General features: G+C 35.6%; 59 protein-coding genes and 1 pseudogene (1 of these 60 running past the window's edge). 19 read left to right on the forward strand and 41 right to left on the reverse strand.

The window, feature by feature from the left end:
* Nucleotides 1-250: 250 nt before the first annotated feature.
* Entirely contained in the window at nucleotides 251-607 is a 357-nt protein-coding gene (locus ACYVEC_RS03235; protein ID WP_063221699.1) for a YgzB family protein, read from the forward strand.
* Between the two features lie 223 nt (nucleotides 608-830).
* Here the strand turns inward: ACYVEC_RS03235 and perR are convergent, their stop codons facing one another.
* The 6 genes from perR to ACYVEC_RS03265 all read right to left on the reverse strand — a co-directional run bounded on the left by perR (nucleotide 831) and on the right by ACYVEC_RS03265 (nucleotide 5,122).
* The gene (perR, locus tag ACYVEC_RS03240; RefSeq protein WP_000237831.1) at nucleotides 831-1,259 is read right to left on the reverse strand and encodes a peroxide-responsive transcriptional repressor PerR; all 429 of its coding nucleotides are present in this window, start codon (nucleotides 1,257-1,259) and stop codon (nucleotides 831-833) included.
* Nucleotides 1,260-1,557: 298 nt separating this feature from the next.
* Complete coding sequence (bcp, locus tag ACYVEC_RS03245; RefSeq protein ID WP_063221698.1) at nucleotides 1,558-2,013, reverse strand: thioredoxin-dependent thiol peroxidase; 456 nt, start codon at nucleotides 2,011-2,013, stop codon at nucleotides 1,558-1,560.
* A gap of 44 nt (nucleotides 2,014-2,057) precedes the next feature.
* On the reverse strand, nucleotides 2,058-2,462 hold the full coding sequence (locus ACYVEC_RS03250; protein ID WP_000964350.1) for a potassium channel family protein: 405 nt from the start codon (nucleotides 2,460-2,462) through the stop codon (nucleotides 2,058-2,060).
* A gap of 72 nt (nucleotides 2,463-2,534) precedes the next feature.
* Nucleotides 2,535-3,320, reverse strand: coding sequence for an ABC transporter permease (locus tag ACYVEC_RS03255; protein ID WP_063221697.1), 786 nt, complete (start codon nucleotides 3,318-3,320; stop codon nucleotides 2,535-2,537).
* A gap of 4 nt (nucleotides 3,321-3,324) precedes the next feature.
* The gene (locus ACYVEC_RS03260) at nucleotides 3,325-4,116 is read right to left on the reverse strand and encodes an ABC transporter permease (RefSeq protein ID WP_000521517.1); all 792 of its coding nucleotides are present in this window, start codon (nucleotides 4,114-4,116) and stop codon (nucleotides 3,325-3,327) included.
* Nucleotides 4,109-5,122, reverse strand: a complete 1,014-nt coding sequence (locus tag ACYVEC_RS03265) for an ABC transporter ATP-binding protein (RefSeq protein WP_063221696.1) — start codon at nucleotides 5,120-5,122, stop codon at nucleotides 4,109-4,111. Before ACYVEC_RS03265 ends, ACYVEC_RS03260 begins: the two co-directional genes overlap by 8 nt.
* A 127-nt stretch (nucleotides 5,123-5,249) precedes the next feature.
* Between ACYVEC_RS03265 and hemL the strand changes: the two genes are divergently transcribed.
* From hemL to ACYVEC_RS03280, 3 genes are all read left to right on the forward strand, one after another.
* Nucleotides 5,250-6,548 (forward strand): glutamate-1-semialdehyde-2,1-aminomutase, encoded by a 1,299-nt coding sequence (gene hemL, locus ACYVEC_RS03270; RefSeq protein WP_063221695.1) that lies wholly within the window; start codon nucleotides 5,250-5,252, stop codon nucleotides 6,546-6,548.
* A gap of 199 nt (nucleotides 6,549-6,747) precedes the next feature.
* The gene (locus ACYVEC_RS03275; RefSeq protein WP_460505622.1) at nucleotides 6,748-11,184 is read left to right on the forward strand and encodes a glutamate synthase-related protein; all 4,437 of its coding nucleotides are present in this window, start codon (nucleotides 6,748-6,750) and stop codon (nucleotides 11,182-11,184) included.
* A 259-nt stretch (nucleotides 11,185-11,443) separates the two neighbouring features.
* Complete coding sequence (locus tag ACYVEC_RS03280; protein ID WP_063221693.1) at nucleotides 11,444-12,532, forward strand: aromatic acid exporter family protein; 1,089 nt, start codon at nucleotides 11,444-11,446, stop codon at nucleotides 12,530-12,532.
* Nucleotides 12,533-12,546: 14 nt separating this feature from the next.
* Here the strand turns inward: ACYVEC_RS03280 and ACYVEC_RS03285 are convergent, their stop codons facing one another.
* The 4 genes from ACYVEC_RS03285 to ACYVEC_RS03300 form a co-directional block, all read right to left on the reverse strand.
* Entirely contained in the window at nucleotides 12,547-14,307 is a 1,761-nt protein-coding gene (locus ACYVEC_RS03285) for an ABC transporter ATP-binding protein (RefSeq protein ID WP_063221692.1), read from the reverse strand.
* 54 nt (nucleotides 14,308-14,361) lie between these two features.
* Nucleotides 14,362-14,892, reverse strand: a complete 531-nt coding sequence (gene ntdP / locus ACYVEC_RS03290) for a nucleoside tri-diphosphate phosphatase (protein WP_063221691.1) — start codon at nucleotides 14,890-14,892, stop codon at nucleotides 14,362-14,364.
* 233 nt (nucleotides 14,893-15,125) lie between these two features.
* On the reverse strand, nucleotides 15,126-15,386 hold the full coding sequence (locus ACYVEC_RS03295) for a YgaB family protein (RefSeq protein ID WP_000997584.1): 261 nt from the start codon (nucleotides 15,384-15,386) through the stop codon (nucleotides 15,126-15,128).
* 188 nt (nucleotides 15,387-15,574) lie between these two features.
* The gene (locus ACYVEC_RS03300) at nucleotides 15,575-15,856 is read right to left on the reverse strand and encodes a gamma-type small acid-soluble spore protein (RefSeq protein ID WP_000039045.1); all 282 of its coding nucleotides are present in this window, start codon (nucleotides 15,854-15,856) and stop codon (nucleotides 15,575-15,577) included.
* Between the two features lie 125 nt (nucleotides 15,857-15,981).
* Between ACYVEC_RS03300 and ACYVEC_RS03305 the strand changes: the two genes are divergently transcribed.
* A complete protein-coding gene (locus tag ACYVEC_RS03305) occupies nucleotides 15,982-16,206 on the forward strand; it encodes a hypothetical protein (RefSeq protein ID WP_063221690.1) in 225 nt (74 codons plus the stop codon).
* Between the two features lie 34 nt (nucleotides 16,207-16,240).
* On the opposite strand, the gene mutY is transcribed toward ACYVEC_RS03305, so the two are convergent.
* Nucleotides 16,241-17,338, reverse strand: coding sequence for an A/G-specific adenine glycosylase (gene mutY, locus ACYVEC_RS03310; RefSeq protein WP_098555127.1), 1,098 nt, complete (start codon nucleotides 17,336-17,338; stop codon nucleotides 16,241-16,243).
* 149 nt (nucleotides 17,339-17,487) lie between these two features.
* Between mutY and ACYVEC_RS03315 the strand changes: the two genes are divergently transcribed.
* The gene (locus ACYVEC_RS03315) at nucleotides 17,488-18,468 is read left to right on the forward strand and encodes a metal-dependent hydrolase (RefSeq protein ID WP_063221688.1); all 981 of its coding nucleotides are present in this window, start codon (nucleotides 17,488-17,490) and stop codon (nucleotides 18,466-18,468) included.
* 24 nt (nucleotides 18,469-18,492) lie between these two features.
* Here ACYVEC_RS03315 and ACYVEC_RS03320 read toward each other — a convergent pair whose 3' ends face one another.
* Entirely contained in the window at nucleotides 18,493-18,759 is a 267-nt protein-coding gene (locus ACYVEC_RS03320) for a YfhJ family protein (RefSeq protein WP_063221687.1), read from the reverse strand.
* A 122-nt stretch (nucleotides 18,760-18,881) separates the two neighbouring features.
* Here ACYVEC_RS03320 and ACYVEC_RS03325 point away from each other — a divergent pair, with 122 nt between their 5' ends.
* Together ACYVEC_RS03325 and ACYVEC_RS03330 are read left to right on the forward strand one after the other, a co-directional pair.
* Nucleotides 18,882-19,040 carry a small, acid-soluble spore protein K gene (locus tag ACYVEC_RS03325; protein ID WP_000517891.1) on the forward strand — a complete coding sequence of 53 codons (159 nt, stop codon included), beginning with the start codon at nucleotides 18,882-18,884 and terminating at the stop codon, nucleotides 19,038-19,040.
* 42 nt (nucleotides 19,041-19,082) lie between these two features.
* Entirely contained in the window at nucleotides 19,083-19,235 is a 153-nt protein-coding gene (locus tag ACYVEC_RS03330; RefSeq protein WP_000122093.1) for a YpzG family protein, read from the forward strand.
* A 64-nt stretch (nucleotides 19,236-19,299) separates the two neighbouring features.
* Here the strand turns inward: ACYVEC_RS03330 and ACYVEC_RS03335 are convergent, their stop codons facing one another.
* Both ACYVEC_RS03335 and recX read right to left on the reverse strand, forming a co-directional pair.
* Nucleotides 19,300-19,617, reverse strand: a complete 318-nt coding sequence (locus ACYVEC_RS03335; RefSeq protein WP_460505628.1) for a YfhH family protein — start codon at nucleotides 19,615-19,617, stop codon at nucleotides 19,300-19,302.
* Between the two features lie 10 nt (nucleotides 19,618-19,627).
* Nucleotides 19,628-20,440 (reverse strand): recombination regulator RecX, encoded by an 813-nt coding sequence (recX, locus tag ACYVEC_RS03340; RefSeq protein ID WP_063221686.1) that lies wholly within the window; start codon nucleotides 20,438-20,440, stop codon nucleotides 19,628-19,630.
* Between the two features lie 81 nt (nucleotides 20,441-20,521).
* On the opposite strand from recX, the gene ACYVEC_RS03345 reads away from it, so the two are divergent.
* From ACYVEC_RS03345 to ACYVEC_RS03360, 4 genes are all read left to right on the forward strand, one after another.
* Nucleotides 20,522-21,427: a TIGR01777 family oxidoreductase gene (locus ACYVEC_RS03345; protein WP_063221685.1), complete on the forward strand. Its 906-nt coding sequence runs from the start codon at nucleotides 20,522-20,524 to the stop codon at nucleotides 21,425-21,427.
* A gap of 140 nt (nucleotides 21,428-21,567) precedes the next feature.
* The gene (locus tag ACYVEC_RS03350) at nucleotides 21,568-22,698 is read left to right on the forward strand and encodes an amidohydrolase (protein WP_063221684.1); all 1,131 of its coding nucleotides are present in this window, start codon (nucleotides 21,568-21,570) and stop codon (nucleotides 22,696-22,698) included.
* A gap of 241 nt (nucleotides 22,699-22,939) precedes the next feature.
* Nucleotides 22,940-23,497 carry a GNAT family N-acetyltransferase gene (locus ACYVEC_RS03355; protein ID WP_063221683.1) on the forward strand — a complete coding sequence of 186 codons (558 nt, stop codon included), beginning with the start codon at nucleotides 22,940-22,942 and terminating at the stop codon, nucleotides 23,495-23,497.
* A 110-nt stretch (nucleotides 23,498-23,607) separates the two neighbouring features.
* Nucleotides 23,608-23,727 carry a YfhE family protein gene (locus ACYVEC_RS03360; protein WP_000358484.1) on the forward strand — a complete coding sequence of 40 codons (120 nt, stop codon included), beginning with the start codon at nucleotides 23,608-23,610 and terminating at the stop codon, nucleotides 23,725-23,727.
* A gap of 369 nt (nucleotides 23,728-24,096) precedes the next feature.
* Here the strand turns inward: ACYVEC_RS03360 and ACYVEC_RS03365 are convergent, their stop codons facing one another.
* The 14 genes and pseudogenes from ACYVEC_RS03365 to ACYVEC_RS03430 all read right to left on the reverse strand — a co-directional run bounded on the left by ACYVEC_RS03365 (nucleotide 24,097) and on the right by ACYVEC_RS03430 (nucleotide 39,447).
* Nucleotides 24,097-25,263, reverse strand: coding sequence for a diglucosyl diacylglycerol synthase (locus ACYVEC_RS03365; RefSeq protein WP_060629433.1), 1,167 nt, complete (start codon nucleotides 25,261-25,263; stop codon nucleotides 24,097-24,099).
* 412 nt (nucleotides 25,264-25,675) lie between these two features.
* On the reverse strand, nucleotides 25,676-26,407 hold the full coding sequence (gene pflA / locus ACYVEC_RS03370) for a pyruvate formate-lyase-activating protein (protein WP_060629432.1): 732 nt from the start codon (nucleotides 26,405-26,407) through the stop codon (nucleotides 25,676-25,678).
* 69 nt (nucleotides 26,408-26,476) lie between these two features.
* Nucleotides 26,477-28,726, reverse strand: a complete 2,250-nt coding sequence (gene pflB / locus ACYVEC_RS03375; protein ID WP_063221681.1) for a formate C-acetyltransferase — start codon at nucleotides 28,724-28,726, stop codon at nucleotides 26,477-26,479.
* A gap of 152 nt (nucleotides 28,727-28,878) precedes the next feature.
* Nucleotides 28,879-29,098: pseudogene (locus tag ACYVEC_RS03380) on the reverse strand (hypothetical protein).
* Nucleotides 29,067-30,611, reverse strand: coding sequence for a glycosyltransferase family 2 protein (locus ACYVEC_RS03385; RefSeq protein WP_063221680.1), 1,545 nt, complete (start codon nucleotides 30,609-30,611; stop codon nucleotides 29,067-29,069). Before ACYVEC_RS03385 ends, ACYVEC_RS03380 begins: the two are co-directional and overlap by 32 nt.
* Entirely contained in the window at nucleotides 30,604-31,569 is a 966-nt protein-coding gene (locus ACYVEC_RS03390) for an NAD-dependent epimerase/dehydratase family protein (protein ID WP_063221679.1), read from the reverse strand. The genes ACYVEC_RS03385 and ACYVEC_RS03390 overlap by 8 nt, the downstream gene beginning before the upstream one ends.
* Nucleotides 31,566-32,810, reverse strand: coding sequence for a nucleotide sugar dehydrogenase (locus ACYVEC_RS03395; RefSeq protein WP_063221678.1), 1,245 nt, complete (start codon nucleotides 32,808-32,810; stop codon nucleotides 31,566-31,568). Before ACYVEC_RS03395 ends, ACYVEC_RS03390 begins: the two co-directional genes overlap by 4 nt.
* Nucleotides 32,800-34,380 (reverse strand): glycosyltransferase family 2 protein, encoded by a 1,581-nt coding sequence (locus tag ACYVEC_RS03400; protein WP_142332670.1) that lies wholly within the window; start codon nucleotides 34,378-34,380, stop codon nucleotides 32,800-32,802. Before ACYVEC_RS03400 ends, ACYVEC_RS03395 begins: the two co-directional genes overlap by 11 nt.
* Nucleotides 34,361-34,555 carry an LSm family protein gene (locus tag ACYVEC_RS03405; RefSeq protein ID WP_000899473.1) on the reverse strand — a complete coding sequence of 65 codons (195 nt, stop codon included), beginning with the start codon at nucleotides 34,553-34,555 and terminating at the stop codon, nucleotides 34,361-34,363. The genes ACYVEC_RS03400 and ACYVEC_RS03405 overlap by 20 nt, the downstream gene beginning before the upstream one ends.
* A 16-nt stretch (nucleotides 34,556-34,571) precedes the next feature.
* Complete coding sequence (locus tag ACYVEC_RS03410) at nucleotides 34,572-34,973, reverse strand: LSm family protein (protein ID WP_063221676.1); 402 nt, start codon at nucleotides 34,971-34,973, stop codon at nucleotides 34,572-34,574.
* 166 nt (nucleotides 34,974-35,139) lie between these two features.
* A complete protein-coding gene (locus tag ACYVEC_RS03415; protein ID WP_063221675.1) occupies nucleotides 35,140-35,955 on the reverse strand; it encodes a hypothetical protein in 816 nt (271 codons plus the stop codon).
* Nucleotides 35,956-36,192: 237 nt separating this feature from the next.
* Nucleotides 36,193-37,434, reverse strand: coding sequence for a serine hydrolase domain-containing protein (locus tag ACYVEC_RS03420; protein ID WP_063221703.1), 1,242 nt, complete (start codon nucleotides 37,432-37,434; stop codon nucleotides 36,193-36,195).
* A 255-nt stretch (nucleotides 37,435-37,689) separates the two neighbouring features.
* Nucleotides 37,690-39,192 carry an N-acetylglucosamine-specific PTS transporter subunit IIBC gene (gene nagE / locus ACYVEC_RS03425; protein ID WP_016137008.1) on the reverse strand — a complete coding sequence of 501 codons (1,503 nt, stop codon included), beginning with the start codon at nucleotides 39,190-39,192 and terminating at the stop codon, nucleotides 37,690-37,692.
* Between the two features lie 141 nt (nucleotides 39,193-39,333).
* Nucleotides 39,334-39,447, reverse strand: a complete 114-nt coding sequence (locus ACYVEC_RS03430; protein ID WP_080468325.1) for a transcriptional regulator — start codon at nucleotides 39,445-39,447, stop codon at nucleotides 39,334-39,336.
* Between the two features lie 69 nt (nucleotides 39,448-39,516).
* On the opposite strand from ACYVEC_RS03430, the gene glsA reads away from it, so the two are divergent.
* Together glsA and ACYVEC_RS03440 are read left to right on the forward strand one after the other, a co-directional pair.
* On the forward strand, nucleotides 39,517-40,446 hold the full coding sequence (glsA, locus tag ACYVEC_RS03435) for a glutaminase A (protein ID WP_063221674.1): 930 nt from the start codon (nucleotides 39,517-39,519) through the stop codon (nucleotides 40,444-40,446).
* 175 nt (nucleotides 40,447-40,621) lie between these two features.
* Entirely contained in the window at nucleotides 40,622-40,963 is a 342-nt protein-coding gene (locus ACYVEC_RS03440; protein WP_000766603.1) for a DUF3969 family protein, read from the forward strand.
* A 22-nt stretch (nucleotides 40,964-40,985) separates the two neighbouring features.
* On the opposite strand, the gene ACYVEC_RS03445 is transcribed toward ACYVEC_RS03440, so the two are convergent.
* Nucleotides 40,986-41,144, reverse strand: coding sequence for a hypothetical protein (locus ACYVEC_RS03445; protein WP_000532409.1), 159 nt, complete (start codon nucleotides 41,142-41,144; stop codon nucleotides 40,986-40,988).
* Between the two features lie 114 nt (nucleotides 41,145-41,258).
* Nucleotides 41,259-41,870 carry a sporulation membrane protein YtaF gene (gene ytaF / locus ACYVEC_RS03450; RefSeq protein WP_063221673.1) on the reverse strand — a complete coding sequence of 204 codons (612 nt, stop codon included), beginning with the start codon at nucleotides 41,868-41,870 and terminating at the stop codon, nucleotides 41,259-41,261.
* Nucleotides 41,871-41,999: 129 nt separating this feature from the next.
* Between ytaF and ACYVEC_RS03455 the strand changes: the two genes are divergently transcribed.
* Nucleotides 42,000-42,653: a helix-turn-helix domain-containing protein gene (locus ACYVEC_RS03455; protein WP_061685937.1), complete on the forward strand. Its 654-nt coding sequence runs from the start codon at nucleotides 42,000-42,002 to the stop codon at nucleotides 42,651-42,653.
* Nucleotides 42,654-42,752: 99 nt separating this feature from the next.
* On the opposite strand, the gene ACYVEC_RS03460 is transcribed toward ACYVEC_RS03455, so the two are convergent.
* The 3 genes from ACYVEC_RS03460 to ACYVEC_RS03470 form a co-directional block, all read right to left on the reverse strand.
* Complete coding sequence (locus ACYVEC_RS03460; RefSeq protein WP_460505638.1) at nucleotides 42,753-44,027, reverse strand: acetylornithine deacetylase; 1,275 nt, start codon at nucleotides 44,025-44,027, stop codon at nucleotides 42,753-42,755.
* A gap of 107 nt (nucleotides 44,028-44,134) precedes the next feature.
* Nucleotides 44,135-45,556, reverse strand: a complete 1,422-nt coding sequence (locus ACYVEC_RS03465; protein WP_063221671.1) for an amino acid permease — start codon at nucleotides 45,554-45,556, stop codon at nucleotides 44,135-44,137.
* A 106-nt stretch (nucleotides 45,557-45,662) separates the two neighbouring features.
* A complete protein-coding gene (locus ACYVEC_RS03470) occupies nucleotides 45,663-45,917 on the reverse strand; it encodes a biotin/lipoyl attachment domain-containing protein (RefSeq protein ID WP_063221670.1) in 255 nt (84 codons plus the stop codon).
* Between the two features lie 273 nt (nucleotides 45,918-46,190).
* On the opposite strand from ACYVEC_RS03470, the gene ACYVEC_RS03475 reads away from it, so the two are divergent.
* Together ACYVEC_RS03475 and ACYVEC_RS03480 are read left to right on the forward strand one after the other, a co-directional pair.
* Complete coding sequence (locus ACYVEC_RS03475; RefSeq protein ID WP_063221669.1) at nucleotides 46,191-47,594, forward strand: sigma-54 interaction domain-containing protein; 1,404 nt, start codon at nucleotides 46,191-46,193, stop codon at nucleotides 47,592-47,594.
* 79 nt (nucleotides 47,595-47,673) lie between these two features.
* The gene (locus tag ACYVEC_RS03480; protein ID WP_063221668.1) at nucleotides 47,674-47,871 is read left to right on the forward strand and encodes a hypothetical protein; all 198 of its coding nucleotides are present in this window, start codon (nucleotides 47,674-47,676) and stop codon (nucleotides 47,869-47,871) included.
* 52 nt (nucleotides 47,872-47,923) lie between these two features.
* Here the strand turns inward: ACYVEC_RS03480 and truA are convergent, their stop codons facing one another.
* The 6 genes from truA to ACYVEC_RS03510 all read right to left on the reverse strand — a co-directional run bounded on the left by truA (nucleotide 47,924) and on the right by ACYVEC_RS03510 (nucleotide 53,849).
* Entirely contained in the window at nucleotides 47,924-48,661 is a 738-nt protein-coding gene (gene truA, locus ACYVEC_RS03485; RefSeq protein ID WP_063221667.1) for a tRNA pseudouridine(38-40) synthase TruA, read from the reverse strand.
* A 56-nt stretch (nucleotides 48,662-48,717) separates the two neighbouring features.
* Nucleotides 48,718-50,097: a 23S rRNA (uracil(1939)-C(5))-methyltransferase RlmD gene (rlmD, locus tag ACYVEC_RS03490; protein WP_063221666.1), complete on the reverse strand. Its 1,380-nt coding sequence runs from the start codon at nucleotides 50,095-50,097 to the stop codon at nucleotides 48,718-48,720.
* A 10-nt stretch (nucleotides 50,098-50,107) separates the two neighbouring features.
* Nucleotides 50,108-50,971 (reverse strand): DNA-3-methyladenine glycosylase family protein, encoded by an 864-nt coding sequence (locus tag ACYVEC_RS03495; protein WP_098555128.1) that lies wholly within the window; start codon nucleotides 50,969-50,971, stop codon nucleotides 50,108-50,110.
* A gap of 59 nt (nucleotides 50,972-51,030) precedes the next feature.
* Nucleotides 51,031-51,813: a delta-lactam-biosynthetic de-N-acetylase gene (gene pdaA, locus ACYVEC_RS03500; RefSeq protein WP_063221664.1), complete on the reverse strand. Its 783-nt coding sequence runs from the start codon at nucleotides 51,811-51,813 to the stop codon at nucleotides 51,031-51,033.
* 126 nt (nucleotides 51,814-51,939) lie between these two features.
* The gene (fumA, locus tag ACYVEC_RS03505; protein WP_080468323.1) at nucleotides 51,940-53,460 is read right to left on the reverse strand and encodes a class I fumarate hydratase; all 1,521 of its coding nucleotides are present in this window, start codon (nucleotides 53,458-53,460) and stop codon (nucleotides 51,940-51,942) included.
* A gap of 206 nt (nucleotides 53,461-53,666) precedes the next feature.
* Complete coding sequence (locus ACYVEC_RS03510) at nucleotides 53,667-53,849, reverse strand: SE1561 family protein (protein WP_000513558.1); 183 nt, start codon at nucleotides 53,847-53,849, stop codon at nucleotides 53,667-53,669.
* 213 nt (nucleotides 53,850-54,062) lie between these two features.
* On the opposite strand from ACYVEC_RS03510, the gene yfkAB reads away from it, so the two are divergent.
* The gene (yfkAB, locus tag ACYVEC_RS03515) at nucleotides 54,063-55,190 is read left to right on the forward strand and encodes a radical SAM/CxCxxxxC motif protein YfkAB (protein ID WP_063221662.1); all 1,128 of its coding nucleotides are present in this window, start codon (nucleotides 54,063-54,065) and stop codon (nucleotides 55,188-55,190) included.
* 35 nt (nucleotides 55,191-55,225) lie between these two features.
* Here yfkAB and ACYVEC_RS03520 read toward each other — a convergent pair whose 3' ends face one another.
* Together ACYVEC_RS03520 and cax are read right to left on the reverse strand one after the other, a co-directional pair.
* A complete protein-coding gene (locus ACYVEC_RS03520) occupies nucleotides 55,226-56,023 on the reverse strand; it encodes a YfkD famly protein (RefSeq protein WP_060629413.1) in 798 nt (265 codons plus the stop codon).
* Nucleotides 56,024-56,102: 79 nt separating this feature from the next.
* Nucleotides 56,103-57,158 carry a calcium/proton exchanger gene (gene cax / locus ACYVEC_RS03525; RefSeq protein WP_063221661.1) on the reverse strand — a complete coding sequence of 352 codons (1,056 nt, stop codon included), beginning with the start codon at nucleotides 57,156-57,158 and terminating at the stop codon, nucleotides 56,103-56,105.
* A 178-nt stretch (nucleotides 57,159-57,336) separates the two neighbouring features.
* On the opposite strand from cax, the gene ACYVEC_RS03530 reads away from it, so the two are divergent.
* Nucleotides 57,337-57,671 carry the 5' portion of a pyridoxamine 5'-phosphate oxidase family protein gene (locus ACYVEC_RS03530; RefSeq protein ID WP_000550210.1) on the forward strand. 82 nt of this gene lie beyond the right edge of the window, so 335 of the gene's 417 nt are visible here — the first part of the coding sequence; its start codon is at nucleotides 57,337-57,339; its stop codon lies beyond the right edge, outside the window.

Consider the following 57,671-nt stretch of genomic DNA (forward strand, 5'->3'; position numbering starts at 1 on the left):
TTTTGTCGTTTTCTGCGTTTCTGCATCAGCGACGGTTATTAATATATCATGCAGTACATACAGGGTCAATACTTTTTATAAAAAAATTTCACATCCCGTTAAAACTTTAAAAACATGTTCTAAAAATTATTATAGCCTCCCTTCATTCTTCATCACACTTAGCATTTCATATCTTATCACTTTACACGCTTCTTAACGAGTGAAAATTCTAAATTTTATGTTATATTATTATTATAGGAGTGTGGTGAGAATGGGCATTAAATATTCGAACAAAATCAATAAAATCCGAACCTTCGCATTAAGTTTAGTATTCATCGGTCTCTTCATTGCATACTTAGGTGTCTTTTTCCGCGAAAACATTATTATTATGACAACATTTATGATGGTTGGCTTTTTAGCTGTTATCGCTAGTACTGTCGTTTACTTTTGGATTGGTATGTTATCTACTAAGACTATCCAAATTATTTGTCCAAGCTGCGATAAGCCAACAAAAATGCTCGGTCGTGTCGACGCATGTATGCATTGCAATCAACCTTTAACAATGGATCGGAATCTAGAAGGAAAAGAATTTGATGAGAAATACAATAAGAAAAGCTATAAATCATAGGTATATATGGGTACAGCGAGGAAAATACAGCCTTACAAAACTAAAGAAGTTTCAACTCATTAAAAAGGTGATTTCTTAACCAAGAAATCACCTTTTAGATTTGTCCTTAATTAAGTTAGGTTCTTCACTTCACATTTTAAATCCTTCTGAACCTAACGTAATTCCCATATATAATAAAGAAAGAGGCTAACGTAAAGCCGTCAGCCTCTTTCTTTATTATATATTACGCCTTATGACACTCTGGACAAACGCCATAAATTTCTAAGCGATGACTATTAATAACGAAGCCTGTCGTTTTTGCAGCTTCCTCTTCAAGTTGTTCCAAACCTCCATAAGGAAAATCAACAATCTTACCACATTTTTCACAAATCACATGATAATGTTGACTTGTAACATAATCAAATCTACTTGAAGCGTCTCCATAAGTTAATTCCTTTACAAGTCCAACCTCTTTAAATACACGTAAGTTATTATAGACAGTTGCAACACTCATATTTGGAAACTTACCTTCTAATGCTTTATAAATGTCATCCGCTGTTGGGTGCGTCATTGATTCCACAAGGTACTCTAAAATAGCATGACGCTGTGGAGTAATGCGTACACCCGTATTTTTCAGCATTTCTAGCGCTTCTTTTAATTCTTCTTTGACCACCGTCATGCACCCCGATTCTATACGGATTATTATTTTATAATTCTTATAAAGAGTGTACTCCTTTTCTTATAAATCGTCAATATTTCTACTATAAGTATGTGGTTTATTTTTGTATATAGCCTTATTCTTATGTATCTTTCCCCATTTTTTATACAATTACATAGAAAAAAAGTGCGACATAATCGCACTTGGAATACTATCATCTGAGGAGGTATGCCCTACACTTCACTTTATGTAAGACAATAAAATATGTATAGACACTCGCCTTACTTCTATATATTTTATCTCCACAATGGATTTATTTTATATAAGAAAGAACATCTTCAATATGTCCCTTCACTTTCACTTTACGCCACTCTTTTACAAGCTCACCGGCTTTATTAATAAGGAATGTAGAGCGCTCAATTCCCATGTACTCTTTCCCAAAGTTCTTTTTCAATTTCCAAACATCGTATAATTCTGCTACTTTATGATCCTCGTCTACTAAAAGTGTAAATGGAAGTTCATGCTTCTCAATGAATTTCAAATGTCTATTTGCCGGATCCGGACTCACTCCAAAAATAACCGTGTCCTTCTCTTGAAATAATCCATAAGCATCACGGAAATCACACGCTTCAGTTGTACACCCTGGAGTCATATCTTTCGGATAAAAATATAGAACTACATTTTTCCCACGAAAATCAGCTAAGCGAACTTGTTCCCCGTTACTTCCCTCTAATGTAAATTCCGGTGCCATTTCTCCTACTGTAACCATTGTTATCACTCCTATTCTTTTCTTTTACTATAACAAATGCTATCTTATTTTTCATTGTCTATTACAGACCTCATCACGAAAGCAAACGGTAATGTATATCCAATTAGCGCTTCTCCAATTGCAATCCACCGCCCAATTCCAATCGGAGATATATCACCATATCCAACAGACAATAAAGTAACTGCGCTAAAATATAAACAAATTTCAACGAGTTGAAAAGAGTGAGCGTTCAAACTTTCTCCATCCTCTTTCAAAACTGCAAAACCCATTTCTTCTAATACAACATAACTTAATCCAAACGCAATTAGTACAGTTGTATAAATCAAAAATAATGTGGCTAGATTATACAGCGAAAAAAAACGCGTTGAATCTGAATAGGAACTCCATAACAATTGGACACTTCTCAAAATAGCAATTGCTGCAATTAATAGAATAAATCCCCATAACATGTCCTCCACCTCATTTTATATGTATGAGAAAGCCATTGGATTTATCCCTTAGAAACAAACAAGATTCTATAATTAATTCCCAGCACCACGGTACCTTTTTACCCCTTGATTCCAAAGAGTGATTGCAATCGTAAAACAGATAACACCAACGAGTGGTGTTGCAAATGCATAGCTATTCCACTCTGTTTTCCTTAAAAAGTATGCTGCTGGATACACTCCGACAAACGCAAATGGTAAAACAAATGTTAAAATGAAGCGAATCACACGATTATAAATATTAACCGGATAGCGACCATAGTTACCTATGTTATACATTAGCGGCATAATTGAACTTTTCGCATCCGACCAAAAACCAAGGCTTGCAAGCGTAACAAATATCCCTCCATATACAAGTGCGCCTCCTCCTACCATTAGTAAGAATAAGAAGAAATCATACCAGTAAAAAGATAATTGTAACTCCACTGCTGCATATCCCATTACAATCATTCCTGTAATGGCCCCAATTAAAGACTCAAGTTCCATTCTTTCTAATATAATTTGAAACAAGCTATGAATCGGTCTCGTTAATATACGATCCATTTCTCCTTTAATAATGTAACGATCATTAAAGTCCCATATGTTAAAAAAGGCTGAGAAAATGGCAAACGGCACTAAAAAGAAACCATAAATAAAGATTACTTCTTCTCTATTCCAGCCTTTTAATGCTTGTGTATGCCCAAACACAACAAGAATAAAGATTAAATTAACAGCCTGTAGTGATAAATCAGAAAGTAATCCAACGATAAAATCGCCCCGATACTCCAATTTTGTTTTTATATATTGGCTTGCATATTGCAAAAATAGTTTTATATATATCATCTCATCATCCCCCTTGTACAATTAGACGTTTTCTCGCCGTTCTCCACATGAGTACAATTGGAATAATAAGTACAATTGCCCAAATTACTTGGAATAATAATGCCTCATACAATTTACTTCCTTGTATACCTTCTGAAAAAATCATACTCGGAATATAACTAATGGCCTGAAACGGTAAAAACATCATTGCCTTTTGGGCCCATAACGGATAAAAACTAATTGGTAATAATAGACCTGAAAATAAATCAATAACAACACGTTTTGCATACATAATTCCACTATTATTAAATAGGAAGAACGTGAGCATTCCCGTCATTAAATTAATTTGTGTATTAATAATAAAACTAAATATTAAAGATAAGAAGAAATATAGCCATGTTTGAAAATTCGTTGTAATTTGCAATGAAAATAATAAGGTAACGATAACCATACCCGGGATTGAAAAGAATGCAAAACGAAATATTCCTTCACCAAGACCTTGCATCACTTTCATTCCTAAATAGTTATATGGACGAATTAGTTCTACCGCTACACGTCCTTCTTGAATCTCCATCGCAATTTCCCTATCTATATTATTAAAATAAAAGGCACGTGCCATCCACGCAATTGCGATATACGTAGTCATTTGCGAAATAGATAAACTTTCAATGTTCTCTTTTCCGCTATAAATTGCCTGCCATAAAAAATAATACGCACCGATATTAATCGTATAAATTAGAATCCCGCTATAATAGTTTGTGCGATACGCAAGCATCATTAAAAAGCGAATTCGAATCATCTCAATGTACTTACCCATGTTTAATACCTTCTTCATAAATGTTACGAATAATTTCCTCTGTAGACACTTCATTAATTTTTAAATCTTTAATTTGAAAAGCTTGTACTACTTTAGAAATAAGCATTGAAATAATAACTTCTTCATTCGGGATTTTTGCAACCCACGTGTTTTCCTCTTTCGCTTTCGACCAAACGACATGACTATCTGGCATAACCATTGATAAATCCTGATAGGAAACTGGTGCAATAAACTGAAAATGTATTTCTTTCTCTGCTCCCCACTGCGTACGAAGATTATTTAAAGAACCGTCATACATAATATTTCCTTCATCTAGCATGATAACGCGCTCACATAATGCTTCAATATCAGTAATATCATGGGTTGTTAATAAAATCGTTGTTTTATAACGTTCATTCATTTCTTTTAAAAATTCACGTATTTTCAATTTCACAAGTACATCTAGCCCAATTGTTGGTTCATCTAAAAATAATAACGGTGGATTATGAATTAATGCTGCCGCTAATTCACAACGCATTCTTTGACCTAGAGATAACTTTCGAACTGGCTTGTCTAATAAGGGACCAATATCTAACGTTTCGATTACGTGCTCCATATGTTCTTTATACTGAGCGTCTGATACACCGTACACTTTTTTTAATAAACGAAACGATTCTTGTACAGCAATATCCCACCAAAGTTGCGAGCGTTGACCGAAAACAACACCAATTGTTCTTGCAAATTCTTCTCTCTGCTTATGTGGATTCATCCCATTTACTAAAATCTCTCCTGATGTCGGAGTCAAAATCCCCGTAAGCATTTTAATTGTTGTTGATTTACCAGCACCATTCTCACCGATATAACCAACCATCTCACCTTGTTTTACAGTAAAGGATACATCATTTACTGCTGGTACTATTTTATAATTACGATTTAATAAATCGCGAAATGCACCCTTTAAACCCGGACGACTTGAATAGGCTGTAAATTCTTTACGTAACCCTTGTACCTCAATTACCGATTTCATAATCGGACCCCCTTCCTAAATGTCACAACGAATAGTTTACCCAACTGCCTTCTCTATCACAAACAATACGTCTTTTCGAAAAACATGTTAGAATAATACATAGATTTTTGTAAGGAGATGAATTGTAGTGAAATTCACAAAGTCAGAAGCATTACATAAAGAAGCTTTAGAACATATCGTTGGCGGTGTTAATAGTCCTTCTCGTTCTTTTAAAGCGGTTGGCGGCGGCGCTCCTGTTGCTATGGAACGTGGAAAAGGTGCTTATTTCTGGGATGTAGACGGAAATAAATACATCGATTATTTAGCAGCATACGGTCCTATTATTACTGGACATGCTCACCCGCACATCACAAAAGCAATTACAACAGCTGCTGAAAACGGGGTACTTTACGGAACACCAACAGCACTAGAAGTAAAATTTGCAAAAATGTTAAAAGAAGCAATGCCTGCTTTAGATAAAGTCCGCTTCGTAAACTCTGGTACTGAAGCTGTAATGACAACAATCCGTGTTGCTCGTGCTTATACAGGCCGCACAAAAATTATGAAATTTGCTGGTTGTTACCACGGTCATTCTGATTTAGTACTTGTAGCAGCTGGATCTGGTCCTTCTACACTAGGAACTCCTGACTCAGCCGGTGTACCACAAAGTATCGCTCAAGAAGTTATTACCGTTCCATTTAATAATGTAGAAACTTTAAAAGAAGCATTAGATAAATGGGGACATGAAGTAGCAGCTATTCTTGTAGAACCAATTGTTGGAAACTTCGGTATTGTAGAACCAAAACCTGGCTTCCTTGAGAAGGTGAATGAACTTGTTCACGAAGCTGGTGCACTAGTAATTTACGATGAAGTTATTACTGCTTTCCGCTTTATGTACGGTGGTGCTCAAGATTTACTTGGCGTAACACCAGACTTAACAGCGCTTGGTAAAGTTATCGGTGGCGGACTTCCAATCGGTGCTTACGGTGGTAAGCAAGAAATTATGGAACAAGTTGCTCCGCTTGGACCTGCATATCAAGCTGGTACAATGGCAGGAAATCCTGCTTCTATGGCATCTGGTATTGCTTGTCTAGAAGTTCTTCAACAAGAAGGACTTTATGAGAAATTAGATGAACTTGGTGCCATGCTTGAAAAAGGAATTTTAGAGCAAGCTACAAAACATAATATCGATATTACATTAAACCGTCTAAAAGGTGCTTTAACTGTATACTTCACAACAAATACAATTGAAGATTACGATGCAGCACAAGATACAGACGGGGAAATGTTCGGTAAATTCTTCAAGCTAATGCTCCAAGAAGGCGTTAACTTAGCACCTTCTAAATACGAGGCATGGTTCTTAACAACAGAACATACAAAAGAAGATATTGAATATACAATCGAAGCTGTAGGCCGAGCATTCGCTGCTTTAGCGGATAATAAATAATCCCGTCATTAAAAGGAAAAAAGAAAGCACATCTTTCTTTTTTCCTTTTTTCTATTTCATAAATCCCTCATTAATAGTATAATTATTCATAATTATCTGTTTTATTTTTCTTTTATATCCTTACTATCCTTGTATATAAGGCTGCTCAGGCCTTTAATAGTAAGATTATTCTAACTTTAATAAGAGGGGGGATTGACGGATGCTCAATAAAACACATACATGGACACCGTCTTTATTTCGAGATTATAAAAATGCAGAACATGATGCGTGTGGAATCGTTTCCGTTATGGAGAAACGAAAAATTCCTACAAAAGAAAATATTGACCTTTGTATACAATCACTAGTCAAAATGAATCATCGAGCTGGTTTCATTAATGGTGAAGGAGATGGTATCGGCATTCACATTGATGTCCCAAAAGCACTTTGGAATGAGAAGCTGAAAAATAACGGATACAATCCAACGATTGTGGATCATCCCCACTTTATCGTTGGACATTTTTTTCTAAACAAAAAAGAGAATACCGTTAATCTAAAAAATCATATTCGCACACAACTAAACAACGAAAACCTTGCAATCCTTTTCGAAAGTGACGATGTAATAAATTCCGATGCACTCGGTCCACTCGGTAAACAAGAAGAACCTTTATTTTGGCAAGTTGCTCTTATCGCAGAAAATGAAGTTAAAAATATTGAGCAAACATTATTTTCTGTCACAATGAAAATAGAGGAAAACGAAGCAATTCATGTTGCTTCCTTAAGTCGTGACCATGTTGTATATAAAGTTCTAGGTGCTGGGGATACACTTGTTGCCTATTACAATGATTTACAACACCCACTTATCGCTTCAACTATGACATTAGGACATAATCGCTATTCTACTAATACATTATCTAATTTTTTTCGTGTACAACCATTTAGCGTTCTCGGACATAATGGTGAAATTAACACAATTGCAAAATTACGCGATCAAGCTGAAATGATTCATGTTCCCCTTACTGCTGGGGGCAGTGACTCCCAAGATTTAAACCGCACCTTAGAAACTCTACTTGTTCAATACGACTACAGTTTATTTGAAGCAATGGATATACTATTCCCACCAATTATTAATGAAATTAAACTTTATGAACCGCATTTACAAGATTTATATACGTATATACGTGAAGCATGGGGCCATTTTGCACAAGGTCCAGCTGGCATTATTTCACGTTACAAAGATGAAGCTGTTTTCAGCGTTGATTCCCTTGGACTGCGACCAGTATGGAAAGTGGAAACAGAAAGCTCTTATATTTTCTCTTCTGAACCTGGAGTTGTATCACCAACTGAATATGTAGCAGAACCAAAACCACTCGCTCCTGGAGAAAAGGTCGGCCTAAAGTGGAACGAACAAGATGAGCTTGTACTCTACGAATACGATGACTACCAAACTCAAGTATATAACCGTTTAAAAAAACGAGTGGATGTTACCGACTATCATTTGAATTTATCTATCCCTGAAACGAAAGAAATCCAAGGCTTATGTGATTCTATGCAAGTTGAAACGAAGCAATATGTTGCTTTTGGATGGGATCGAGAACATATTCAACTTCTTGAACAGATGGCAACAAAAGGAGTTGAGCCAATTCGCTCACTTGGGCATGACTCACCACTTGCCGCACTCGATACTGATAGACGAAATATCGCTGACTTCATTAAAGAAAGTGTAGCCGTTGTTACAAATCCAGCGATTGATCGTGATCGAGAGGTCGAACACTTCTCTACTCGAACAATACTTGGAGAGCGCCCAAGTTTATTAAGCGGTGCTAAACAGCCATTTTTAGTTGAGATGCTTTCCCCAATTATTTTAGAGGGAAGTGTAGCACAGTCTATTACAGAGGAATTACAGACAATTACGTATGAACAACTTATACAGCTATTCAATACTCATAGCTCTATCGCTACAATCTCTGCTACATTCGCTCCTACCGAAACTTTACAATGCGCCTTAAATCGAATTGGTTCTGAAGCAATAACAGCGGTGAACGATGGAGCTTCCCTATTATTAATAGACGATGCCAATGCCCATCTAAATGGACGGTTATGGATTGATCCGCATTTAGTTACCTCTAAAGTACATCAAATATTAAGCGAAAATAAATTACGCCGAAACTGCTCTCTCGTAATACGTTCTGGTGCCCTTCGCTCCCTACACGATATCGTCACACTGTATGGATTAGGAGCAGATAGTATTAATCCATATTTATTATTTGCAACCGTAAATGACGGGACAAAAACACCCATTACGAATTTATATCATGCACTTAATAAAGGACTGGAAAAAGTCATTTCAACAATTGGAATTCATGAATTACGTGGTTACGGTCGCCTCTATTCTTCTATCGGATTACATGAGGAAATCGCAAATATATTACAAATCACGAATTTCTTCGGTTCAAATAATTTAGCTTTCTCGCTTGAGTCACTTGCTGAAGATGCACAAATGAGAGCGAATGATTATAACGATCCTAAAGTTAGAATGCGAAAATCTTTTCATATATTCCCGCGAATTTGGAAAGCAATCGGCGATGTTGCAAAAGGAAATTCTTATGATGATTACCGTGACAAGTTAAGTGAATTAGAAGAAAATAACCCAATCGCAATTAGACACCTTATTCAAACGAAACAAACAAAACATATCATTCCAACTGAAGAAGTGTCCGTCGGCATTCAAAATCATGATTTACCATTTATTATTAGTTCCATGTCATTTGGCTCTCAAAATGAAATTGCCTTTCGTGCATATGCAGAAGCGGCCGACCAGCTAAATATGATTAGCTTGAACGGTGAAGGCGGCGAAATTAAAGATATGATTGGAAAATATCCACATACACGTGGACAACAAATTGCATCTGGGCGATTTGGCGTAAACGCCGAACTACTAAATTCATCAAACTTAATTGAAATAAAAATTGGGCAAGGCGCAAAGCCTGGTGAAGGTGGACATTTGCCAGGTTCAAAAGTAACAGCCAAAATCGCTGAAGCACGTAATGCAACAATTGGCTCTGATTTAATTTCACCTTCTAACAACCATGATATTTATTCCATTGAAGATTTAGCTCAAATGATTACAGAAATTAAAACGGCTAATCAACTTGCAAAGGTAGCTGTAAAAGTCCCTGTCGTTCCTAACATCGGAACAATTGCTGTCGGTATTGCAAAAGCTGGTGCTGATTTTATTAACATTAGCGGATTTGATGGTGGTACAGGTGCTGCACGTATTCACGCATTGCAACATGTAGGTCTTCCTGTAGAAATTGGTGTGAAAGCCGCTCACAATGCTTTATTAGAAGCAAATATGAGACATAAAGTAGAAATTTGGGCTGATGGCGGTATCCGAAGCGTTAATGATGCCTTGAAAATCATGCTCCTCGGAGCAAACCGCATTGGATTTGGTACATTATCTATGATTGCAATCGGCTGTACAACTTGCCGCGGGTGTCATCTAGATACTTGTCATGTTGGAATTGCAACACAAATTGAATCTGAAGCTCAAGCGAAAGAACACGGATTACGCCGCTTCGTCCCGCGCCAATTAGAAAGCGCCGTTGCTGGATTATTACATTTATTCACCACTTTTGGCATAGAACTAAAACGATTAACAGGAAATCTTGGTTATACAAATTTACAAGACATTGTCGGGCGTTCCGATTTACTAGAACAAGTTCGAGGCGAAAATTTATTAAACTTATGTAATTTACTACAAACGATAGAACACCCATCTGTTACAAAAACGGAACACATGCCGGAAAAACAATTTGAAACAGTTCATTCACCTCATTCAAAAGAACTAGTAGGCGTTGGTGTAGAGCAACGCGTTATGGGTGGTCTAGAATCTTGCTATCGCGTTCGTAGTAAATTATATGAAGACACGAAGCTTGAACCACTTACATTAAAGTATACGAATGGCTCTATTCCCGGAAATGGATTAGGTGCTTACAATAGTGAAAACTTATTTATACACGTAAATGGTGGTGCACAAGATGGTATTGGTAAAACCTCCTTTGGTGGTGGTATTTATATAACGAAAGCAAAAGGGAAAGACGACATATATTATAACGGCTCTGTCGGAAAAGGTTTTGGATACGGGGCACAAAAAGGAGCGTTATACGTTCAAGGTAACGCTGATGCTCGCGCTGGTATCCGCCTCTCTGGAGCAGACATGATAATTGGAGGGCGAATGACAAAGCCACTCCGCGAAAAAGAGCAAGGGAATATAGGATCATACTCTAATATTAAAGGTTTCGCTTTTGAATATATGACAAATGGGCGAGCGCTTGTTTTAGGGGATCCTGGCCCATGGATTTGTGCTGGTATGACTGGCGGTGTTGTTTATTTACGTCATGATTCAAGCTTAGGTTTAACAGAACAGGCCTTAAAAAGAAGAATCGCAAAAGGAGCAAATGTTACATTACAACCAATTAGTAAAAATGGTGTGCAAGATGTGACTGAGTTATTGCTAGACTATATTCGTGTATTAAATGAGCATGAGCAATACGAGGAAGTTGCTTTATTAACACCGTTACTCGATGATATGCAGTACCAGTTTTTTGAAATTATCCCGAAAAAAGAGCAGGCTGACCCATCTATCTCAACAGAATGATATAGCTAACTTTCATTTTCAAGAATAAATTGACGAAGTACACTTCTCATAGTAATCTATAGTAACAATTTGAAACCTGCTGGCATTCAGCAGGTTTTTTTACTAAAAATTGATGTTTAAAAAGAATTAGGAAAAAGTATAAAATGAATCTCAATTTCTTATTAACGTCACTAAAATATCACTTGCTAACATATTGTAATGAATGTATAGTATCATGTTGTACATTCATTATGACAAGAGAAAGGATCTTATTAAGGGTATGAAACTTGGTGCTCGCATTTTAAAAACGGGTATTGCCATCACATTAGCTTTATTTGCTTGTATTTTACTTCACTTACCGAGTCCGGTATTTGCAGGAATCTCAGCTATATTCGCTGTTCAACCGTCTGTATACCGCTCGTATTTAACTGCTCTTGAGCAAATTCAAGCAAACGTCATTGGCGCGGTATTCGCTATCGTATTTGCTACTGCTTTTGGACATAATCCTTTTATTATTGGATTAACATGTATATTAGTAATTGCGCTTACGTTACAATTACGATTAGAAAACACAATATCAATTGCTTTAGTAACAGTTATCGCCATTATGGAGTATCAGGGCGAAGATTTCTTTAGTTTTGCCTTACTTCGCTTTGCGACGATTATGATTGGAATTATTGCGGCCTCACTTGTAAATTTAGTGTTTATGCCGCCAAAATACGAAACAAAACTATATCATCGTATCGTTGATAATACAGAAGAAATTGTAAAATGGATTCGAATGAATAGCAGGCAAGCTTCTGATTTTACAACGCTAAAAACTGATATTGATCGTATGAAAGAAAAAATGATCAAACTAAATCATTACTATTTGCTGTATAAAGAAGAAAGAAGCTACACGAAAAAAGTACAGTTCGCAAAAATTCGTAAGCTCGTTTTATTCAGACAAATGTTAGCGACGACAAGCCGTGCTTTAAGTACGTTAAAATCATTACATCGTACTGAAAACGAACTGCGCTATATGCCAGAAGAATTTCAGGAATCTATCCAAAACGAACTTGATTCATTAACGCATTACCATGAACAAGTTTTATTAAAATTTATTGGTAAAGCAAAAAAACAACAATCTGTTGAAATGCTGGATGAAGTTGAAACAGGTAAACAAGAATTAATTGATATCTTTATGGATTATCAAAACAAAGACGATGAAGAAGCGTATAAAACATGGCTACATCTCTTCCCTCTTATTTCTGCCATTATTAACTATAGTGAAGAAGTAGAGCATTTAGATTTACTTGTGGATAGCTTCTACACATACCATAAACCAGAAGCAGAACTCAAAATCGACGATAAAAAAGAAGACGAATAAAAAAACAGCTCCTTTTACGCTAAAGGAGCTGTTTCTGTTATATGTTGAAGTTGATATACATTGTAATAAAACCCTCTTTTTTTCATTAATTCTTCATGAGAACCTGTCTCTTTAATTTCACCATCTTCAATGTAAATAATCGTATCCACATGCGTGATCGTCGCCAATCGGTGCGCGATTATAATCGTCGTCCGATCAGCAGCTAACGTCTGAAGCGCCTGTTGAATATATCGTTCATTTTCTAAATCTAAAGCAGACGTTGCCTCATCTAATATAAGTAACGATGGATTCTTTAGAAACACTCGTGCAATCGCTACACGTTGCCTTTGTCCACCAGATAACTTCACACCACGTTCCCCAACTACAGTATCGTAACCATCAGGTAACTCTATAATAAAATCGTGAATTTGCGCAGCTTTAGCAGCTGAAATCACTTCTTCCTCTGAAGCTTTCGGATTTCCATATAAAATATTTGCCCCGATTGTATCGCTAAATAACAAATTATCTTGCAGCACAATTCCAATATGACTACGTAAATTTCTCATATCATACTTCCTGACATCTATGCCATCTACATAAACTGCACCTGAAGAAACATCATAGAAACGAGGGATTAAACTAGCAAGAGATGACTTTCCTCCTCCACTCGCTCCTACAAGTGCTACCTTCTCTCCTGGCACCATAGTTAACGAAAGGTTATGTAATATCTCCTTTTCATCCGAATTGTAACGAAAAGATACATTATCAAATATCACTTCACCACTTAATTTTTTCGTTTGTACCGCACTTGGCACATTGACAATATCATATTTTTCATCTAACAATTCAAACACTCGGTCCATCGATGCGAAAGACTGCGTTAATGTTGTAGATGAATTAACAAGGCGACGAAGTGGACTATACAAACTATCCATATATCCGACAAAGGCAACCATAGTCCCTAATGTTAACTGCCCCTGAATCACTTCATATGCTGCAAAGCCAATTACAAGTAACGGGCCTAAATCTGTTAACGTATTTACTGCCGAAAATGTTCTCGCCGTCCAACTCGTATGAGTTAATGCTTTCGTCAAAAATTCATTATTTCTTTTTTCAAACTGCTTCCCCTCATACTCTTCTAATGCAAAACTACGTGTCACTTGCATCCCTTGAATACGTTCATGTAAATACCCTTGCATCGTTGCTAATGCTTGTGAACGCTCCTTCGTCAATTTACGAAGACGCCCGAAAAAATATTTCACTGCCACTACATAAATAGGTAAAATTAATAGCGCAACAAATGTCAATTTTACATTCATAGAAAACATAACAATAATAGCGATAGCAATTGTTGCCGTATCTAACCAAACATTCATCAAACCAGTAATTACAAAGTCCTTCGTTTGTTCTACATCATGGATGACACGTGAAATAATCTCCCCTGTTTTTGTATTCGAATAATAGCGTAAACTCAACTTTTGCAAATGACTAAAAATATGCTTCCGCAAATCATACAGTATTGTATTTGCGATACGCTGCGCGAAATATTGACGATAATATTCAATCGGCGGTCTTAATACTGCAAAAATAAAAAAAGCAATCCCAATCGCTGTTACTAGTTGGGACGTTTTATCTTGAAGTGAGCCCGCACCTTGAATTACATCATCGATAATATATTTTAATAACCACGGCATAATAAGCGGGATACCAAACTTTACTAGGCCAATAATAATTGTAATAGCAATAAGCCATCGATATGGTTTAACAAATTGCAAATATCTTTTTATACCTTGCACATAATCCCCCCTCTAATAGGACAAACCTGCCGGGAAATCCCCTGCAGGTTTGTTTTAATTTCTGTACATTAAATATCTTTCATACCACATATCTACGAAATCAGGCGCGAATGGCCCTTTTCTCTGATGAATCCATTGTGTTAATTGTGCTACATTTCGTTTTAAAATAGTATCAATAACAGGTGGATACTGCATAATTTGGCTATGCTTTTCATACTCATCTTCATCTAAAAGCGTATATGTCATATCTGGATACACTTTAATATCTAAATCATAATCAATGTACTTCAATGCTTCGGAATCATATGCAAAAGGTGAGCTTAAATTACAATAATAATATACTCCCTCTTCCCTTAACATTCCAATCACATTAAACCAATAGTTTGCATGAAAATAACAAATTGCTGGTTCACGAGTAATCCATGTTCGGCCATCTGATTCCGTCACTATTGTACGATCATTTGCTCCGATCACAAGACTCTGTGTCCCTTTTAAAATTGTTGTCTCTTCCCACATTCTATGAATGGAGCCATTATGTTTATAACTATGTATTTGTACTTTTTCTCCTTCTTTGGGAAATCCCATATATGCTCCCTTCTTTCAACTGCAAATGCCCTTTGAACTGCATCCACTTTTTTTCTATTATAACTTTTTTGTCGAAATTTTAAAACTAAAGCGACAAGACTCTATTTTTCACACTGAATACCATATCCTTAACCTTCTTAGGAGATGGAGCCAAACGAGGAAATGAGAATAAAAAAAGCCCTTCCTTATTTCCATGTAAAGAAGGACCTTTCATCTGAAGGCAACGGTATATCTTATCCTAAATTTGAAATCATTTTTTCAGTTTCAAAAGATTGAATCACACTATTTGTTTGCTCTTCAAATTTCTCATGTAATAGCTTAAGTGCTACTTCTGTTCTATATATTTCTTGGCGGATAAAATGTAATTCCTTTTTATCGCACGTATCCTTTTCACTCATTTCAATTTGCTGATACTTCTCTAGATGAGCTTGTAACTTTAACAACTCATCCATCGTTTCCAATTGCTCTCCTACCAACTTATCAAAATCGTTCATTACTTACCCCCTTTTAGACTTATTTATCAGTTATTATTCCTCATTACATATTTCTAATCTTTTACTTCCTTCTCCTTTGACTACATTTGTTGACTTATTAGAAGTTATGTCGTTCACTTTCTATTCATTACAATGACCTAAGCACAAAGAAAACACTTCTCCCGAATTAGAGAAGTGTTTTTCTTTCATTACTGATTTGAACTAGAAGATTGTGATTGTTTTGCAGCTGATTGTGCATTTTGTTTTTTCACGGCATGCACGTCTGTTTCAGTTGCAAATTCTGTACCATAGCTAGCATTTGCACTTTGTGCACCAGAAGCTTGTGCTTTCTTTGCTTCTGATTGTGCGTTTGCTTGTTTTACTGCTTGCACATCTGTTTCAGTTGAAAACTCTGTACCATAACTAGCATTTGTACTTTGAATGCTAGCACCAGAAGTTGCCTTGTTATAACCTTGTTGTTTTTTACTCATCTTTCTCACCTCCACAATCAATAATGTAACCAATTCAACTAGAAGCTATGCGGAATTTTCTTTTGAAAAAATTCCGCATATATCTCTTGTTACTCATTCAAACTATAGAAAATGGAGGTGGAAATATGTATATAGGACGCGATATGACTGAACTAACGATGGTTTCAAAAAACGAATGGAAAGAAGATGAATTAGCTTATTTTCATCATTCATTACAACAGATGTTGCCCTATTTAAATGCGGAAGGGCAAAGTATTTATAAAGAAATTGTAATAGAAATCGAATCAAGGGGTGGCTTACAAGAAGGTGATGCTAGTTGGACTCATGGGACAAAAATTTCTTACGATTAAAAAAGTGTTCCCAATCTAGGGAACACTTTTTTGTTTATTGCATTGTAATTTTCTCAACACAACTCTCATAAATCGTACGATGCGATTTCGAGAAAGGTAACTGCTCAAATGCTTCTTTCGATACAAATTTTAATGTATCTGTTTCAACAATATCACCAGTTACTTTTCCGTAAAATACGAATATATCCCAGGTGCGATGTGTAAACGTATGTTGTACATTCATTGCGTATTCTTCAATAGAAATCGAAAGCTCAAATTTTTCTTTCATATAATCTGTAAGCTGTTCTTTCTGACTTCGAATCCCTTCGCCAAGTTCGGCATTCGGAAACTCCCACATATTAGCTAATAATCCAGTACTTGGACGTTTATTAATGACGTAACGACCATCTTCCGTTTGAAGCACTCCTGCAACAATCGGTACCATTGTAGGAGCCTTCGCTTTACTTTTTACTGGCAATTCCTTTTGAACACCTTCAGCATATCCTCTGCAATGCTCACGTACCGGACAAAGTAAGCATGCTGGATTTTTCGGAATACAAATCAGTGCACCTAATTCCATCAAGCCTTGATTAAAATAAGATGGATTTTCAGCCGAAATAATTTCACGTACAATCTCTTCGAACACTTTTCTGGTTTTCGGTTTTGCAATGTCATCCCATACTGATAAAATGCGAGATAATACACGCATAACATTTCCATCAACTGCCGGCTCTGGTATACCATATGCGATACTTAAAATAGCACCTTTTGTATATGGTCCGACTCCTTTTAATTTTTCAATTTTCTTTACATCACTCGGTACTATCCCGCCATATGCTTCTTTTACTTCTTTTACAGCCGCATGTAAATTTCGCGCTCTAGAATAATACCCTAAACCTTCCCATGCTTTTAACACTTCTTCATCATCAGCATTTGCCAAAGCTTCTAGAGTAGGAAACTTCCCCATAAAATTCGCGTAATATGGTTTTACAGCTTCTACCCTTGTTTGCTGCAACATAATTTCCGAAACCCAAACACGGTATGGATCTTTATTTTTACGCCACGGTAAGTCGCGTTGCTCTTTTTCAAACCAACCAATTAAATCATTTTGAAACTGCTCTATGTTAAAGTTATTTAATATTTCAAGTGTCAAACTTGATCCTCCTCATTTTTTTGCATATAAGTACTATTATAAAGATTTTAGGAAAAAATTTAAGTAAGATGACATAGGAAATAGAAGGCAAAGGACTTGAGGTATCGAATAAAAAGAGTTACATTAATAAAAAACGGAGGTGGATTTCTATGGACACAGCCACTCACCTTGTTATGGGCGTTACTCTAGGCAGTTTGGCCACGTTAGATCCAGCCATAGCTCAAAGTGATATTGGGCCACAAGCAGTTATGCTTGCTACAATTGCCGGTTCCAATATTCCTGACATCGATACAGTTTTAAAATTGCGTAATAACGCTAAATATATAAGAAATCATCGCGGGATTACTCATTCCATTCCTGCAGTAATTCTTTGGTCATTCCTTATAAGTGGTATCTCTTTCGCCTTCTTTTCAGACGCTCCATATTTGCATCTACTACTTTGGTCATTTATTGCCGTCTTTCTTCATGTCTTTGTAGATATTTTCAATGCCTACGGTACACAGGCATTACGGCCCTTCACAAAAAAATGGGTAGCGCTCGGCATCATTAATACATTTGATACCGTCATTTTCTTTATCCATATACTTGCGATTGCTTGTATGCTCGTCGGTTCCCATAAAGGGTATACTGCCTTAGCAGCGTATATATTGATGATTGTTTACTATATCGGGCGGATTATGATGCACAGAAATATACGTAGCGTCGTATATAAACGTTTCAATAACGTTGAGAAGATAATCATTTCTCCTTCTTATCGATTTTATCATTACCATTTAGCAATCGTTACAACTGATTATTACTACGTGGCTAGATGGCATCGTGGTAATATCATGGTATATGATAAGTTCGATCGGGTACCGTTCCCAGATAATGCTATTATGCGCGCAGCTAAACAAGACGAAAACATCTCAGCATTTCTATCTTTCTCCCCTGTGTATCGCTGGGACATTTTCGATTATGATCATTATTACGAAGTTCGATTCATTGATTTGCGATATCGCAGTAAAGATTATTATCCATTCGTTGCAATCGTTCAACTCGATCACAATTTAAATATTATTAGTTCCTATACAGGATGGATTTTTAGTGAAGAAAAACTCCGAAAAAAACTGGAGTTACTTCCACATTAAAAAAAGCGACTTAAGTCGCTTTTTTTAATGTTTCAAATGATCTTCTTGATTGATTAAATGGCTATATTTCGGATTATTTGTACGCATTTCATGAAGACGCGCTCCATGATTATTAATCCATGTTCTTACAACTTGTTCAGTCATTTCTTCTCCTTGATAACGACCTGATTTTGCATAAGTTGTTTGAAAATCTTCCCACAGTAATTCAACCCACGCACGAGCTTGTGCGTAAGAAAGCTTGTCATTTTTGTCTAATAGTTCTTTTGTTAATGCTTCATAAATATCATTCATGTTCTAGTCTCCTTTTACCTTTTTATCCCTTCATTTCTAAAGGATAGTTTCTTCAATTTTGCACATTCTATAATTGATACTTCTTAAAGAGGTATCAACTGATGATGAGGAGGGCGTTCGCAATGGGTAAACAAGCCGAATTTTGGTCTGAGTCAAAAAACAACAGCAAAATCGATGGTCAACCGAAAGCGAAATCACGCTTCGCTTCGAAACGACCTAACGGCACAATTAACACGCACCCACAAGAACGTATGCGTGCTGCAAATCAGCAGGAAGAGTAGTACAAATTAAAGTAAATTAACTTCCTACACGAGGTGATAAAGATGAGCTACCGTGATCGCTTAGATAGTCGTTCTGAATTATTTAACCATACGTGGACTCGTCCGAAACATGCAAAAGCGCAAGTTAACGGACAGACGCAACAAACCCAGTCTCTCATTATACTGGCGAATGAATGTAAAAAACGCCAATTTTAGAATCTCCTATCTCCTGTAACGCCTACCAAAGATGAAAACCAGAGAGATATTCGCTCTCTGGTTTTTATTTTTCTTGCAGTAAAGAAATTGGTATTCCAATTTCTTCATTATCATTTTGCTTATGTCCCCAAGCAAATACCCCGTTGAAATACGTAATTTCAAATAATATACCAGGTTCTTCTACCAATTCATATGTCTCACCAATATAAAATTTGTTTATATCAGTCATATAAGCACGAGCCATTGCCATCTTTCTCATTAATACATCGAACTCATTTACAATACCAAGCTGCTCTGCCTTTATTGCTTGCTCTTTCAAAACCCCAATTTCTTCTCTTAGCTCATGTGGTGTCATTTCACTGTAGCGCTTTGGCATATTCATCTTATTCCCCTCATCCCTCTTCGCGTTTCATTTGCAAAAATATCTCTATCTCATCGATAGAGAATCCTTTGCGATATAACGCTTGTTTCATCTTATTTTCAAATGTCCAGCCATCATACTTCTTATATTTCTCATAATATTTATTCCCATGATAGTGTAACGCTTCTTGTTGCTGTTCGTCATCTTTTTCGTCTTTCAATTCTTCCAAACAAATTTGAATCACATCTCTAGAATATCCTTTACGAACAAGCATTTCGTCTAACTTTAGCTTCATTTGTAAAAAGGAATGTTTTTGATAAGATCTTTTCTTCTTTTCTATAAGAAGTAAAGCATTCTCAATTTGCTTTTCCTTCGGATACTCTTGTAAACTATGCGTAATAATTAGATCCTGAACACCTTTATTTAACAACTCTCTTTTAATAACAGTGGGACCTTTTCGATTCACATTACTTTGCGTTCTCGTATATAAAACAGCGTACTCTTTATCATTAATATATCGGTCATGTAATAATTTCGAAACGACTTCAGAGATGATGGCCTGTCCCACTTCTTTTTTTCGTAAAAAATCTTCTATTTCTTGTTTCGTTCTCATTTGATAGGATAAATAGGAGATTGCTTGTAAATATGCTTTTTGTACCTCTTCATTGTACAAAATATTTCCTAACGCTATTTCATCAATTTCTAAGCCCTTTTGTAATCCGTGTTTTATTAAAATTACTTCATTCACACTAAACCCGTACTCTTCACCTTGACCTTTATCAATATAAATATTAAACCGTTCTTTCAATCGTTTTTGCACTTCTATTTTTGTAATGACAGCCATACTCTCACCTCTCTATTATTTTAACATAGTCAAGGAACGTTTTTGCTTTTCAAGAATATATATAATGAGGAGGAAATAATTGTGAAAATCGCAATTTCTGGTGGTACCGGCTTTATCGGTACATACCTTTCTACTTTTTTTATTCAAAAAGGATATAATGTTTACATTCTTACTCGAAACAAAACTACTGAAACTTCACATCCTAACCTTCAATACGTACAATGGACACCAGATTTACAAACCTTCCCCCTCTCCTCTATTGATGTAGTTATTAATCTAGCTGGAGAGTCTATTAATAGTAGATGGACAAAGAAACAAAAGGAATCCATTTTAAACAGTAGAATCCAAACAACAAAAGGACTCATTAAACAATTACAAAAACTAAATACAAAACCAAACACATTTATTAACGCAAGTGCTATTGGATACTATGGAACGTCTGAAACTGAGTCTTTTACAGAACAGCATGAGATTCCTGGAGATGACTTTTTAGCAAATACAGTATATTCATGGGAACAAGAAGCATCTAAAGCTCGTTCTCTCGGAATACGAACAATCTACGCAAGACTTGGAGTTGTATTAGGCACAGACGGAGGAGCTCTTCCAAAAATGCTACTCCCCTATCAATTCTATATCGGAGGTACAGTTGGATCTGGAAACCAATGGTTATCATGGATTCATATAGACGATGTCGTTCGCATGATTGATTTCATCATACACCAAGAAGAAATTGATGGACCTCTTAACATTACAGCTCCCCAACCTATAAGAATGAAGGAGTTTGGAGAAACCATTGCAACTATAATGAAAAAACCTCATTGGTTACCTGTCCCTTCATTTATGCTTCATGCTTTATTAGGTGAGATGAGCATACTTGTACTAGAAGGGCAACATGTATTACCTAGTAAAGCAATTAAACATGGGTATCAATACACATTTCCAGCAATAGACCATGCATTACAAAATATACTTTCGCATACAATGTAGTACTTCTAAAACACTGTGTTACAGGGGGCCCTTTCCAAACTTTCATTTTCTAGAATCCGGAGCATTATTACACAAATAATCTTTCAGTTACTTTCCCTTAAATTCCATTAACATTGTAAAGTAACAGAAATGAGGTACCTATGAAAATATTGCTCAAACAAGCCATTGTCTATCCTATTACATCCCAAAAATTTCAAGGGGATGTACTCGTTATAGGAGAAAGAATTGCTGAGGTCAAGCCTTCCATTCAACCTACTCAAGATATGACAGTTATAGACGCTCGTGCTCTTCATCTCTTACCTGGATTTATTGATGTCCATACTCATCTTGGTCTCTATGATGAAGGTACTGGTTGGGCTGGCAATGATGCAAATGAAACATCTGAAGTTTCAACACCACATATCCGTTCTTTAGACGGAATCCACCCTTTGGATATTGCATTTCAAGATGCTGTACAAAATGGAATTACAACTGTTCACGTTATGCCAGGAAGTCAAAACATTATCGGTGGTACTACTTGTGTAATAAAAACAGCTGGAACTTGTATTGATCATATGATTATTCAAGAACCTGCTGGCTTAAAGATTGCCTTTGGAGAAAATCCTAAAAAGGTCCATAGTAATGGAACAAAAGAGTCTATTACACGTATGGGAATTATGGGATTACTTCGGGAATCATTTTATGAAGCACAGCACTATGGGCATGAAGCTGATTTTCGAATGCTTTCTATTTTAAAAGCATTACGCCGCGAAATTCCCGTACGTATCCACGCTCACCGAGCAGATGATATTAGTTCTGCTCTACGCTTTGCAAAAGAGTTCAATCTCGATTTACGTCTTGAACATTGTACAGAAGGACATTTTATTGTTGAAGAGCTTTCGAAACACAATTTGAAGGTTTCAGTTGGCCCCACTCTTACACGTCGTTCTAAAATCGAACTTAAAAACAAAACATGGGATACTTACCATATATTATCGAAAAATGGAGTGGAAGTTTCTATAACAACGGATCACCCTTATACACCAATTCAATATTTAAATGTTTGTGCTGCTGTCGCAGTAAGGGAAGGATTAGACGAAAAAACTGCACTAGAAGGAATCACTATATTTCCAGCACGAAATTTACGTTTAGAGGATAGAATTGGAAGCATTGAGGTTGGAAAAGACGCTGATCTCGTGTTATGGACTCATCATCCTTTCCATTATTTAGCCAAGCCTGTACTAACCATGATTGATGGAAAAATAATTTACAAAAAAAATAAAAAAAACTAGTTTATTTTTTTGACTAGATAAAGTATTATACGATTATAAACTGAATGAAACCATAATCAATTTGTGTCGTGATTATCATTTTCAAATTGATGAATGGGGAAGGCAAATGGTGCGCCACCAGCGTTAGAAACTGGTTCTAGTGGGTTCGATTCCCACCCCGAAATTTTTTAAAGATTGATATAAAAATTTCGAGGGTGGGGTGTTTTTTCGTCATGCTACCCTCGTGTGAGGAGGAGTTAGTGTGTTGAAAAAACGCGACTTACACGACAGCCACGTTCTATACGATTTAATGGTGGATCCAGCTGTCTTCCCTTTTGTGCGTCAAAAGGCTTATTCTTATGAGGAATATTTATTTCTAACAAAACAAACGATTGAAGCTGAAGAGCGTGGGGAATTAATTTCACGCACAATTTTAGATGAATGGGGTAACCCTATCGGAACAATTACTTTATTTGATGTGCAAGAAAAAGCCGGATTTCTCGGAACATGGCTTGGCAAACCTTATCATGGAAAAGGCTATAATAAATTGGCGAAAGATTCATTTTTCAGCGAACTTTTCTATGAATTAGATATTGAAACAATCTTTATGCGTATTCGTAAAATAAATATTCGTTCTATTAAAGCTGCCGAAAAACTACAATATGTAAATCTAGCAAACGAAACAAGAAAAGCCGTTTATGATGAAATTAACGCAAATGAAGAAGTATATAACTTATATGAAATTCCAAAAGATCAATATACACTTGCTACAATGCGAGATACAACGTTCCAAGATGCTCACCAATTAAAAGAAGCATAATCTAAATTTTTAGAAAAAATAATTAATCATTAACATTTTGCCATATACGTATATCACTCCATGTCTTTGGAAACGATAGATAGTGACTTTAGGACACGAGGTGATTTGTAATGGATAAAAAGAAACGTGACAAAGCAAAAAACACATTATCTAGTACACAAGAAGTTCTCTACCAACGAGAATTTCGCAAAGCAGATCGCGCAGCGGGTTATCGCTCGAAAAGTATTTAAAGTGAGAATGAATAATTAGAAGTTTCCCCCCTAATTATTCATTCTCATTACATATTTTTTCTACGTGATAGAATAGACAAAAAAGGTTCCTTATAAATAAGGAACCTTTTTTATGTGGATAACGTTATCCACATAATTTATAGAATTGTGAATAAATTCTATAAACCCTTCACAAGTTTATATGCTGTAACGCATAGTAAATGTTAGAATTGTGGATATTTTTCTAAAAATTGTGGACAATGTGGATATAGTTGTTAATATTTCGACTTTACTGTTTAATGAAAGCGCAATCTTCATGTGGATAAGTTACTACTTTATCTTATAAAACAATAAAGAACCCTCTTTAAACATATAAAAGAGGGTTTCATATTAAGTAAATAATTGTGCAAGAGCAGGTGATTTAATAGGTATATGATTCGGTTCTACATGATTTTCTGCCAAAATTGTATCCACAATATGACCCGCTGGCTCTGGACGATAAATGCTTTTCATCGCTTCTTTCATTTGAAGAAGCTTCATATCATCTTGTAATAACGCCTCTGTTTTTGCAAAAACCTCACTATCATCACGAATGACAACTGCAGCTCCTTTTCTTTCAAAGTACATCGCATTTTCATTTTCTTGTCCTGGAACAGGCTTATATAAAATGACAGGTACTTGCAATGCTGCCGCTTCGCTTAACGTAATACCGCCTGGCTTTGTAATCATACAAGAAGTAACACGGAATAGTTCATCAATATTTTCAACATAACCAAATACTTTTAATGCATCAGAATTTTTTTCCTGTAACCCTAATAAATCCTGTTTTAACGCTTCATTTTTCCCACAAACGACAACTACTTGTAAATCAGGTACTGACATAAATGATTGGCATAGTTCTTTTACACTTCCTAATACCCCATGAGCACCTGCTACAATTAGTAAAATCTTTTTATTCTTACATAACTGATATTTATTATATATAATGTCTGGATTGATCTTTAGCTCAAAACTACTACGAATCGGAATTCCAGTTTCAACAATTTGCTCCGCAGGCACACCAATATCAATCATAACTTTTTTCACGTGATCAGTTGCTACAAAATAACGATCTACTTCCCGATGAATCCATATTTTGTGCACACAAAAATCCGTTAATACGTTATAAACAGGGATTGAAATACCTGTTTGCTTTTTTAACTCTGGTACAGCTATGATTGGAAAAGTATTAATAACAATATCCGGTTTCTCTGCTTGTAAAAGTAATTTCAAACGTTTTCTTCCAAAATTCGCATACCAAGATGCTATTTTTTTATCATAAATTTTTTCTACGCCATAATAAAACAAGCGGTATAATTCTTTTCCTATTGTATAACTTTTTAAATATAAATATTTTGTAATATCGGTTATAACTGGATGTGATTCTCCGAACAGATCGCATACAATTACATCTTTAATTCCTTTTTGGCGAAATGTTTGTTCTAATGTTTTCGCTACTTGCACATGACCATTACCGTAATGTGCAGTTAATATTAAAACCTTGGGGTTTTTTATCAAACAAATCCACTCCTAGCTTATTGTTTCTCCATATTGCATATACGACAATAGGAAAAACATTTTCCTTAAAAATTACATAAACAGATTCTAATACTTCTCTTTCAGCTATGTACCTGTCGTGGATATGCAAAGCATATAAGATTGACCCCTTAATCCTATCTGTGCTCATATCTTTACATTATACTTTCCTATAAGAGCTTTCGCAATAACTTACAAATGTTCTCTATTCCATGATACTCACTCTTTTACTTCTTAATTCTTTTTACTATTTTGATTTCCCTTTACAATTATGTAAATTTCTCCACTTATTCCTTACAAAAATATGGATATTCTATTTTCAGTATACTCTTTTCTCTATATATACTCTAGGGTTTATTGTCAAGAAAGCAAAAAGCCTAATCCAATATTTGGATTAGACTGCTTGTAAAATATGTCTTGCTTGTTCTACATTTTTTTCAGTAGGCGGTTCTACATTCGCGAGTGGATACTTATGCCCAAGTGCTTCCCATTTATATACACCAAGCTTATGGTATGGTAGCACTTCAACTTTCTGAACATTAGACAGGCTTTGAATAAAGCTAGATAATTTTTGTAGATCCTCTTCATTATCAGTAATACCAGGAACTAATACGTGTCGTACCCAAATCGGTTTATTTTTATCTGATAAATAACGAGCAAATTGTAAAATATGTTCATTTGGTTTTCCTGTTAATTTACGATGTTTCTTTGAATCAATATGTTTCAAATCCAATAAAACTAAATCTGTGTAATCCATTAAAATATCTAGCTTATTTTGGAATTCTGGTTCTTCAGAATAACAACCACCCGAAGAATCAATTGTTGTATGAATTCCAACTTCTTTACATTTCTTAAATAACTCAATTAAGAAATCTAGCTGTAATAATGGTTCCCCACCACTAACTGTTATACCGCCTCCGGAAGCTTCAATAAAAGGAAGGTAACATGTCACATCCTGCATTACTTCTTCGACTGTTATTTCTTTTCCTTTACCGATCTCCCACGTATCAGCATTATGACAATATTGACAACGTAATAAACACCCTTGTGTAAATATGACATAACGAATTCCTGGGCCATCAACAGTACCACAAGACTCTACAGAATGAATTCTTCCTTTTACCATTTTACTTCCTCCTTTATTGAAACAGCCTCCCTCTGCTATTTATAAAATGCAGAGGGACACTTTTTTCACTTACATGCTTTCATGCATTGTACGGTTAATTACATCAATTTGTTGTTCACGAGTTAATTTAATAAAGTTTACAGCGTAACCAGATACGCGAATTGTTAATTGTGGATATTTCTCAGGGTGTTCCATTGCATCCATTAATGTTTCACGGTTAAATACGTTAATATTTAAGTGATGGCCTTCTTTTACTGCATAACCATCAAGCATTGATACTAAGTTACGTACTTGTACATCATCTTCTTTACCAAGTGCTTTTGGAATAATAGAGAATGTATTAGAAATACCATCTTGTGCATCTTCATATGGTAATTTAGCTACAGATAATAATGAAGCTAATGCCCCTTTTGTATCACGTCCATGCATAGGATTCGCACCTGGTGCAAATGGTTCTCCAGTACGGCGACCATCTGGAGTGTTACCAGTTTTCTTACCATATACAACGTTAGATGTGATTGTTAAGATTGACATTGTATGAACAGAATTTCTATATGTTTTATGTTTACGAAGTTTATTCATAAATGTTTTCACCAGATTTACAGCGATTTCATCTACACGGTCATCATTGTTACCGTATTTAGGGAAATCTCCTTCGATTTCAAAGTCAACTGCAATTCCATTTTCATCACGAATTGGTTTTACTTTTGCGTGTTTAATTGCACTTAAAGAGTCTGCTACTACAGATAGACCCGCGATACCTGTTGCCATTGTACGCAGAACATTTGTATCATGAAGTGCCATTTCAATACGCTCATAGCTATATTTATCGTGCATGTAGTGAATAACATTTAATGTGTTTAAATATAGACCCGCTAACCATTCCATTGTCATATCAAACTTATGCATAACTTCTTCATAATCTAATACTTCAGAAGTAATCGGTGCGTACTCAGGACCAACTTGTGCTTTAGATTTTTCATCTTTACCACCGTTAATCGCATATAATAATGCTTTTGCTAAGTTTGCACGTGCGCCGAAGAACTGCATTTGTTTACCGATTCTCATTGCAGATACACAACAAGCAATTCCGTAATCATCGCCGTAGTCAGCACGCATAATATCATCATTTTCATATTGAATTGCTGATGTTTTAATAGACATTTTCGCACAGTAGTTTTTAAAGTTCTGTGGTAATTGTTTAGACCAAAGAACTGTTAAGTTTGGTTCTGGAGCTGGTCCTAAATTATCTAATGTATGCAAGAAACGGAATGAGTTCTTTGTTACTAATGGACGACCATCTAATGCCATACCACCGATAGACTCTGTTACCCAAGTTGGGTCACCAGAGAATAATTCATTATAATCAGGTGTTCTTGCAAATTTCACAAGACGTAATTTCATAATGAAGTGATCCACAATTTCTTGTACGTCTTCTTCTGTTAAAGTACCATTTGCTAAATCTCTTTCAATATAAATATCTAAGAATGTAGAAGTACGTCCAAGACTCATTGCAGCTCCGTTTTGCTCTTTAATTGCTGCAAGATATGCGAAGTATAACCATTGGAATGCTTCTTGTGCAGTTGTTGCTGGCTTAGAAATATCAAAGCCATGAGAAGCAGCCATTTGTTTTAATTCTTGAAGTGCACGCATTTGCTCAGATAACTCTTCACGTAAACGCATTGTATCTTCGCTCATTACACCGCCAGTTAAATCTAAATCAGCTTTTTTCGCTTCAATTAAATGATCAATACCATATAACGCTACGCGGCGGTAGTCACCGATAATACGTCCACGTCCGTATGCATCCGGAAGACCAGTAATAACGCCTGATTTACGTGCATTTCTCATTTCTGGTGTGTATGCATCAAATACACCTTGGTTATGAGTTTTTCTCCAATCTCTAAAAATACGACTAAGTTCTTTATCCATTTCGTATCCATAAGATTCACAAGCTTGTTCCGCCATACGAATACCACCATATGGTTGTAAAGAACGTTTAAATGGTTTTTCAGTTTGGAAACCGACTACTTTTTCAATATCTTTATTTAAATATCCTGGTTCATGTGATGTGATAGAAGAAACAATTTTTGTATCCATATCAAGAACGCCACCGTTTTCACGTTCTTTTGTTGTTAAATCCATTACTTGATCCCAAAGTTGTTTCGTTGCTTCAGTTGCTCCCGCTAAGAAAGATTCATCCCCTTCGAAAACGTTTACATTATTTAAAATGAAATCGCGAACATCAATCTCTGCTTTCCATTTTTCACCTTTAAAGTTTTCCCATGCGTTTTTAACATTTTCTAATACTTGAGTCATCCTAATCTCCTCCATTTTTGATTAGTACAGGACTAAGATTTTTTATATAACAGCTTACACACTTAGAATACTACTTTTTGGTGAAAGTGAACGAAATAGTTGTGACATGTTTGTGAAATGTTGAGCAAACTACTATATGCATAGTGTTAACTTCATTTGAAAGTCTTTAAAATTAACCCTCCCCTTAATTGTATTTTTTTGGTATTCTTATATACGAGTCCTATTTTGTAATATAAGAACAATACCCATTGTAGAGCTGTAATACTCTTATATCCTAATCTGTTATAGTTTTTATAACAGAGCAAAAAAGTGTACATATGTTGTACACTTTTTTTGTTACCTATAAAATATCCCTTTTTCTATTTCCATCATGGAATCCCCCACGACTGCCTGTTAATACAATTAATTGCTCTAACCCTTCTATATGATCACCAATAATTCGGAGTACAGCTGGCGGATGACCTATTTTTGCAAAATGTTCACTGGGACGAATACGGTTCATCTTATCGACCTCAACACGACTTACACATGCAACTTCAAATCCTGAAAGAATAGCTTTCACTTGGGCTACACACGGTGCCAGTAAAGACCGATACCCAATTCCTTTCAAACATTTCTGGCTAAACGCATTAGGCACAGCAATAAGAGAGCCTACGCCTAAATCTTTTCTATCACAAGCTAAATTTAATGCGTATTTAAATGCAGTTACAAGATGAAGCGGTACTCTTAAATCTAAATAATGATTTAGATCATTTAATGCGACATCCATTCCATCTACAATAGCTTTGGCAAAAGGATATAGCTCATTCGCTGGAATAACAAAATCGCCGTCTATAAATAACACAATTTCTCCTTTTGCAAAATACGTTCCAAGTGAGCGCCCCACATCATTTCCGAGCGCTTCTTTATATACAATTGTCGTTGCTCCCTTGTCTTTTGCAATCGTTGCAGTTTTATCAGACGAACCATTTACAACAACGATGATTTCAAAAGGTTCAATTTTGCGAAGCTCTTCTATAACGTTTCCAATTGTTTTCTCTTCATCTTGTACAGGAATAATGACCGATAATTGCTTTTCTTTATACAACTTAGATGTAACGCCCCACCCTTGATAAAAATCTTCAAAATCTAAAGTATGATAAACACTTTCTCTTTTCCTATTTCCATCATGATATCCTCCGCGCCCATCGCTGTCTACTATTTGCTCTGCTACAGCTTCTATATGATCACCTATCATTCGTTTTTCGGATTGAGAAAGGCTTGTGCCGTATGCAGCATGCTCGGTCGGCCGGAATTTATTCGGCGTAATAACATCAATTGCGCAATGACGACTAATTCTCCATTCGCTTTGTACTAGGCGTAAATGAGCCACAACAGGATTAACAAAACATTCATATCCAATGCTTTGTACAACTTCTTTCGTTAACGCATGCGGTACAGCTAATAAAGAATCAATTTTTAATTCTTCGCGCTCTAATATTGCATTTAATATTTGGCGCCATACTGTAATAGAATTAGGTTTTTGCCTTTTTAAAAATAATGCGTCCAAATTATTTAAAACTACATCTGCCTGATTGTATAAAATCGGATTAAGAAATAACTGTAATTTTGAAGTTTGAATAGCAAAATCACCATCTATAAATAGTAGTACATCACCTATAGCTTCTTTGGCACCAGCTGCACGTCCAACATCATTTCCAAGCTTCTCTGTATACCACAGTACTTTACATCCTAAATGCTCAGCAACTGTTTCTGTACCATCAGTACAACCATTTGCTACTACAATAATCTCTAATGGATTTAATCCTTTTACCGATTGAATAACGTCTGAAATCGTATCGATTTCATTACATGCAGGAATAATAACAGATAATGACTTAGCCATTGTCTTCTTCACGAAACCACTTAATTGTTTCCTTCAATCCGTTTTCCCACGTTACTTTCGCCTGAAATTGAACAAGCTCTTTTAATTTTGTTACGTCTGGTCTTCTATTTGGAATTTCTTCAAAACCATGTGGATATACTTCTTCAAAAGGTACTTGTACAATCTTTGAAGAAGAATCCGTTAATTTTTTAATGACCTCTGCTACTTCTTTTATACTTTTTTCATTCTCAGAACCTATATTAATAATCTCACCATTTACCTTTTCATCCATAGCTCGAATCGTTGCCTCTACCGCATCACTTACATACGTAAAGCAACGTGTCTGCTTTCCATCTCCATATACGAGAATGTCTTCACCTTGCAGGGCCGCACTAATAAATCGCGGGATTACCCCTGCATATGGACCATCTTTCGCTCTTGGACCATAAATATTAAAATAACGAACAATCGTTACAGGTAAACCTTCTAATGCGTATCCTAAACATAATGTTTCTTCTAATGTTTTACACACTGCATAACTCCAACGTATTTTAGAAGTTGCCCCGTATAATCGATCCCCCTCTTCAGAGAAGGGTGGCTTTGCCTTACCATATACTTCTGAAGTAGAAGCAAAGACTACTTTCTTCTTTCCTTTTAGCGCTGCTTGTAAAATGTTTCTCGTTCCATCAAAATTCGTTTCAACGAGCTCTATACTCTTTTCCATTGTCGTTTTCACACCTAAAATTGCTGCTAAATGAAACACTACATCATGTTGATTTACTAATTCATAAATAGAATTTTTATCTAAAACACTTATTGGAATAACCCGAATTTCTTTCATTAACTCTTTATGATATTTATTTTTCCCTTTATAGAAGTTATCAACGATCGTGACATTATAACCTCTTCTCACCAACTCTTCAGCTAAGTGCGATCCAATAAATCCTGCTCCCCCTGTAATTAAACATTTCTTACTCATTTACTCACCTTCTTTACAATCCCACGTGTATCTACTACTCGCTTTATTCCTTTAAAAAGCTTCCAATCAATATTAGAATGATCCGTTAAAATTAAAATACAACCCGCTTGGTTAACGGCTTGTTCATTCAAAGAAACAGATTGGTACACCTTATCCCCAAATTTTGCCGAAGAAATATATGGATCGTGATATTCTATCTCGTATCCTTCTTTTATTAACAATTCAATAATTGGCAACGCTGGTGATTCTCTTAAGTCATTTACATCTTTCTTATATGCAATCCCTACAATTAAAACCGTTGCAGGTGGTTGCACCATATCTTTTACTTTCTGGACCATTTTCTCTGGCATTTCTTCATTAATTACATGCGCTGCTTCAATCAATTGACTCATTGCACCATTCTTTTTTATTCTCCATTGAAAATATAAAGGGTCTACTGGAATACAGTGTCCTCCTATCCCCGGACCTGGCCAATATGGAGTAAATCCAAATGGTTTTGTAGATGCCGCTTCAAGCGCCTCATAAAAATCAATTCCTAAACTTTCACATAATGTGTTTAGCTCATTGACTAACGAAATATTAACTAGGCGCTGAATGTTTTCGAATAGCTTACACATCTCCGCTACTTTCGGAGAACTAACTGGAACAACTACATCAAAAATAGTGCTATACAAAGCCTGTACTTTTTGTTTACACTTTTCTGTTTGTCCACTAATAACTTTTGGAATAGATTGAACTGAATATTGACTATTTGCTGGATCAATTCTCTCAGGGGAATATCCGATATAGAAATCTTCTCCCGCCTTTTTACCTGTTTGAGAAATAATAGGAATGATAACTTCCTCGAGTGTACCTGGATATGTGGAGCTTTCAAAAATGAAGGTTTGTCCTTTTTGAAGGTTTTGTTGTATATAATGTGAAGCTGAAATGAGAGCACTTAAGTCTGGTTCTCTTTGTTCATTAATTGGAGTGGGGACAGTGACAATAACATAATCACTATTTTGAAAATCAGCAATACCTTGATCCGGTGTATTTACTATTAATTTTTTTTTCGTCAATAAACTTTGTAACTCTTTAGAAGAAACATCCGGAATATAACTTTCTCCTTTTATAATTGATTCTATTTTTCTAGTATCTTTATCTAATCCAAGTACAGTATGGCCCCTTTCTGCAAGATGGACCGCTAAAGGAAGACCAACATACCCTAATCCAATGATAGCTACTTTACGACTAGTATTCATTTGTATTCTCTTCTTCCCTTCTCAATTGTTGAATTATTTCTCTATCTCTATCTCCATCTGTAAAACCTCCGCGTTCGTCTGTATATTGTAATAAATATGCAATCGCCTCAAGTTGGTCACCGAAAATACGGTCAAATGCTGAAATACGCCCATTTACAAATTCATGTTGCTCTGGACGTACTCGATTTGTTTTTATAACATCTACAAACTCAACGGTTGTAATAGAGAACCCTTCTAAAATAGCTTTCATTTGTGCTAATGGCGGAATGATAAGAGAGTCATATCCTATTTTCTCTATTACCTTCTTATGGATGGCATGTGGTACTGCTGTTAGTGAGTTATTCCATAAATCTGGTCGTTTCGCTACCAAATTCACAAAGTATTTTCCCATACTAATTGGATCTGCTGGATGAAATATATCTAATAAACACTGCAAATCATTTAATGCCATATCACTTCCATCTTCAATAGCACGCAAAAATGGAACTAGTTTTTTTGCCGGAATAGCAAAATCTCCATCAACGAATAAACAAATCTCTGCTGTAGCATGCATGGCACCTATCGCTCGTGCTACATTGTGTCCAAGCGCCTTCGTAACTTCAACAACAATAACATTCTCTAGCTTTACTTGTTTAATAGTCTCCATATCTGCTCCATTCGCAACAATAATAATTTCATCTACTCCTGCTTTTTTTACTTCTTGTATAACAGATCTTATAGTCATTTTTTCTTCTGACACTGGTATAATCGCACTATATTTCGCTTTTTCCTTCTTTAATACAGCTGGTTTATATTGCCCTATAAACTCTCTATCTCTATTTCCCTCCGAAAAACCACCTCGTTTACCATATGTTTCGGTTATATATTGCAAAGCACGTAAATGATCCCCCATAATACGACTAGTCGCTTTCGGATAAGGAGAATCAGGTGATGTGCCTGTATGAACAGGACGAACTTTATTTGTGTATATTACATCAACTGAAGCCATATCTGAAATATCTACTCCTCTAGACATCGCCATCGCTTGAAATAATGCTGGATCTGCTAAATTCCACCACCCCAGTTTTTCAATCACTTCACGACTGATTGCATGTGGTATTGCAATTAAAGACCCTACAACAAATTCTTTCTTGTTCAAATAACGATTTAACATATATTTTCCAACCGTCGTATAATGTGGTCGCATTTTTAAATAAACAGACCATGTTAAGTTATTCAAAACAATTTGATGTCCTTGCTGTATTCCTTTAATAAAAGCGTATAATTCTTCACTTTTCATGACGATATCACCGTCTAAAAATAAGACAATTTCACCTTTTGCTTCTCTAGCGCCAATTGCCCGTCCCACATCATTACCAAGAGAATGATTATAATACACCACACGGCAATGATGTTGTAATGCTATTTCTTTTGTCCCATCGGTCGACCCATTATCTACTATGATAATTTCATATGGTTCTAACTTTTTTACTTCTGCTAAAACCTTTGATAAGGTACTTGCTTCATTATGCACTGGAATAACAACTGATACTTTCATACTTTTATCACTCTTACCCTTCCAAGCGAACATAGGCAATAACAGGAATACGTACAATTACATCTTCCGGTGGTCCATAGGAAGGAGAAGTACGAACGCTTACTGCTCCATCTGTCACAGATAAAAGCACACCTGCAACGATTTCAACAGCAGTCACCACTTGCACCAGCTCGCCAACATGGTTACGCAATTCATCAGTAAATAACATATATAAGTCTCCTTTCTTACGCTTCTTTAATTGATACAATACTTGCAAACGGTAATAAAACTTCTGTTCCTATTCCTTCTTGTAGTATTAAGAAATCATCACCAACTGCTACAATAACACCGGTTAACTGTCCAACTGTCACCGTAATTTCTACGTTTTTACCCAAATACTGCTCTGCAATTTCTTTAAAAGGCGATGTATTACATTCTTTTAAAATGTTACAAATAATAGATTGAAATCTACTTGATTCAATAAATTCTTCCGTAGCTTGCTTAGAGTTTCTTTGAATAAATCTCGCGAAGTTTTGTGAAAATAAAAGTCTTTCCACAGCAGGCAATAACTTATTATCTAAAAAATAATCTAATTGCCTATTAAACAATCTCGATAACCTTTTCCAATACTTACCGAACAGACACATACACTTCTCCTCCTATTATTTTCAAATTATAAAAATACATCCATACATCTTAATGTATACAAAACAAACCTTTTTGTGATAGGTAAGACATACATTTTTCAACAAAACAATATGTTCTAATCACACAAAAAAGATAGATGGTATCCCATCTATCTTTATAAATATTTTAATTTTTAATTGTAATTATGGCAGAGATACTATAATAAACCGCTCGTGGTAATTCTGCTTGTTCACTTATAGAAGCTGTAACAAGTGAACCACCACTTGCCGAGAAATACTTAACAGCTTCTAACGGAATACCATCTTCTTTCACATCAATATGCGTCCCATCTCGCCAATCTATTTTCTGCATTGTTGCTGAAAGGTCCCCAGTCACTTTACCAACTTCTTTACCATCCCCCCCTAAAAAGATCCATTCCCACTTTGTTAAACTTAGTACTTGTTTCAACTCTCCAATTTTCTTTCCATCTACATTAGAAAAAATATAGAAATTACGTACTCCCATCTTCTTTTGAACACGCAACAACCTTTCTCCCGAGTGATTATATAAATAAAATTGTTGCTTATGTAGTCCCTTAAAAAGAAAAGAAAGTACAGCTTGCCATATACGTTGAATAACAAAATCATACTCTTCTTTTAAAAAACCTACTGTATTTCCATCCAATCCAAAGTACGTTATTACTTGAAATACCCCTACCTCTTTGCGAACAACAAATTTTTGTTGATCAAATAATTCAGAAGTCTCCATATTATAATTTTCCTGTTTAAGCATTTTTGCTCTTCGTTTTTCCATAAAGCTATATATTAATAATCCAAATGCTGGTATTACAACACCTATTAATTTTAGATTTTCTTTCTCCGAAGTGAATAGCATCCCTTTTTTATATTCCATCACTAATACAATTGCGACGATAATCCATACAATGACAGATACAAAGAAAATTCGTTTCGCATTACGTGCGTGATGCTTATGTATACTCATATCCCTCCCCCTTTTCCATTTATCCCGCAGTAACGGGCAGTAAGACCCACACTTCAAAATTCGGCGAAAGCAAAGAAGTTAGGTGGGTGATCGACTGCCCGTAAAAGCCCGATTGGTTCAACTAATAATCAGTGGGGGATGAAGAAAACCCCCACTGATTAAAGTTTCACTTTATTTCATTATCCCATTGCACATACACTTCCTCCATAAAAAAAGACTATCCAAAAGGATAGCCTCTTACACTTCAATATTTCGCAACATCGTATAAATGTCGTTATTCACTTTACCAAACGATTTAATGTTGTTTTGAATGTTAGATAATAAAACGACATACACACTTCCGTTTTTACTAAATCCATTTAAGCAATTCCATCCTGGCATTACACCGTGATTTGAATAACTGCCCGGGTCTACATACCAACCAAATCCGTAATCTTTTTTTCCGCCTGTAAACATTTGATCATAGCTCTCTTTTGAAATTAACTTTCCAGAGAAGAGTGCTTCATTAAATAAATATAAATCATGTGCACTTGTATATATATCACCACAACCATATAGTTGTGACATACTTGGAATATTAGGTGTTGTCATATTGTTATTTACTATTTTATAACCTGTTGATGGGAACCTTGTTTGCTCTAACGCTTTACCGAAACCAGAATGTTTCATACCCGCAGTAGCAAAAATATGTTGTTTAATATACTCTTCTAACGGTTGTCCACTTACCTTCTCAGCGATGTAGGCAAGTATCGAATAGTTCGAATCGGAATATTTCCATTTCTCTCCTGGACTCCCAACACGCTTTTGCTTTCCTATTCGTTTTATCAATTCTTCATGAGAAATATCCTCTGTTCCCTGCTCATACTCTGGAATTCCTGATGTATGTGTTAGTAAATGTTTTAACTGAATACCATTACCTTGAGGGAAATCTGGAATATACTTTGCAACCGTATCCTCTACGTTTAATTTATTTTGATCCTTTAATTGCATAATAGCAGTCGCTACAAACGCCTTTGAAATAGAACCAATATAAAAAGTTGTCTCTGAATTATTCGGTACTTGTTTCTCTTTGTTCGCCATACCATATCCTTTATTCAAAAGAACTTTTCCGTTCTTCACAATAACAGCTGTTCCACTAAATCCTGCGTTTTGTAAATATTGATCTAATTGAGCGTTTTCATTAATTTCTTGAGGTGGTCCCTCAGCAGGCTTTTCCACAGCTTGTGCTTGCTTCACCTGTTCTTCCTGCTCTTTTTGTTTTTGTGCTTCTTGCTTCTTTTTTTCTTCTTTCTTTTTTAGCTCTTCTTGTTTCTTCATTTCTGCTGCTGCTTTTAAAGTTTCTTCTTTCTTATTATGCGCAACAATTTTTGTATACATGAAATATACAAGTGAAAATAGTAAGACGAGAATGATTGTTCTTTTTATGTATACAATCGGCTGACGTGATTTCCCATTCGCATTATTTTTTTCGTGATCCATGATTGCTTTTTTCCCCTTATTCACCAATAATTTACTTCCTCTACTAAAGACTTATTTTAGTAGATTTTGGATAATCTATTCTATAACATCACTACTTTATCACGCACTGCACATATTACCAACCTATATGTACAAAAAAGAAAAAGAAAATTTACAAAAGTAAGATTCCCGTTAAATTTTTAACATAAAAAAAGAGGATACCCTCTAAAAGAACTGATGTTATCAATCTTTTGGGATATCCTCTTATCTAATTATTTATACGTGTTTTTTCATATCATCGGCAACAGATTCAACATTTGTACCTACGATAACTTGGACACTCGTGTTACTTAATTTCATAACACCTTTTGCACCAGCACGTTTTAATGCTGCTTCGTTTACTTGACCAGCATCTTTTACTTGTAAGCGTAGACGTGTTGCACAGTTATCAATAACTGTTAAGTTTTCTTTTCCACCTAAAGCTGCTACGTAAGTTTCACCAATTGAGCCTGCAACTGGCGCATCATCCTCTTCAGCTAACTCATCGTCATCTTCACGACCAGGAGTTTTCAAGTCAAACTTCTTAATTAAGAAGTAGAATACTACAAAGTAAATTACTGCGTAAATTAAACCGATTCCCGCTAGCAATACTGGTTTTGTTGCAATACCAAAATTTAAGAAGTAATCAATTGCACCGGCACTAAATGTGAAACCATCGTGAATGCCAAGTGCTGTTGTTACAAATAAAGAAATACCTGTTAACACGGCATGAATACCATATAATACTGGTGATAAGAACATGAATGAGAATTCAATTGGTTCTGTAATACCAGTTAAGAATGAAGTTAATGCTAGACCACCTAACATACCTGTAACCATTTTACGTTTTTCTGGTTTAGCAGCTGCAATCATTGCGAAACATGCTGCTGGTAAACCGAACATCATAACTGGGAAGAAACCAGTCATAAACATACCTGCTGTTTTATCTCCTGCAAGGAAGCGAGCAATATCACCATTTACAACATTACCTGCTGCATTTGTAAAGTCACCAAATACGAACCAGAAGTATGTGTTCATTACATGGTGTAAACCAATTGGAATTAACAGACGGTTTAATAAACCAAATAGACCTGAACCAACTGCACCTAAATTAACAATTCCATGAGCTAATGCATCGATGCCATTTTGAATTGCTGGCCAAATTTGTGCGAATAGAATTCCTAATATTAGCATCACAACCGATGTAACAATCGGAACGAAACGTTTTCCAGCAAAGAAACCTAACCATTCTGGAAGTTTAATCTTATGGAATTTATTATAAAGGAATCCTGCTATAACGCCGACAATAATACCACCTAGAACTTTCATATCCACTTTAGTCGATAATTCGGCAGCTTTAGATACTTGTGTCATTGTATCTGCCAGCTTAGATGGATCTACATTTGCGCTATTGCCTATTAAATCTTGAACTTTACCTAATTTATCTTGTAATTCTACAGTAGAATATCCCTTACTAAGTGCATCAATACTGTTTTTCATAACCAGATAACCAATTGCACCTGCAAGACCTGCTGCACCACTACCATCAACTGAAAGACCGATTGCAATACCAATTGCAAAAATAAGTGCTAAATTATCAAAAACCGCTGCGCCGGCCTGTGCCATAACAGGAATATCAAATACATCCGGTTGCCCTAAACGAAGCAATAATCCTGCTGCTGGTAGTACGGCGATTGGAAGCATTAACGCTTTACCAATACGTTGTAAAAACTGCAACATTTTAATTCCCCCTATCAAATTTATGAAATCGTTATCATTATAAGTACGCTTTAGAAAACGCTTTCTATTTACATAACCATAATAACATATAGTTGTATAGATGTGTAGTTTTTATTTTTGAATTTTTTATGGATAAATCTCCTATTTCCAAACTGTTATATAAAAGGAAAATTCTCCTTTTGGAATACAGAATACTTGAAACGAAAGACCCACTATAGAACATGCAACTTTCGTTTTATCATTCCACTTTTTCATGTTATTATTTATTTCCGAGCATATCGGGAAAAGTAAACTTAGTTAATTCGAAATAGGAGCGTTGGTACTATGCAGTGCATTGAAACAAACAACTTACAACAGTTGTTAGAACAAGTAAAACCATATACGAAAAAAGGAAAGCTTGCTACTTATATCCCCGAACTAGGAAATGCAAATCCAGATGATTTAGGGATTGCCATTTTCCATAAAGAAACAGAATACATTCATGCTGGCAACTCACAAACACTATTTACTCTTCAAAGTATTTCAAAAGTAATTACACTTGCGCTTGCACTTTTAGATCGTGGTGAAGAATATGTATTTTCTAAAGTTGGAATGGAACCAACTGGTGATCCATTTAATTCTATTATTAAGTTAGAAACGACAAGCCCTTCTAAACCACTTAATCCAATGATTAATGCAGGGGCACTAGCTATTACAAGCATGTTAACAGGAAAAGATAATGAAGAAAAGATGGAGCGCATCCTTCATTTTGTACGTGAAATAACAGATAATCCTACTATTAATTATTCTTCTAAAGTTGCCAATTCAGAATTAGAGACAGCTTACTTAAACCGTTCACTTTGTTACTATATGAAACAAAACGGAATTATCGATTGTGACATCGAAGAACTGATGGATTTATACACTCGTCAATGTGCAGTTGAAGTAAACTGTATCGATTTAGCACGTATCGGTTTAATTTTTGCGATGGATGGATATGACCCATATAAGAAAAAACAAATTATCCCTAAGCATATTACAAAGATTTGTAAAACATTTATGGTTACATGCGGTATGTATAACGAGTCTGGTGAATTTGCGATTCGTGTTGGTATCCCCGCAAAAAGCGGTGTAGCTGGTGGCATTTTCGGCTGCGTAAAAGGAGAAATGGGAATTGGTATTTTCGGACCAGCTTTAGATGCAAACGGAAATAGTATCGCTGGTTTTAAAATTCTTGAACTTCTTTCTGCTCAAGAAGGTTGGAGCATTTTTTAATCACGAGTTATCCTGCTATACTAGCAGGATTTTTTCATTTCATAAAAACCTCAACTTTATCAGCTATCAATCTCCTTACAAAAACCATACTGAAAGTTTCTCTATATCATGCATATTTGCTCCCCCCTCCTGAATAATATAGTACAACCTAGCGCTACATGTGGAGGTGTGAAAGATGAAACTAATATTTCAAATGGGAAAACAACCTGTTCTTGAGAAAACAATTCTTCTTTTTATATTGAGTATTGTAGAAAGCTTAAAGCTAAAAGTTGTTTCACTCGATGAAGCTCACCGATACATATTCAATTTAGAAGTACTTGAACTATTAATGGATCGGAATATCGATGATCAAGTACTTGAACTTATTCATTTCGGAATGGGACTTGAAGACATTCATCATGTGCTTCCTGAAGAACTTGAACATACGATCGAAGAATTAAAATGGCTTTGCATCCAAGTATTAAGCGAGTACAGTATGCATGAAGAATCGGAACAATTAATTGAGGATATACGCTAAAAAAGCACCTATATAGGTGCTTTTAATGTTTTTTCAAACTATTTTTATACGCCTCAATATTTACTGGTAACTCTTCCTCTTCCAAAGTATGTTCATTTACATCTTTATGAATGAACGCACCTTTAGGTGGTTGATGATCATGCCCTTTTTTCTTATGATCAAATGCTTTCCCGCGTCCCATACAAATCCCCCTTTCTTAAAAGAAATCCGTATTAGTATGGAGAAAAGTACGTCGATATATGCAATCCCTTGCTGTATTTCCAAGGAAATACTCGAACCTTGTTTTCTACTCTCCTTACAACAACTGATCGATCCCAATAAGAATTAATAACACACCTGCAATAAACGTTGCCCATTTCCCTAAGTATTCTGCTAAAAATCGTTTTCCTACATACGCAAAGCCACTAATACAAATAAAACTAAACACCCCAGAAATAGTTGCTGTAAGCCACAGATTCAAGTTTGTTACCCCAGCATCAAACCCACCTGCAATATTATTAATAGACAACGCAATTCCTAAAACAATTGCTTCTGAAAAACTAATTGTTTTCGAACCATCAAAATCTGCTTTTTCTGGATCACGTAAAATTCCCATAAGTACATTACCATCTTTAGAGCCTCCGGTATTTCTTTTCCCCAAAAAAGGCTGACATAAAATAAACACACCGATTATCCCTAAAACGATTGCTCCAATCAAGTTTGCAGTAAACTCTGAGATAAATAACGCAATCCAGTTCCCAAAAAAGCCAGCTAATAAAGTAAATAAAAAACCAAAAAATGCGATGATAAAATTGTTGAACCACGAAATTCGGATTTTACGAATGCCATATGCAATCCCAACACCTGCATTATCTAAATTAGAAGCAATCCCGATTAAAAAAATTGAAAATAGACCTGCCGTACTCATAAACAGCCACCCCTTTTTCTCACTTTTCAATGCATCTTATGAAAATGTTGAGCAACTGTGCCTGTCTGTTTCATATACATGTAATAAATACTCAACATTTTTTCAACAATAAAAAGGAGTGCCTTCACTATGCCTAAAGAAAATCCAAATGAGCGGCTTAGTAAATTAATAAAAAAACTTTTAAAAGAACGTGCCTTATCTATGCGCCAACTAGGAATGCTTACAAATATCGATCCCGCAACAATCTCAAGAATTATGAATGGTAAACAACCGCCAAAGCAAAAACATCTACAAAAATTCGCAGAATGTCTGCAAGTTCCACCCCAATTATTATTTGATGAAATGTATCCGGATTTCCCCCACATTAATAAAGAAAAGACGGATATGTATACATCTCTTGATACAATTCAACAAACTCTGCAATCCTCTAACTTATTCGATTTCGACTACACAACAACTCGCGTGAAACAAGAACTTGAAAACTATGAACGCTATGCTCAAACAGCAGAAGGTGAAAAACGGATTCATGAAAGTTTTGCAAGCAAATTAGAACAAATTGATAGTGCTGGTCCTTTCATTGAACAATTAACGGATATGTATCAACAATTTTGCAATGCAACTATTCCGAAAGAAGAGCGTGCAGTTCTTGGGGGCGCATTACTGTATTTCATTTTATCGACAGATATTATTCCCGACTATCTCTTTCCAATTGGCTATTTAGATGATGCAATTGCTGTTGAATTAGCAAAAGAGAAATTAATCGAATTAAAACGAAAGACATAGAAAAATAACGAACTATTTCAGTTGTTTCTATTCAACTCTGAAATAGTTCACTAAAAAATCGTACAAGTATACATACCTGTACGATTTCAACATACTAATCTATTTTTTTGTATGACACCATTCATATATAAATGCTGTTATTACTTTTGTAAATTCAATTAACTGTTCTACTTCAACTTTCTCATTTATTGAATGAGATTCTTCTAATGTACCTGGTCCGTAAATAACAGCTGGAATACGAAATTCACTAAACCACCCACCATCCGTTACCGTTGCCGACATATCTAAAATTGCATTTTTAGAGAGAATTGATTCGTGTACTGAGCTAAGCGTTTTTACAGCTGCATGTTCACTATCTACTTCTAAAGAAGGGAAAATTTCGCCCCGATCCACAATCATTGATTCTCCACCCCACTTAAATTGTGGTGGATTTTCACTTAACCATGGATCAGCAGCCGCTACTTTCCCAATATACTCTTCAATTTCTTGTGCGATTTGTTCATGCGTTTCATTTGGGTAAAAATGTACGGTTATCCACAAACGGCACTCATCCGCAATAAATGCTGCATGTCTTCCGCCCTCAATAACAGCTGGATTAATTGTTGTTGTTCCATATGGATAGCCTTCATATGTTTTCATAACTGCCCAGTGACGCTCTAATTCTTGTAAACTTTGCACAACTTTCATCATTTTTTCAATCGCACTCGCTCCGAATAAACGTCCTCCAGCATGGATCATTTGCCTGCGTGTTGCATCATGAAATGTTTGGGGGCTTTTCACAGTAATCCATCCAGTAATTACGCCGCCCTGCCCTTGCATATGTAAATCACTCGTATCCACTACGACTGCAAAATCAGCATCATAACCTCTTTTACAGCATTGAAGTGTTCCTGCCTCTCCAACTTCTTCCCCAATTACGGATTGAAAGATTAAATCTCCAGGTAATTCAATGCCAGCTTCTTGTAAAAGCTGAATGGCAAATAGCGCTCCAGCCAATCCCCCTTTCATATCTGCCGCACCACGTCCAACTAACCAACCATCTTTTATAAATGGCTCAAACGGATTCGTTTCCCACGCCTCATCTGCTGTCACTTCAGCTACATCCATATGTCCATTAATAATAAGACTTTTATGTGTGTCACTTTCTATCCCTTTTTTCACCCCAACAACGTTCGGATCATTCGGATATACATCCCATTTATCAACACTAAAATTTCGTTTTCTTAGAAAATCTGCAACAAATTCTTGCGCCTCATTTGTGTTTCTCGCCGGCGGTGCTGGTGTTTCAAAACGAATTAAAGTTTTTGTAAGCTCTAGTAACTCATCTTTTCGTAGATCAATCTGTTCTAATAGCTGTGAAACTTCTTGATTCATCGCTAATTCCCCTTTGCATACGTAGTATGTTTCCAGCTTTATTTTCACAAAAAAAGAGACTGTTTACAATTTTACAGTCTCTTTTTTTGCATTAGTTTCTAATATATTTATAAACTTTCTACTTCTGTTGTATCTACTTTTTCAACATGTTCCATTTTGCTTCTCTTATTTTTTGTCGCACGGTAAAACAGTAAGCAAACAATCATAAATGGAATACCACAATACAATGCCATTCTTTGTTCTGGGATAAAAGCCATACCAACAATTACGGTTACATTTAATACTAACGCAAGCAGTGGTACGAATGGATATAACGGTGTTTTAAATTTCAAATCCTTCACATCCCCGCCCTGCTTTATGTATGACCTTCTAGCTAATAAGTTAGATAGAGCAATAGATGCCCAAACTAATATCGCTCCAAATCCTGCAATTGAAAGCAACCATAAATAAACTGTATCTTCCGCATAAATACCTGATAGTAGTGAGAGACACCCTACAAATGTACTTACAATTAATGCGTAAATAGGAACACCATTTTTAGATAACTTACCAAAAATCGGACTAATCATTCCTTGATTAGACATAGACCATAGCATACGGGAAGTTGCATATAATCCTGAATTCGCAACAGATAGAACCGCTGTAATAATAACAAAATTAATAATATCAGCTGCATAAGGAATACCAATTTTATCAAATACAACTACGAATGGACTCTCTATTACTCCTGCTTGCTGCCAAGGGAATAATCCCGCAAGAATGAAAATAGATAATACAAAGAACACAAGTATACGCCAAACTGTATTATTAATTGCCTTCGGGATCGTTTTCTCTGGATTTTCACTCTCACCTGCTGCAATACCGACTAGTTCTGTTCCTTGGAAGGAAAAATTAACAGCAATCATCGTAATTAAAATAGCTGATAATCCATTTGGGAACAATCCACCATAATCAGTAAAGCTAGAAAACATTGGTGCTGGGTCATTTCCTTTCATATCTAAAAAACCAAACATTGCTGCCCCGCCCAAAATAATAAATGCAATGATTGTAATTACTTTAATACTTGCAAACCAGAATTCAACTTCTGCAAAACTTCTTGAAGATAACGCATTGATAGCAAAGAGGAGTACCGCAAACACTACACACCAAATCCATGACGATACATCAGGAAACCATCGTTTCATTAAAATACTAACTGCAATCAGTTCAATACCTATCGTAGCAGACCAGTTTAGCCACGACATCCATCCCACTACATAACCCGCTGCAGGGGAAATGTGCTTTGTGGCATACGTTTGATAAGATCCTGCGTCAGGCATCGCAACAGCTAACTCTCCGAGACAGAGCATTGTTAAATACATAACAAATCCTCCGACAAGATATGCTACAATCGCTCCTCCAGGTCCAGCTTCATGAATTGTATAGCCAGATCCTAAAAAAAGACCCGTACCAATAACGCCTCCAAGTGCAATCATAAATATGTGCCTACTTTTCAATTCCCTTTTTAATCCTTGATTTTGATCCATCATATAAATCCCCCCTTTTCACTTTGCAAACCTATTTAATGTAAGCGTTTTTAAATTTTTTCATAGTAAAAATAATGATTTAAAAGAGCAAAAATACATATCACTTATATTAATCACTGCCTGTTACTAAAAGATCATCCCTCACTGTTATTAATAATTTTTGATCAGCGATGGCCTGTCCCTCTACTACTTCTAATGACTCGATATATCCACTGATTCCTATCTTAATTTCTACTTTCTGTTTATCTATTGTTTCAATGAGCGCTAATTTCTCCCACTCGTATACGTAAGAACTTTCCGCAACAAATAACTTCTCTACTTTCCCGTAACAAGGACTATACACGCCTTCTATAACCGTCTTCACTTTATAAACTCCTCCTTTTTTTAATTGGTACTGAAACGTTGCATATCCCTCCTTTAAAGATTTCAACTATTATTTATGCAAAAAGCATACCAATCTCCAATTCCTATTTAAAATGAGGATTCCTCACAAAAAAATCTTCATAACCGCAAAATTTTTCTATCATTTAAGAAGTTTTAAAAAGAAAATAGCAAAAAAATTTTGCGATTTTATAAGAATTTTAATAAAATTATAAAAAGTCAGTCTTCATAGGGTGAAATGAGGAGAAGATAATCTATGCGTACAGAAGACATTAATTTTAAACAGATCATTGAAATGAATATGCTATATGAAACTTTACTCAATGAACTCGATATCGGGATTCATATTATTAATGAGGAAAGTAAAACGATTATTTATAACCGCAAAATGATGGAAATTGAATCAATGGAGCGCTCAGATGTGCTATATAAAAGTCCTTTAGAAGTATTCGCATTTGAAGAAAATAAAAATAGTACTCTTATAGAAGCATTAAAATTAGGAAAAACAAACAAAAATATAAAACAAACTTATTTTAACAATAAAGGGCAAGAAATTACGACGATTAACGATACTTTCCCTATAATAGAAAATGGAAAAATTAAAGGCGCTATTGAAATTTCAAAAGAGATGAATAACTTAAAGCAAACAATAAAAATGGACTCTTCTCGAAAACAAAACACTAAATTTACCTTTGATCACATAATTGGTGATTCTGAAGCCATTCAATCAACCATTGCGGAAGGAAAAAGGGTAATTCGTACATCCTCCTCCATACTTCTCGTAGGAGAAACAGGAACTGGAAAAGAACTATTTGCACAAAGTATCCATAATGAAAGTCAACGTTCAACAAAACCGTTCATTTCACAAAACTGTGCCGCTATTCCTGATACGCTAATGGAAAGCTTATTATTTGGTACGAACCGAGGTGCATTTACAGGAGCTATCGATAAAGCTGGTTTATTTGAAGAAGCAAACGGAGGAACTTTGTTATTAGATGAGATCAATTCGTTAAGTCCAGCACTTCAAGCGAAGTTACTGCGAGCTATACAAGAAAAAACAATACGAAGAATCGGAGGCACACAAGAAAAAGAAATTGATGTTCGTATTATAGCAACTATTAATGAAGACCCTCTTGAAGCTATTACACACAATCGATTACGGGAAGACTTATATTACCGATTAAGCGTCGTTACTTTATGTCTCCCGCCTTTACGTGAACGAAAAGAAGATATTCCCGCTCTTGTTCAACACTTTATCGAAAAGTACAACATTCAATTTGGACTCGCCGTAACGGATGTAGATGTACATGTAAGAGAATTCTTGTATGCATATGAATGGCCTGGAAATGTACGAGAATTGGAACATATCATTGAAGGTTCAATGAATTTAGTTGAAGATGAACATATCATTACAGCATTTCATCTTCCCACCCGCTTTCGCGAACGAATAAAAAAAGAATTCAATATGCAACCTCTCCTAACTAATAACGATACTGATACACCGAAAACGTTAAAGCACACAATAGCAGAAATGGAAAAGAACTACATCAATCAAATTCTTAAAGAGTATCACGGTAATATTTCACAAGCTGCAAAGTTTTTAGGATTAAGTAGGCAAAACTTACAATATCGAATTAAAAAACTGCATTTACACATATGAAATGAATGTTTCTCCAAGTGCTGGAAATGGAAAAATATATCACAATAAACATATAACATACTAGAAAGGAACGATATATATGAGTAATGATAACAAATTAAAGTTATTACAATACTTAGCCTTCTTCCCTACCATTGTATGTATGATGTTACTCATTGATATGAATGCCTATCCTTATGCGAAGCTATTCGCAGCAATTAGCGGCTCTTTTGCAGCTATTATGCTTGCTGCTTTTTGGAATTTGAAGATACGTATGAAGAGAGAGAAATCTTCTTAATTGTAAAGTATAAAAAAATCGAGCCTACACAGCTCGATTTTTTTACTGATTATTAAAATTCAACATTCTCCAAATACAAACCACTCGCCTCAGCAAGGCAATTAATTTGATTACGTTGTTTCGCCTCTAGAATTTGCGGAATTGCTTCTGCATCTAATTGTCCTAATCCAACTTCAATTAATGCTCCAACAATTTTTCGTACCATGTTATGAAGGAATCCGTTGCCACTTACTCTAATTTGTACAAATCCTGCCTCTTCCATCACTTCAAGTGAATATACTTCTCGAACCATAGACTTTTTCTTTGATTTCGCATTTGAAAAAGCAGTAAAGTCATGTGAACCAACTAAATGTTTCGCAGCTTCTTTCATGCTTTTCACATTTAATTTTTTATTCACATGCATGCTGTATTTACGCATAAATGGATTCGTATGCTCTTCATTCCAAATTTTATAAAGATATGTTTTTGCTTTAGAATTGTAACGAGCGTGGAATCGATCTTGTACTTCTTCTACATTCGTAATGCTAATATCATTGGGTAAATATTGATTTAAATATTTTTTCACTTTATGTTCCACTAACTTCTCATCACTTTGAAAGTTAGCAACTTGATTCAAAGCATGTACACCAGTGTCTGTTCTACTACAACCGATAATTTCAATTTCTTTTCCGACCATTTCAGATATGACACTTTCGATTTTTCCTTGAATCGTATTATCGTTATTACCAAGGCGTTGCCAGCCTTTAAAACGTGCACCATCGTACTGAATCGTTAATTTATAATTGTTCATCTTATCCTCCTTCACAGAAAATATTCCCTCATATTATGAGGGAATATGAATAAACTTTACTTTCTAACAAGCTTCACTACATTTTCTACATGAGCTGTATGCGGGAACATATCAACTGGTTGCACATACTCCACTTCATAACTCTTCATTAATGCTTGTACATCACGTGCTAATGAAGAAGGATTACAAGATACGTAAACAACTTGTTTCGGCTTCACTTTTAAAATTGTTTCCAATAATTTATCATCGCAACCTGTACGAGGTGGATCGACAACAATTACATCTGGACGCCATCCTTCTTTTACCCATTTCGGTAACCATTGTTCAGCTTTACCTGCTTCATATTTCGTGTTTGTAAACCCGTGACGCTTCGCATTTTTTCTTGCGTCCGCAATTGCTTCTGGAATTACATCCATACCACGTACTTCCGCTGCATCATTTGCAAGCCAAAGACCGATTGTACCAACACCACAATACGCATCTACAATTTTCTCATCGCCTGTTAAAGCAGCTGCTTTTTTGGCTTCATTATATAAAACAACCGTTTGTTCTGGATTCAACTGGAAGAATGCACGTGCTGATAATTCAAATGATAAATCACCAAGTGTTTCTTGAATTACTTCTTTTCCAGCTAATTTAAATGTTTTATCACCGAAAATAACAGATGTTTTACGCCAATTCACGTTTTGCATAATTGATTTAACAGCTGGCATCTGTTTTTGTACTTCTGCGATAAACTGCTCTTTATTTGGTAATTCTTCTTTTGTTGTAATAAGTGTAACTTGTACTTCCCCTGTTTGAACTGCAGTACGTGTCACAATTGTGCGTACTAAACCTTTTTGTTTTTTCTCATTGTAAATAGAAACATTTAATTTTTCTAAAATACGTCTTACAACTTTTGTCGCCTCATTCGTTGCTTTATGTTGAATCATACAATGAGCAATATCAATTAACTGATGTGAGTTTTGCTTATACAGCCCTGTAATAACCTTTTCGTCTTTACGTCCCACTTGTAATTGACTCTTATTACGATAATGCCATGGATTTTCCATACCAAGCGTTGGACGAATTTTCTCTTCCAAACTGTTGTTCATATACTTCTCAAATGCTTGTACAACAATATCACGCTTTTGATTTAATTGTTCTTTATAATCTAAATGTTGTAGCTGACAGCCACCACATTCTTCATATACTGGACATGGTGCTTTCACACGATGTGGTGAAGCTTTACGAACTTTTTTCACTTTCGCTTCAGCGAAGCCACGCTGAATTTTCGTTGTTTCAGCAACAACTTCTTCTCCTGGTAATGCTCCTGGAATGAAAACAACTTGTCTCTTAAAATAACCAACGCCTTCTCCATTAATCCCAAGACGTTTAATTGTCACAGGAAATGTTTGACCAACTTCCAACTTACTCTCATGTTGTTTTTGTATCATTATTACACCTCTACTCTATACTTTTCCATAAATATAACGCTGCATAACTGCAGTATGGTTCACACTCTTGTTTCACGTTTTCTAAAAACGCATCACCCGGTTTATCATCTAATTGAAATACACCTTGTACTGCACGCTGAATCCCGATGTCTGCTTTCGGAAACATATTTTTCCGTCCAAGCCCAAACATTAAAAAGTTTTGCACTGTCCATGCACCAATCCCCCTAATTGGTAACAATTGTGCTGCAACTCCTTCTTCTGTTTCGTTTTCTATTCTAGTTAAATCTAACTTACCACCTATAATATACTTTGCTAATCCTACCATATATTCAGCTTTTCGCTGACTAAATTTCTGCTCTCTCAATTCTTCAATTGAAATATTTGCTACTATTTCTGGAGTAGGGAAAAAGAATACACCGTTCTTCTCTGTTCCATATCGTTTTACAAATTGCTCTGTCAGCACAGTAGCAAATTTCAAATTTATTTGTTGATGAATAATACAGCGAAGTAAACATGCAAAATAATCGAATTCTAAAATAATTGGAGTATAAGCATATGTTTCAAATAGTGGACGTAATGATGTGTTTAAAAAATGATTTTGTATATCTTGAAACGGTTCATTCCAATGAAAAATGGCCCTCATTCGTTTCATGACTTTCTCCGGATTTCCTGTCTGACTAGAGATCCAAAACTGTGGATTTTGAACAGTACCAATCCCTTGTAAGCGAACAACAACCTGTTCCTTGTCTATACAAAGCGGGACATAAATAACTTTCTCATCTAATTGAATGACGTTAAGAGGATCAAAAGATAAACGTTTTAATACTTCTTCAAAATGATACGGATACTCTAACGTAACATGTTCGCTCCACATACGTTTCCCCATCCTTTTTACACATCATTATAGCATGAGAAAACCGCAAGCATACATGCTTACGGTTGATTGCTTTTTACTAAGTCATCTAGACTTTTAAAATGATACCCTTTCTCGCGCAAATCATCAATGATTTTCGCAAGTGCTTCTGCATTATCTTTTGATATTGCATGAAGTAATAAAATAGATCCTGGATGAATCATCGTCATAACATTATTATGCGCATATTGCCATCCTCTTTGTTCATCCACTTTCCAATCCAAAAATGCAAGTGACCAAAATACATTATAGTAGCCCATTTCTTTCGTAAGGGCTAACGTTCTTTCACTAAATACACCGCGCGGAGGACGCACATATTTCACTTCTTTTTGCCCGGTCATTTTTTTAATTTCTTCCGTTACACTCGTTAATTCTTCACGAAGTTTCTCATCATTTACTGCTGTAAAATCAGGATGACTCCACGAATGGTTTCCAATAATATGTCCTTCATCCTTCATTCTTAACAATAAATCTTTTTGTGTTTTAATATAATGCCCTGTTACAAAGAAGGTTGCTGGTACTTTTTTCTCTTTTAATACGTCTAAAATCTGGCCTGTATATCCATTTTCATACCCATTATCAAATGTTAAATAAATATCTTTTTTCTTCGTATCCCCTAAATAAAATCCGCCATTTTTTTGTAGCAATTCTGTATACAGTTTCCCTGCATCTGGTACTGTTTCATTTTTAGGACGCGGAATTCCCCAGTTATGTGGAGTATTTGTATAAGCCAATGTTGAAACTGGAACAAGTGCCATCATAATTGAAAAAATGAGACCGATATATAACCATTTATGTTTCATAAATAGTCTCCTTTCCATATATAATCGTACTTGTAGTTTCTGTTGCCGCGCATTCTTTCATGCTGAACATGTTTTTCTATATATACCAAAAAAATGCATCTCGAATCATTCGAGATGCATTTTTTTTTACTTAAATACTGGCTCTTTAAAGCTCGCTAATTTTTCAAGTGATGTTTTATCAACATCTGCATGTAAGCTATTACCATGAGAATCCATCGTTACAACTGCTTTAAATCCTTCAATACGTAAATGCCACATTGCCTCTGGAATACCAAATTGTAAGAAATCAACATCTTTCACTTCTTTAATACATTCAGCATAATATTGCGCTGCACCACCGATTGCGTTTAAATATACACCGCCGTGTTCTTCTAAAGCCGCTAATGTTTTCGCACCCATACCGCCTTTTCCAATGACAGCGCGAATACCAAATTTCTTCATAATATCACCTTGGTATGGTTCTTCACGAATACTTGTCGTTGGACCTGCCGCTTTAATTTGCCAATTGTCATTTTCATCTTTCACGACAACTGGACCACAGTGATAAATAACTTGTCCATTTAAATCTACTGGACAATCGTTATCCATTAAATGCTTATGGATTGCGTCACGACCTGTATACATCATGCCATTAATTGTTACAACATCACCAACGCGAAGTTCACGAATTTGCTCTTCTGTAATTGGTGCTTGTAATACAATCTCACGTTGCTCTGTTTTTTCTTGTGCTTCTTGCTGAAGTGTATCTTCACCTTCTTGATATAGCCAATCCATAATTTCACCTGTTTCAGGATGGATTGTTACTCCAAGACGGCGATATGCCCAGCAATTATACGCAACAGATACGTAGAAACTAGCTGGCAGACGATTATAGACACCAATTTTACAACCAAGTAAAGTTGTTTCTCCGCCAAATCCCATCGTACCAATGCCAAGCTTATTTGCATTTTCTAATACGTACTCTTCAAGTTTTTGTAACTCTGGGATTGGATTGACATCATCTAATGTACGGAATAATTGATTTTTTGCTAATTCGTAACCTGATGTGCGGTCTCCCCCGATACCAACACCAATTACACCTGCACTACACCCTTGACCTTGCGCTTGATATACTGCATGAAGAAGGCATTTACGAATCCCTTCTAAATCACGGCCAGCTCGTCCAAGTCCTTCTAATTCACATGGTAAGCTATACTGAATATTTTTATTCTCACAGCCACCACCCTTTAGGATTAAACGTACATCAATATAATCTTTTTCCCATTGTTCAAACTTAATAACCGGTGTACCTGGTCCTAAATTATTTCCACTATTGTCTCCGAAAAGAGAATCAACAGAATTGGGACGAAGTTTACCATCTTTTGTCGCCCGCTCAAGCGCATTATAGATAGCTTCCTTCAACTTTAATTGATTCACACCAACTGGTGTATAAATTTTAAACGTTGGCATCCCTGTATCTTGGCAAATTGGCGATATGTTATCATCAGCCATTTTAATATTATTTGTAATTGTGCCAAGTGCCATCGCAGAACGAGTCCCTGCATTTTCTCGCTCTTTCGCTTGTTGAATCGCACGACGAACATCTTTCGGTAAGTTCGTTGACGTTTCAACAATTAGTTGATACATGCTTTCTTGAAGCTTTTCCATTGTTACTTCCCCCTCAATTGTGAACGCTACCAAAACGTTATGAGATGAAAATCTCATTGTTATACTCTTCAGCTTTTTATTTGTTTCACGCTATTAAAGCATAAATGAAATTTTTCACAACTTGATTATACCTCTTTTTCTATCGTCCTTCTATTATCCGCACAGAAAAAGGCTACCAAATTGAAGTTGGCAGCCTTTTTAATATATTATTCGTCTTTTTTAAATTGCTCACATTTTAATTCTAATTCATCTAGCATTGCAAGAAGACGATCTACATCTTCTAACTCTACTTCTTCAGGTTCAATTGTATCAATTACTTCAATGAACATATTTAAACGTTCTTTTAAATATACTAATTGTGTATCTTTATCTTGAATTGCTTTTCCCATGAAGGCACTCTCCTTTTAATTCGAGTTGCTTTTATTATACCGCAAAAATGATTGCTATGGGTATGTAATTTCATGAATTTTGTCACAGTAATTCATTCGAATGTAAGCCCTCTCTCTTTTTCCACAAAAAAGTTTCACTTTATAAAAAGCACATATTCTTCTATTATAGAGAATGGACAAATTGTTATTTCAATAGTCAAAGGAGTATTTCATATGACGATATCACAAAAAATGAAGCCGATTACTCCTTCTTACGATCCATGGGAAGCGTATATGGACCTTGAAGAGTACGGCAAACTACTATTAACAAATGTTGAGTTTACAACGACGACGTTATGCAATATGCGCTGTGAGCATTGCGCTGTTGGTTACACGTTACAGCCGAAAGACCCGAATCCGCTTCCGATGGATCTTTTATTAAAACGATTAGATGAGATTCCTCATTTACGTTCTTTAAGTATTACTGGCGGAGAACCTATGCTTTCAAAAAAATCCGTCGACAACTATGTAACACCACTCTTAAAATATGCCCATGAACGAGGCGTTCGCACTCAAATCAACTCAAACTTAACTATAGATTTAGCACGTTACGAACAAATTATTCCTTATTTAGACGTATTGCATATATCTCATAACTGGGGAACAATTGATGACTTCGTTGAAGGTGGATTTGCAATGATGGAACGTAAACCTACGTATGAACAACGTGCAAAGTTATTTGAACGAATGATTACAAATAGTAAAGCTCTATCAGATGCAGGTGTACTCGTATCAGCCGAAACGATGCTGAATAAACGAACTCTACCACACATTGAACATATTCATCGTCAAATCGTTGACGAAATGGGCTGTAAACGTCATGAAGTACATCCGATGTATCCGAGTGATTTTGCAAGCAATCTAGAAATTTTAACAAAAGCTGAAATTCGTGATGCAATTGAGCATTTACTAGAAATTCGCGATGAAAATGTTTGGATGTTATTTGGAACTTTACCTTTCTATGCTTGCAGTGATGACGAGCGAGACATCGTCACATTTAAGAAATTACAAGAGAGCAAAAATGTAACTGTTCGTAACGATCCGGATGGTCGTTCACGCTTAAATGTAAACATTTTTGATGGTAATATTATCGTAACTGATTTCGGTGACGTTCCCCTTCTAGGAAACATACAAACAAACACATTACAAGAAGCTTATGACAAATGGAGTGCTTCAAAAACAGCAAAATCATTAAGCTGTCACTGTCCTGCAGTAAAATGCCTTGGACCGAATGTTCTTGTAAAAAACAGCTACTATCCGACAGAAGATTTCTTATCAAAAACAGCAAACATTACATTATAAAAAAACGTCAGCTTATAAGCTGACGTTTTTTTATATTATTGCGAGTGAGAAGAAGAAATGAATTTAAAGAATAAATGATCATGAATTGGAATTGCCGCTCCAATTCCTTGAGAGGTAATATTTTTCACAACAAGTCTTTTTTGATTTCCCTTTAATACAAGGTATACTTCTCCAAATGTCACTTTTCCTTTTTCATTTACCGCTGGTGTATAAGCGTATAAATATCCGAGTTGACTCGGACTAATATTATACACTCGCTCATGTCCAGTACCATAACCAATGGTCGTTTTAAACGAAAGCGGTAATTGTACTTTTTCAAGTGCTTTGAGAAGCATCATTTTTTTCACATCTGTAGCATCTTTCATATCCGCTGTTAAATCGCCTTCAACTGTCTTCTGCGTTTCTTGTTTATAGCGTAGCGGATATAGGCGATCTCCTCCGCGATTATCGTATACGTTACGATTTACTTGTTTATATTCCCAATTAATCGATGTATCAACCGATTCATAATTCAAAGCCCATTGACCTAAATAAATTTTCGCTCGGTACCCTACCGCAAGCGGCGCATTCGAAATGGTCGTTTCATTAAACATTCGAATTAAGTCTGGATTTTCAATTTTAATATTTGCTGTTTTCAATAGTTCTTGAGCAAACTTACTCGGCTGTAAACGCGGCAAATCTTGCGCATCATTTGGAAACGTATTGTCTTTAGAAATATTTAAAACAGATGAAGGCATTTTTGTTTCTACCGTTGTCTTTGCAAAACTCATGTTAGGAAATAATAGAATAAACGAGACCATAGTTGAAAGACATATGCTGTATACTCGTTTCACCTGTCTGGCTCCTTCCTACGTAAAGGTATATACTACTTTGTTTATTGTTTTCTCTCAGCACAATTGTTATGCCTATTTTTCATAATAAATAAAAACCAATTCCCATAATGACATACGCCGCTAATAAAGTGCCTCCTTCAAACCAGTTTGTATCACCATCATTTGAAATCGCAATCGTTAAGAAAACAGCTGTAATCATAGAAACAAGTTCTGGTATGGTAAATACTAAAGGCATCCTATTTGCAAAAAACATGGATAACAGTACTAATACAGGAGCAACAAACATGGCAATTTGTAATGTAGAACCTACTGCAATTTCGACTGCAATATTTACTTTATTTTTATAAGCCATAATAATTGCAGATGCATGTTCCGCTGCATTTCCAACAATCGCAACGATAATAACCCCTATAAATAGTTCTGACCAGCCAAATGATTTCGCGACTGTTTCAAATGTATGCACGAGCGCCTCTGACACATAAGCTACCGCAATTGTCGCTATCGCTAAAATGAGTAACGCTTTTCCTTTTGACCACTCTGGCTCTTCTTCATGAGCGACTTCATCACTTTTATGTTGATATACACCGCGGTGCGTAACTAACTTAAATAGCAATGCAGCAAGGTACATAATGATCATAATAATAGAAACACCTATACTTAATTGATACGTCTTTCCAGCGTCCATCTTCATTGAAAAGATCTCTGGAATAACAAAGGCTACAACAACAGCAAATATTAATAAAGCTGAATTATGCCTTGCATCATACACATTAAAACTTTGTCTTTTGTATTTAAGACCTCCTACAAAGAAAGATAGTCCCCCTACTAATAGTAAATTTCCAAGTACAGATCCTGTTAAAGAGGCTAATACCACTTCAATTAATCCCGCTTGAAGTGCGAAAATCGAAATGATTAGTTCAACAGCATTACCGAAAGTAGCATTTAATAATCCGCCTATTCTAGGTCCAGAGACAATTGCCAAACTTTCTGTCGCTCTCCCCATAAAACCAGCTAACGCGATAATCGTAATACAATACACAGCGAACATAATTGTTTGGGGCCAATGAAATGTTTTTCCAAGTACAGACAGTGGTACACCTATAAGCGCTACTATAAGAAATATTTTATTAAACATGCTTTTCATCCTTCCATCGTATGTATTTCTCCTCAGTATTATTATTATTCTTCTCCTAACTTGTCCGATTTCATCACAATTACGTTTAAAAAATCGGATTGAAGAAAACAGTATGAAAGATATTTAAATTATCTTGTTTAAACAAAGAAAATATAAATTAGGAAAAGAGGTAAAAAATATGCACTTAAAAGAAAAAATCGCAACAATTATTCAAGGACAAAGAACTGGTGTATTATCAACTGTACGTAACGATAAGCCGCACAGTGCCTTTATGATGTTTTTCCACGAAGATTTTGTACTATATGTTGCAACAGATCGACAATCAAAAAAGATAACAGATATCGAAAACAACCCAAATGTCCATGTACTACTTGGACGAGAAGGAAAAAAATTAGATGAAGATTATATTGAAGTTGAAGGCTTAGCTTCAATCGAGGAAGACTCCACATTAAAAAATAAGTTTTGGAATAATAGCTTAAAACGTTGGTTACTCGGTCCTGAAGACCCTAATTA

This window comes from Bacillus sp. MN7755, from assembly GCF_054771475.1.

Coding starts and splice junctions, on each gene's coding strand:
- ACYVEC_RS03460 (WP_460505638.1), bottom strand. CDS start 44,027: ATGAATCAAGAAGTTTCACAGCTATTAGAACAGATTGATCTACGAAAA.
- ACYVEC_RS03445 (WP_000532409.1), bottom strand. CDS start 41,144: ATGGGACGCGGGAAAGCATTTGATCATAAGAAAAAAGGGCATGATCAT.
- pflB (WP_063221681.1), bottom strand. CDS start 28,726: ATGACTCAAGTATTAGAAAATGTTAAAAACGCATGGGAAAACTTTAAA.
- rlmD (WP_063221666.1), bottom strand. CDS start 50,097: ATGATACAAAAACAACATGAGAGTAAGTTGGAAGTTGGTCAAACATTT.
- pflA (WP_060629432.1), bottom strand. CDS start 26,407: ATGGTAAAAGGAAGAATTCATTCTGTAGAGTCTTGTGGTACTGTTGAT.
- ACYVEC_RS03395 (WP_063221678.1), bottom strand. CDS start 32,810: ATGAATACTAGTCGTAAAGTAGCTATCATTGGATTAGGGTATGTTGGT.
- ACYVEC_RS03300 (WP_000039045.1), bottom strand. CDS start 15,856: ATGAGTAAAAAACAACAAGGTTATAACAAGGCAACTTCTGGTGCTAGC.
- fumA (WP_080468323.1), bottom strand. CDS start 53,460: ATGGAAAAGCTTCAAGAAAGCATGTATCAACTAATTGTTGAAACGTCA.
- ACYVEC_RS03335 (WP_460505628.1), bottom strand. CDS start 19,617: ATGAATATGCCAAAGCGCTACAGTGAAATGACACCACATGAGCTAAGA.
- ACYVEC_RS03495 (WP_098555128.1), bottom strand. CDS start 50,971: ATGTGGAGCGAACATGTTACGTTAGAGTATCCGTATCATTTTGAAGAA.
- ACYVEC_RS03510 (WP_000513558.1), bottom strand. CDS start 53,849: ATGGGAAAAGCAATTCAAGATAAAGATACACAATTAGTATATTTAAAA.
- glsA (WP_063221674.1), top strand. CDS start 39,517: ATGCAGTGCATTGAAACAAACAACTTACAACAGTTGTTAGAACAAGTA.
- ACYVEC_RS03235 (WP_063221699.1), top strand. CDS start 251: ATGGGCATTAAATATTCGAACAAAATCAATAAAATCCGAACCTTCGCA.
- ACYVEC_RS03265 (WP_063221696.1), bottom strand. CDS start 5,122: ATGAAATCGGTAATTGAGGTACAAGGGTTACGTAAAGAATTTACAGCC.
- ACYVEC_RS03315 (WP_063221688.1), top strand. CDS start 17,488: ATGGACACAGCCACTCACCTTGTTATGGGCGTTACTCTAGGCAGTTTG.
- ACYVEC_RS03390 (WP_063221679.1), bottom strand. CDS start 31,569: ATGAGTAAGAAATGTTTAATTACAGGGGGAGCAGGATTTATTGGATCG.
- ACYVEC_RS03440 (WP_000766603.1), top strand. CDS start 40,622: ATGAAACTAATATTTCAAATGGGAAAACAACCTGTTCTTGAGAAAACA.
- ACYVEC_RS03410 (WP_063221676.1), bottom strand. CDS start 34,973: ATGTGTCTGTTCGGTAAGTATTGGAAAAGGTTATCGAGATTGTTTAAT.
- ACYVEC_RS03250 (WP_000964350.1), bottom strand. CDS start 2,462: ATGTTATGGGGATTTATTCTATTAATTGCAGCAATTGCTATTTTGAGA.
- ytaF (WP_063221673.1), bottom strand. CDS start 41,870: ATGAGTACGGCAGGTCTATTTTCAATTTTTTTAATCGGGATTGCTTCT.
- ACYVEC_RS03415 (WP_063221675.1), bottom strand. CDS start 35,955: ATGAGTATACATAAGCATCACGCACGTAATGCGAAACGAATTTTCTTT.
- ACYVEC_RS03275 (WP_460505622.1), top strand. CDS start 6,748: ATGCTCAATAAAACACATACATGGACACCGTCTTTATTTCGAGATTAT.
- ACYVEC_RS03455 (WP_061685937.1), top strand. CDS start 42,000: ATGCCTAAAGAAAATCCAAATGAGCGGCTTAGTAAATTAATAAAAAAA.
- ACYVEC_RS03385 (WP_063221680.1), bottom strand. CDS start 30,611: ATGGCTAAGTCATTATCTGTTATTATTCCTGCATGTAATGAAATCGAT.
- nagE (WP_016137008.1), bottom strand. CDS start 39,192: ATGTTGCAGTTTTTACAACGTATTGGTAAAGCGTTAATGCTTCCAATC.
- ACYVEC_RS03475 (WP_063221669.1), top strand. CDS start 46,191: ATGCGTACAGAAGACATTAATTTTAAACAGATCATTGAAATGAATATG.
- ACYVEC_RS03325 (WP_000517891.1), top strand. CDS start 18,882: ATGGGTAAACAAGCCGAATTTTGGTCTGAGTCAAAAAACAACAGCAAA.
- ACYVEC_RS03330 (WP_000122093.1), top strand. CDS start 19,083: ATGAGCTACCGTGATCGCTTAGATAGTCGTTCTGAATTATTTAACCAT.
- bcp (WP_063221698.1), bottom strand. CDS start 2,013: ATGGTTACAGTAGGAGAAATGGCACCGGAATTTACATTAGAGGGAAGT.
- ACYVEC_RS03420 (WP_063221703.1), bottom strand. CDS start 37,434: ATGGATCACGAAAAAAATAATGCGAATGGGAAATCACGTCAGCCGATT.
- pdaA (WP_063221664.1), bottom strand. CDS start 51,813: ATGAAACATAAATGGTTATATATCGGTCTCATTTTTTCAATTATGATG.
- yfkAB (WP_063221662.1), top strand. CDS start 54,063: ATGACGATATCACAAAAAATGAAGCCGATTACTCCTTCTTACGATCCA.
- ACYVEC_RS03305 (WP_063221690.1), top strand. CDS start 15,982: ATGTATATAGGACGCGATATGACTGAACTAACGATGGTTTCAAAAAAC.
- ACYVEC_RS03280 (WP_063221693.1), top strand. CDS start 11,444: ATGAAACTTGGTGCTCGCATTTTAAAAACGGGTATTGCCATCACATTA.
- ACYVEC_RS03430 (WP_080468325.1), bottom strand. CDS start 39,447: ATGAAAAAGTGGAATGATAAAACGAAAGTTGCATGTTCTATAGTGGGT.
- recX (WP_063221686.1), bottom strand. CDS start 20,440: ATGGCTGTCATTACAAAAATAGAAGTGCAAAAACGATTGAAAGAACGG.
- ACYVEC_RS03400 (WP_142332670.1), bottom strand. CDS start 34,380: ATGTTCGCTTGGAAGGGTAAGAGTGATAAAAGTATGAAAGTATCAGTT.
- ACYVEC_RS03320 (WP_063221687.1), bottom strand. CDS start 18,759: ATGAATGATATTTATGAAGCATTAACAAAAGAACTATTAGACAAAAAT.
- truA (WP_063221667.1), bottom strand. CDS start 48,661: ATGAACAATTATAAATTAACGATTCAGTACGATGGTGCACGTTTTAAA.
- ACYVEC_RS03405 (WP_000899473.1), bottom strand. CDS start 34,555: ATGTTATTTACTGATGAATTGCGTAACCATGTTGGCGAGCTGGTGCAA.
- ACYVEC_RS03255 (WP_063221697.1), bottom strand. CDS start 3,320: ATGATATATATAAAACTATTTTTGCAATATGCAAGCCAATATATAAAA.
- ACYVEC_RS03480 (WP_063221668.1), top strand. CDS start 47,674: ATGAGTAATGATAACAAATTAAAGTTATTACAATACTTAGCCTTCTTC.
- ACYVEC_RS03360 (WP_000358484.1), top strand. CDS start 23,608: ATGGATAAAAAGAAACGTGACAAAGCAAAAAACACATTATCTAGTACA.
- ACYVEC_RS03260 (WP_000521517.1), bottom strand. CDS start 4,116: ATGGGTAAGTACATTGAGATGATTCGAATTCGCTTTTTAATGATGCTT.
- ACYVEC_RS03350 (WP_063221684.1), top strand. CDS start 21,568: ATGAAAATATTGCTCAAACAAGCCATTGTCTATCCTATTACATCCCAA.
- ACYVEC_RS03295 (WP_000997584.1), bottom strand. CDS start 15,386: ATGAACGATTTTGATAAGTTGGTAGGAGAGCAATTGGAAACGATGGAT.
- cax (WP_063221661.1), bottom strand. CDS start 57,158: ATGTTTAATAAAATATTTCTTATAGTAGCGCTTATAGGTGTACCACTG.
- ACYVEC_RS03465 (WP_063221671.1), bottom strand. CDS start 45,556: ATGATGGATCAAAATCAAGGATTAAAAAGGGAATTGAAAAGTAGGCAC.
- ntdP (WP_063221691.1), bottom strand. CDS start 14,892: ATGGGATTTCCCAAAGAAGGAGAAAAAGTACAAATACATAGTTATAAA.